We start from the raw sequence: 55866 nt of genomic DNA on the forward strand, positions 1-55866 counted from the left end.
ATCGGCGTGATACCTTTTGGGTTGGCACGGCGAATAGTGAACTGAAAATCGGTTCCGGGAAGCCGTCCGGGGAATCCACGGTGTTTCAGCATATCGCCACCTTTTTATCGATCATATAAGGGGAAACATGCCCGTTCCCCCACGCAGACAGAATCATTATGCGCACCTCCAAAGCCGCATTTGGTTTCAGAAACGTCCGGTTTTTTCGAAAACGTTTCATGGTCAGAAGCCCTCCCAGATACATTGGGATTGCTCCAGCCGATAGGCTTCGAAGAACTGAGTTGCATCGGGCGCCGACCGCCCGAATTCGATAGGTCGGTCAGACAGAGAAATAACAACCCGCGCCGGTTCGAGATCGTATTTGGCGACATAGGCGACCGCGAGCGTCTGACACAAATGCGCCATATCGACCGAGGCCACATCATATCCGATCCGCCCCACCGTCGAACCGATCTTGGGCGCGATAAATCGAAACCTGACCCACAGCTCACCCGGACTGTTGTCCAGCAGCACATCGGTCAGATGTACGGGCTGTCCAGACGGAACCGGCAGCAGGTTTTCGGATTTGGCGGAGGCAGGGTTGACGCATGAAAGACATATCAGAGCAAGAGCGCGACCCCAGACCTGCAAGGTGCAGGCTCCTCTCTCCGGGGTCGCGCGCGCTTGGCTTAAGGCCCGCGCTTTTCTATGTCTGATAGGGCTATTCATTTATCAGCTTTATTCTCTATGTCAAACGCTCTGGTTGTCCCGTCTGCCACGGTTTGCACGCACAGCGTTCTGCTACCGACGCACCCGTCGCGGTTTCCTCTACAGCGGAATATTGTCGTGCTTTTTCCACGGGTTTTTCAGTTTCTTGTTGCGAAGGCTCGCAAATGCGCGGGAAACACGGCGGCGGGTGGATTGGGGCATAATCACCTCGTCAATAAAACCACGCTCAGCCGCAACGAATGGGTTGGCGAAGCGGTTTTCGTAGTCTTGCGCGTGCTGCGCGATTTTCTCATCGTTGCCCAGATCGGCACGGTGGATGATCTCGGTCGCGCCCTTGGCGCCCATCACAGCGATCTCGGCTGTGGGCCAGGCATAGTTGAAATCACCACGCAGATGCTTTGAAGCCATAACGTCATATGCGCCACCATAAGCCTTGCGGGTGATAACAGTGACCTTCGGAACCGTCGCCTCGCCATAGGCAAACAGCAGCTTGGCACCATGCTTGATGACACCGCCGTATTCTTGCGATGTCCCCGGCAAAAAGCCCGGCACATCCACGAAAGTCAGGATCGGAATTTCGAAACAGTCGCAGAACCGCACGAAGCGCGCGGCCTTGCGGCTGCTGTCGATGTCCAGGCAGCCGGCCAACACCATCGGCTGGTTCGCCACGACCCCAACGGTCTGTCCCTCCAGCCGGATAAAACCGGTGATGATGTTCTTGGCGTAGTCTTCCTGAATTTCGTAGAAATCACCCTCATCCGCCACCTTGGTGATCAGCTCTTTCATGTCATAGGGAGTGTTCGGATTGTCCGGGATCAGAGTATCCAGCGAGGTTTCGACCCGTTCCGGGCTGTCAAAGAAGGGACGCACCGGGGGCTTTTCACGGTTGTTCAGCGGTAGGAAATCGACAAGACGGCGTACTTCGGCCAGTGCTTCGACATCATTTTCGAACGCGCCATCGGCGACCGAGGATTTCTTGGTGTGGGTCGATGCGCCGCCCAGTTCTTCGGCGGTGACAACTTCGTTGGTAACGGTTTTTACGACGTCAGGGCCGGTCACGAACATGTACGACGTGTCTTTGACCATAAAGATAAAATCGGTCATTGCCGGGCTGTAAACCGCGCCACCAGCGCAGGGCCCCATGATGACGCTGATCTGCGGCACCACGCCCGACGCCATGATGTTCCGCTGGAACACCTCGGCATAACCCGCCAGCGACGCCACGCCTTCTTGGATTCGCGCCCCCCCCGAGTCGTTGATCCCGATAACCGGCGCGCCATTCTGGATCGCCATATCCATGATCTTGCAGATTTTCTGCGCGTGGGTTTCCGACAGCGATCCGCCGAACACTGTGAAATCCTGACTGAACACATACACCATCCGGCCATTGATCGTACCCCAGCCGGTCACCACGCCATCGCCCGCTGGTTTTTGATTTTCCATCCCAAAATCTGTGCAGCGGTGGCTGACGAACATATCGAACTCTTCGAAACTGCCTTCATCCAACAGCAGGTCGATACGTTCGCGCGCGGTCAGCTTGCCGCGGCCGTGCTGTGCGTCGATGCGCTTTTGCCCACCGCCCAGCCGGGCTTCGTTGCGACGGTCTTCAAGCTCTGTCAGGATGTCTTTCATGGCGCTAATCCCCTGTGAATTTTGCGCGACACTATACCCAGACGCGCCTAAGCCAAAGCGTCTTTCGGCAAATTTGCAAATGTTTGAAAACTTACAGATGGAAAACTGTAAATTAGCTAATCTATCCCTTTCAGTCGCGTTCTTGCATGGCATTCCTTGTTGAGCTTAATGTACACGTGAACCATGCAGTTCAGTTCAAGTCAGGCGCACCGCTCGCCCCCCACAATTTACACTCTCGTATTGCTGTCGGGGCTGTCGGCGCTCAGCCTGAATTTGTTCCTGCCCAGCCTGCCGAACATGGCGCTGCATTTTCAGACCGACTACAAGGTCATGCAATTGTCGATTGCGCTGTATTTGCTGGTTAATGCAGTGCTTCAAATCCTGATCGGGCCGATTGCGGACAAAGCCGGACGACGACCTGTTCTGCTGTGGGGCTTGGTGCTGTTCCTGGCCGCGACGCTGGGGTGCATCTACGCCCCGAACGCACAGTTTTTTTTGGCCTTCCGGATGTGTCAGGCCATCGTGGTCGTGGGCATGGTACTCAGCCGGGCGGCAGTGCGGGACCTGTTTGAACAGGACAAGGCGGCTTCAATGATCGGGTATGTGACGATGGGCATGGCCGTCGTCCCCATGATCGGCCCGGCCATTGGCGGCTTCTTAGAAGAGAGTTTTGGGTGGAAGGCTAATTTCTGGCTGCCCTTCGCGCTTGGTGTAATGACGCTGGCGCTGACCTATTTCGATTTTGGCGAGACGTCGATCAAAAGCGGTAAAACGCTGATACAGCAATTCCGCGAATATCCTGAATTGCTGCGCTCCCCACGCTTTTGGGGCTATTCGATGTCCTGCGCGCTGTCATCAGGTGCGTTCTTCGCCTATCTGGGTGGAGCGCCGTTCATCGGGACTGAGGTGTTCGGCCTGAGCGCCGCACAGATTGGCGTCCTTTTTGGCGCTCCTGCGGTCGGGTATTTTGTAGGCAACTTTCTCAGCGGTCGGTACTCGGTTCGGTTTGGTGTGAACCGGATGGTTTATTGTGGGTGCTGGCTGACCACAATCGGCATAGCGTTGTCCGCCGCTCTGTTTCTTTTGGGCCTTGGAACGGCGCTCAGCTTTTTCGGGTTCATGACCTTTGTCGGTGTCGGGAATGGAATGACAATTCCCAATGCCACCTCCGGCGCCCTGTCTGTACGCCCGCATCTTGCCGCGACAGCTTCGGGTCTAAGCGGAGCGATCATGCTGGGCGGCGGTGCCGGGCTAAGCGGTCTGGCTGCGGCCCTGTTGACCAAAGACACCGGGGCGATGCCATTGCTGTGGCTGATGCTGGCTACTTCGGCGCTTGCCGTCTGCGCCATCAGTTTGGTTATCTGGCGCGAGAAGAAGCTGGGCCTGTAACACAGCTTGCACCAGACAGTTTGCAAAGTTAGCTTGCACTCAGGGAAAAGTTGCAAAGGCACGCCATGGCCACCCAAAAACTTTACGCTGGTGCAAAACTGCGCGAGATGCGGACGCGTCTGACCCTGACGCAAAAGGACTTCGCTGCCAAACTGGGCGTTTCGCTGCCTTATCTGAACCAGATGGAGAACAACAACCGGCCGATCTCAACGACGGTTGTTCTGGCGCTGGCGCAGGAATTCGGCATGGATGTGACCGAGCTGAGCACAGGCGACAGCGAGCGTTTGGTCTCGGACATGCGTGAGGCGCTGGCTGATCCGGTATTCGATGATGCAATGCCCCCGCTGGCCGATCTGCGACTGACTGCGTCGAATGCGCCGGCCCTTGCGCGCGCATTCATCGCGCTGCACCGCACCTACAGGCAAACGCATGAGCGGCTGGCCTCTTTGGATGAAGCCCTGGGGCGGGAAGACGCGCGAATTCAGGCCAGCCCCTGGGAAGAGGTGCGCGACTTCTTCCATTACTGCGACAACTACATCGATGCGGTCGACCGCGCGGCCGAGCGCTTTGCCACACGTGCAAACGACGCTGGGGGCATTCGCTCCACAGCAATCGACAGTCTTGGTGAACGCGGCATCCGGGTGCAATTTGTGGATATTGACGAAACCCGAAAATACGACGCCGACAGCAAAACCCTTCAGCTTTCCTCTCGCACCGCGCCGCAGACGCAGGTGTTCCAACTGTTGTTGCAGATGGCTTTGATCAGTCAGGATAAATTGCTGGAAGCAACGTTGGATTTTGCCAAGTTTCAAAGCGACGAAGCCCGCGCTATCGCCAAGATCGGTCTGGCCAATTATTTCGCCGGGGCTTCACTGATGCCCTATGGTGCGTTTCTGTCAGCCGCGCAAGAATACCGTCACGATCTGGAACTGCTCAGCAATCGCTTTGGCGCATCCATCGAACAGGTTGCACATCGACTGTCTACGCTGCAACGTCCGGGCGCCAAAGGCATTCCGTTCTTTTTCGTGCGGGTCGATCAGGCGGGCACGATCACCAAGCGTCACTCGGCCACCAGACTACAATTTGCGCGGTTCGGGGGTGCCTGCCCGCTGTGGAACGTTCACCGCGCCTTTGAAACCCCCGGCCATTTCCTTCGACAACTGGCAGAAACGCCCGACGGCGTGCGCTATATCTCACTGGCCAGAGATGTATCGAAGTCCGGCGGCTCATTTGGCGCACCTGTGCGCCGCTATGCCATCGCGCTTGGCTGCGAGGTGCGTCACGCCGAAGCGCTGGTCTACGCCGATAACCTCGATATAAACAACGCCAGCGCCTATGAGCCGATCGGCATCTCGTGCCGAATCTGCGAGCGAAAGAACTGCCATCAACGCTCGGTTCCACCACTGGAGCGCCGTCTTTCGATTGACGCCCATACGCGCGGCACGTTGCCTTATGAAGTCACCTGAACTTTGGCATATGTGACAGGACCGACGCAGAGTTGCGGATTGCAGCGGCGGGGGCGCGGCCCCGCCCAAGTCTTACGCTTTTGACAAAATCGCCCAGATCTCATCCTTCAGCGCAGCACGTTTCTTGCGCAACTCACCTTCGGCCAAATCTTCCATTGGCTCTATGTTTGCTTCGGCGCGATGCACGGTGCGGTTGATCTCGTGATATTCGTCCGCAAGCCTTGCGAAATGCGCGTCGGATTGCTTGAGCTGGCTCATCAATTCGACTTTGTCCGGAAATTCTTCGGCCAGTTCATGCGGGGTGTGGGACATTCCTGTTCGCTCCTAAAAGATGTCGTTGCTACCCCGGTTTATACGCCTGTCGCACGCCCCACTTTGACGCGGATCAAATCACCGCTGCGCTGTCGCCCATTTCGGATGAATCCATGGGCGATTATTGGCCCGTGGCAGAGCCTCTTTCCCAAGCAGATGATCTGAAACTTTCTCACCCACCATGATGGACGGCGCGTTCAAATTGCCGTTGGTGATCTGCGGAAAGATCGAGCTGTCGGCAACGCGCAGCCCATCCACGCCGATCACGCGGCTTTGGGGATCGACCACCGCATCTTTGTCGTCAACCTGCCCCATACGGCAGGTACCGCACGGGTGATAGGCGCTTTCGGCGTGTTCGGCGATAAAGCCGTTCAGCTCCTCATCTGTCTGCATATCCGCACCGGGCTGGATTTCCTTGCCCGCATAAGGTTTGAACGCCTCTTGTCCGAAGATTTCGCGGGTCAGGCGGATGCATTTACGAAAATCCTCCCAATCCTTTTCATGACTCATGTAATTGAACCGGATCACCGGCGCGTCCTCAGCCCGGTCCGAGCGAAGCCTGACTGTTCCCCGCGACGGAGACCGCATCGGCCCGACATGCGCCTGAAATCCGTGCCCTTCGGCTGCGGCTTGACCGTCGTACCGCACGGCCATAGGCAAAAAGTGATACTGAATATCCGGATATTCGACGCCCGGTTTAGAACGGATAAACGCCGCGCTTTCGAATTGGTTCGATGCCCCAAGGCCGGTTTTCGTGAACAGCCACTGCGCCCCGATCAGGCCCTTACTGATCAGATTCCAGTGCTTGTACAACGTGATAGGCTGCAATGAGGCCTGCTGGATATACAACTCCAGATGGTCTTGAAGGTTCCCGCCAACGCCGGGGCGATCGGCGACGACGTCAATTCCCATCTCGGCCAGATGCGCCGCCGGACCGATCCCGGACAGCATCAAAAGCTTGGGTGAGTTGATAGACGACGCCGCCAAAACCACCTCGCGCCGGGCACGGATAACTTCCTTCTTGCCGCCACGGATCAGCTCGACACCTGTGGCACGCCCGTTTTCAATCACAACCCGAGACGCCAGACCTCGAACAATATCGCAGTTTTCGCGTTTCAAAGCAGGCTTCAGATAGGCATTTGCCGCAGACCAGCGCCGTCCTTTCCAGACGGTTTGATCCATCGGACCAAAACCTTCCTGTTTCTCACCGTTGTAATCCCCAGTGACCTCATAGCCCGCCTGCTGCCCCGCATCGACGAAAGCCTGGAACAGAGGGTTTTGACGCGGCCCCCGCGAAACATGCAGCGGACCATCTTTGCCGCGCCATTCCGCATCACCTCCGTGACCACCATCGTGCCATGTCTCCATGCGCTTGTAGTAAGGCAGCACGTCGGCATAGGACCAGCCATCGGCCCCCATTTCGGCCCACGTGTCAAAGTCGCGCGCATGACCGCGCACATAGACCATCCCATTGATCGAGGACGACCCACCAATCACCTTGCCACGCGGACAGGCCAGACGGCGGTTGTTCAGATGCGGCTCGGGTTCGGATTGATACCCCCAGTCATAGCGCGCCATGTTCATTGGATAGCTGAGCGCGGCAGGCATCTGGATAAACGGTCCGGCATCCGTGCCGCCATGTTCGATGACCAGAACCGAAGCGCCTGCCTCGCTCAGACGATAGGCCATCGCGCAACCGGCGGATCCGGCGCCTACAATGACGAAATCTGCTTCCATTTTTCAACTCCTAGACCCGCCGCTCCAAATCAGGTGAATTACGGCGGAGTGTGTTTTCCTCGGACGGAAAGGTTATTCGCCGCGCGGGAAGCGCTGGCTTTCCTCGACGATGTTCAAATCCATGTGGTTGCGCATGTAGCGCTCTGACGCTTTCTGAAGGGGCTGATAGTCCCAGGGGTAATAACCGCCCTGCCGCAGCGCCTCGTACACAACCCATCGGCGGGCTTGGCTGGCCCGCACGTCCGCGTCGAACCGATCCAGATCCCAACGTGCCTCAGATTTCGCGCGCAGGGTCTGCAACGTCCCGGCATGCGCAGGGTTCGTGGCCAGATTGACCCGTTCCTGCGGATCAGCTTCAAGATCGAAAAGCTGATCGGGGTCCAGCGAACAGCGGTTGTACTTCCACTTGCCATACCGCAACGAGACCAGCGGTGCATTTGACGCCTCGGCCGCGTATTCCATCGCAACCGGCGCAGTGCGTTCGACCCCTTGCGCCAAGGGCACAAGATTTTCGCCATCGGTCCATGGCGCAATTTCTTTCATGTCAACGCCTGCCAGCGCGGCAAGCGTTGGGGTCACATCAAGCGTTGAAACCGGTGCCTCGATCCGTCCCGCAGGCAAGTCAGGCGCACAGATCATCAGCGGCACGCGCGACGACCCCTCGAAGAAGGTCATCTTGAACCACAATCCGCGTTCGCCCAGCATATCGCCGTGGTCCGAGACGAACAGGATGATCGCCTCTTGCCGTGTGCTTTCAAGCGCCTCAAGGATTTCGCCGATTTTGTCATCCAGGTACGAGATATTGGCAAAATAGGCGCGGCGTGACTTGCCGATGTCATCCTCGGCAATGTCGAAGCTGCGCCAGTCATTGGCATCGAAAATCCGCTTGGAATGTGGGTCTTGGTTTTCGTAGCCCAAGTCCGACACTTCGGGCAGCAGGTGGTCGCAATCTTCGTACAGGTCCCAGTATTTCCGGCGCGCTACGTAGGGATCATGCGGGTGAGTAAAGCTGACGGTCACGCACCACGGGCGGTCATCCTTGCCACGGGCCAGATCATAAAGCTTGGCCTTGGCGTGATAGGCGACCTCGTCATCATATTCCATCTGGTTGGAAATCTCGGCCACGCCGGCGCCAGTGACCGAGCCCATATTGTGATACCACCAATCGATCCGCTCGCCCGGTTTGCGATAATCCGGGGTCCAGCCGAAATCAGCCGGGTAAATATCGGTGGTCAGCCGATCTTCGAACCCGTGCAACTGATCAGGTCCGACAAAATGCATCTTGCCGGACAGGCAGGTATAATATCCCGCCCGACGCAGGTGGTGGGCATATGTGGGGATATCGCTGCGGAACTCGGCCGCATTGTCATACACCCCTGTGCGCGAGGGCAATTGCCCCGACATGAAGCTGGCCCGCCCTGGTGCGCAGAGTGGGGACGCCGTGTACGCATTAGCAAACCGTGTCGACCGCTCCGCCAGTTTCTTCAGGTTCGGGGCATGAAGCCAGTCTGCGGGACCATCGGGAAAGAGGGTTCCGTTCAGCTGATCCACCATCAGGATCAGAATGTTCGGCTGTGTCATTTTTCAGCCTCAAGCAAAGTATTGAGAACACGCAAGGCGTGGTTCACGGCCAGTTGCGGTTCCTTCGGTGCTGTAAGTGCCGCGCGAATATACAAACCGTCAATCAGGGCAATCATGTTTGCGGCCGCCTCGACCGGGTCCTGCATCAACGGACGCAGCGCGTCGACCAGATTGGACCGCATACGGGCCTGATAAATCTGCCACAGGCGCAGCGCGTCGTCGTTCGTTTGTGCCAGAACATAAAATGTCATCCACGCGGTGATGACATCAGGTGTAAAGCACGACGGTGCAAAGCAAGCACGAATAATCGCTTGCGCCCTTTGATGAGGTGCGGCCGCTTTAAGCTCGGCCCGTGCCTCATTCCCGAAGTCGGACAGGATTCGCCGCATCGCGGCCAGAAAAATTTGATCTTTACCGCCGAAATAATGATGCGCCAGCGCGCTGGACATTCCGGCCCGTTTGGCAATCTGGCTGACGGTCACATCCAGGGATTTCTTTGACCCAAGCTCGGCAATCGTCGCGCGAACGATCGCATCACGACGGATTGGTTCCATTCCGAGTTTTGGCATAGCCATCCCCTTCTCAACAATTACCGAAAAGACGCTACGGTGTTTTTATTGACTCGTCAATCAACAACAAAGTTACCGATGAGACGACTACAGCTTGGGCGCAATACTGGGCGTGGTCAGGTTGCTGCGATTCAGAACAGCTTCGCGCCAAGCGATAAAGCTGACAGCCGTCAGAATGAGTGATCCACCTGCAACTACCCATATGTCGACGCTTTCGTGAAAAACCAACGCGCCCATGAGCGTAGCCCAGATCAGCTGTAAAAACGTTACCGGCTGGGTTACGGCCACCGGGGCTGCTTGCAGCGCCAGCGTCATCAAATAGTGGCCCCCGGTGGCAAAGCAGGCGACCAGAAACAACACCCCGATATCGCGCAAAGTTGGAGGCTCCCACACTGCGACGGCAAACGGTATCAAGGCGAGCGTCACCCAAATCGACAGATGCGCCACAATGACCGAAGGCGGGATATCACGCACCAGCAATTTGGCCAGCAGGTATGACCCGCCAAGCAACAACGCAGTGCCCAGCATCGCAAGGTGCCCGGTCGAAACCTCTCGGAATCCGGGGCGCAGGATGATGACAACGCCGATCAAGGCCACCAGAATCGCGGCGATCCGGCGGAAAGCCAGCTTTTCACCCAAAAACAGCGCCGCCCCCAGCGTCACGTAAACCGGGGTCATGTAGTTCATCGCCGTAACCTCGGCTAACGGGATCTGAGTCATCGCGTAGAACCACAGCATGACGGCAATCCCGTGAACGAGTCCGCGCAACCCGAACAAGGATAGGTGCCGCGATGACAGGCGGGTTGTCAGGATAGAACGCAGCGCAGGCAGCAGAAACACCAACCCCAGGACGTAGCGTATGAAAGCCGCCTGAATGGGGCTCATGGTCGTTCCCAAGGATTTGACGAGTGCCGTCATCACCACAAAGGAAATCCCGGCAGCAAACATCCAGAACATACCCGCGAGGGGCCGCGGTGATACGGCAAGCGTTGTCATGCGCAATTCTGAACACCGAAATCGGATCAGAGACAACCCTTCACATGGCAATAAGCTTGAACGCGATACCCAGCATGACGATTCCGATTATCGAATCCAGAACCTGCCACGCGCGTGGCCGGGCAAAGACGGGGGACAGCACCCCTGCCCCGTAGCCAAGAGAAAAGAAAAACACAAAGCTGGACAACATCGCCCCTACAGCAAAAGCCATGCGGTCATCATACTGGGCCGAGATTGAGCCGATCAGCACAACCGTATCCAAATAGACATGAGGATTTAGCCACGTGAAAGCCAGCACGGTCAGCAGGACCGAACGCAGACTGGCGCGCTGGCCTTCAGACACGTCCATCACGGCCCCGCCTCGCCAGGCCGATTGCAGGCTGCGCAGCCCGTACCAGGTCAGGAAAATCGCTCCACCATACCGCATGACCGTTTCAAACCACGGCAACGCTTCGGCCAAGGCGCCGAACCCTGCGACACCGGCTGCGATCAGGAGTGCATCCGACGCCGCGCAGGTCAGGCACAGGGGCAGCACGTGCTCGCGCCGCAGCCCCTGTCGCAGCACAAAAGCGTTTTGCGCGCCAATAGCTAGGATCAGGCTGAAGCCTAAGGTGAAACCGGCGATCAAGGATGCAGACATGAAACCTCCTGTAGTCTGAGGCGTTGACTACGGATATCGACGCGTTATATCAAATTAAAGATACTGACCACAGTTAAGTTTGACTAATGTTGCTCGATCCCAATCACCTGTCCGCTCTGTCGTCGATCCTTCGCCACGGCAGCTTTGAGGCCGCTGCAGCTGAGCTTTCGGTAACGCCCTCAGCTATTTCGCAGCGGATCAAGGCGCTGGAGGACCGAGTGGGCGCAGCGCTGATCAACCGGGGAACGCCCTGCACCGGGACCCCCGCGGGGTTGCGTATCGCCCAACATGCCGAGGATATTGGCTTGCTAGAGGCCAAACTGGCCCGCGAACTGACCCTGAATCAGGCCACCGGCCCTGTCAGGGTTCGTGTGGCAGTCCCCGCAGATGTTCTGGCAACATGGTTCATTGATGCGATGGCTAAGGTGGATGGGTTGTTGTTCGATCTGGTGGTCGACGATCAGGATCATTCAGCGGAATGGCTACGCCGGGGCGAAGTCAGTGCCGCCATAACGGTGGGCGGGCAGTTGGTTTCGGGCTGCGATGCCACATCTCTGGGGGCATTGCGCTATGTCGCGACAGCCAGCCCCGAATTCATAGAAAAATGGTTCGCTAAAGGCGTAGACGAACACACATTGGCTAGCGCGCCTTGCCTGACCTTCAATCGCAAGGACAGGCTTCAGAAAGCCTGGATTGCCGAACAAACGGGCCAAGCGGTTTCTCCGCCTTCACACTTCCTGCCTTCGCCGCAGGGTTTTGTGGATGCGGCAATCGCGGGGATGGGCTGGGGCATGAACCCTGTCGGCCTGGCGCAACGCGCGCTGGACGATGGCAGGCTGCGGCCTCTGGTACAGAACGCGCCGTTGGATGTGCCGTTGACGTGGCAGGTCGGCCGCGTCTTATCTGCGGCCTTGGCGCCGCTAACCAGTGCGGTCAGACAGGCCGCCCGCGCAGCGCTGCTTCCTCCGTGCAGCGAACAATCCAGTTTTTGACCAGTCAGCGCTATGGGAGTTTGAAAAAGCTCCTCGACATCAGAAGGTGGTGATGGCGCAGATCAAAGCTGCGCCATAACCTCGTCCGAGGCATCGAAATTGGTGGTAACGCGCTGTACGTCATCGTCGTCTTCCAGCGCATCGACCAGCTTCATCAGCTTTTGCATGTCTTCAAGACCCAACTCTGTCGTGGTGGTGGGTTTCCAGACCAGTTTGGTGGACTCGGATTCGCCCAGCGCGGCTTCCAGCGCGTTGGATACGTCGTTCAGATCGGTATCTGCACACCAAATGATGTGGCCATCGTCCGAACTTTCGACATCTTCGGCACCGGCTTCAATAGCCGCTTCAAAGATCGCATCCGCATCACCTGCGGCAGCGGGATAGACAACTTCGCCCTTGCGTTCGAACATGAACCCGACCGAGCCCGTCTCACCCAGATTGCCGCCGTTCTTGGAAAAGGTCGACCGCACGGTCGAAGCGGTCCGGTTGCGGTTGTCCGTCATCGCCTCGACAATCACGGCCACGCCGTTCGGGCCATAGCCCTCATACCGGATTTCTTCGTAATCGTCGCCCTCGCCCGCAACCGATTTCTTGATGGCGCGGTCGATCACGTCCTTGGGGACCGAGTTCGACTTGGCCTCTTTCACGGCCAGACGCAGGCGCGGGTTCTTGTCAGGATCGGGGTCGCCCATTTTGGCGGCGACGGTGATCTCTTTCGACAGTTTGGAAAACAGCTTGGACCGCGCGGCGTCCTGACGTCCCTTGCGGTGCTGGATATTGGCCCATTTGGAATGGCCTGCCATGTTGCGTCCTCGTGATAGTGATTGCGTATTCGGCGCTCATATAGACGTTTGCCGGGCATGGGATCAAGAGAGCGGCTTGCCCAAGCCCGGCTTGAGGGTATGGTGGCGGCATGACGACAGATCAGATTATTCTTTTTGCCCTTTTCACCACCGTGTTCGGAATGCTGCTATGGGGGCGGTTTCGCTATGATCTTGTGGCGTTTTCCGCCCTGCTGCTTGGGGTTATTCTTGGGGTTGTTCCAGTGGACAGGGCTTTTGCCGGGTTCGGGCATCCCGCAACAATTATTGTGGCGCTTGTTCTGGTTGTATCGGCTGGCCTTGTCCGCTCGGGCGCTGTGTTCCTGATTACGCGCACCTTGGTTGACGCCTCGCGGGGGTTAGGGGCGCATATCGCCTTGATGGGTGGGATCAGCGCGATTCTGTCGGCCTTCATGAACAATGTGGCCGCGCTGGCCTTGCTCATGCCGGTCGATATTCAAACCGCACGCAAGGCAGGCCGGTCGGTGGGGCTGACGCTGATGCCGCTGAGCTTTGCAACCATTCTGGGCGGCATGGCAACACTGATCGGGACGCCACCCAACATCATCATCGCCTCAATCCGGCAAGAGACATTGGGCGAACCGTTCGAGATGTTCGATTTCGCCCCGGTGGGCGGGGTGGCGGCCATCGCAGGCTTGGCCTTTGTCTCGTTGATCGGATGGCGGCTTATCCCGGACCGTGGCCCGCAAACCGAAAGCACCGAGGCGCTGGCCGAATACATCGCTGAACTGACCATTCCGCCCGAGTCGGCTCATATTGGCAAACGGGTCAGCGAACTTTACGCAGCAGCCGAAAAATCCGACGTTGCGATCATCGGCCTAATCCGCGACGGCAAGCGGCGCTATGGCCGCTCGGCGCATGCCACGCTGCAAGAGGGCGACGCACTGGTGCTTGAAGCACGGCCCGAAGCGCTGGATGAGTTTCGCGCTGCGCTGAGTCTCGATTTTTCGGACACACGGCGGCAGGAATTACTGACCGCCGAGGGCGATGGGCTAGAAGTGATCGAAGTTGTCGCCACCGAAAGCGCCCGCATCACTGGCCGCACCGCACAGGGTCTTGGCCTGGCTTGGCGGCAAAGTACTGTTCTGATGGGCATTTCCCGCCAGGGCCGCCGCATCACCGAACAGGTTCGCAAAACCGAGGTCGAGGCCGGCGACATCCTGCTTCTGCTCTGCCCGCGTGACCGCAGCGCAGATGTGACGGAATGGCTTGGGTGCCTGCCGTTGGCCGCGCGCGGGTTGAACGTCACGGCCAATGACAAGGCATGGCTGGCCATCGGCCTGTTCGCCGCAGCCGTATTGGCGGCCAGTCTTGGGCTGATCTATTTGCCGATTGCATTGGGGCTTGTTGTCGTGGCCTATGTGCTGACCAAGGTCATGCCGATTGCGGACCTCTACAACCATATCGAATGGCCAGTGGTTGTGTTGTTGGGCTCGATGATCCCTTTGGGCAGCGCGTTGGAAACGTCCGGCGGTACCGAACTGATCGCTAATGCGCTGGTGCAATTGACCGACGGCTTGCCCGCCTGGGCCATTCTGACCGTGCTGATGGTCGTCACGATGACCTTGTCAGATGTTCTGAACAACACCGCGACGGCCATTGTTGCCGCGCCGGTTGGCATCCAGATGGCGCGCACGCTTGACGTGTCGCCCGATCCGTTCCTGATGACCGTTGCCGTAGCGGCCTCGGCCGCATTCCTCACGCCGATAGGTCACAAGAACAATACGTTGGTGCTGGGACCCGGCGGCTATCGGTTCGGGGATTACTGGCGCATGGGTCTGCCGCTCGAAATCCTCATCGTCGCAGTTTCCATCCCCGCCATCCTTGTCTTCTGGCCGCTTTGACGGGTAAGTGCAGCGCATGAAACGATTTCTGATCCTGCAACTGCGCCCCGAGACCGAGGCGTCGGATGCCGAATACGCCTCGATCCTGGACAAGACCGGCCTTGCGCCGGACCAGACCCACCGTATCCGGCTGGACTGCGAAACTCTGCCCGAAGGGTTGGACGTGACGGATTACGCAGGCGTTATCGTCGGCGGCGGTCCCGGCTGTGTCAGCGATGATCCCGCAACGAAATCCGCAAGCGACGCGCGGGTTGAGGCATCAATCATGGATCTGATGCCCCAAATCACCGCAAACGATCACCCGTTCATGGGGTGCTGCTATGGTTTGGGCATTCTGGCCGCGCATCTGGGCGGGCACGTCAGTAAGGACCAGTTCGGCGAACCCGTCGGCCCTTCAACCTGCCACCTGACAGATGAGGGCGCGCGCGACCCTCTGACCGCCGGGCTGGGCGAGAGTTTCGATGCGTTTGTAGGCCACAAAGAGGCGGTGCAGACGCTTCCCGATGGCTGCGTGCATCTGCTGTCCTCGGACCCCTGCCCGTTTCAGATGATCCGCTGGGGTCAGAATGTCTATGCCACGCAGTTCCACCCCGAAGCCGACGCGCGTGATTTCGAACAACGCATCAAAATCTATAAGAATTATGGGTATTTCCCCCCCGAAGACGCGCAGCGCCTGATTGATATTTGCCACGCTGCCAAGGTTACAAAACCCGGTGAAATCCTGCGCCGTTTCGCCCAGCGCTATATGTGACCTAACGGCGCTGTTGCCTGCGCCGCAATCACTCGCTTAGGCTGATCCGAACGGCTTTGGGAGGAGTTGTTCTTGGATCTGCTCATAAATGTCGGCCTGCCACTTTCGCTGGCCATTATCATGTTGTCTTTGGGCGTCGGGTTGCATGTTGCTGATTTCAAACGTGTCCTGAGCCGGGGATATCCCTTTGCCATCGGCGCGCTTTGTCAGGTTATCTTGTTGCCGATGGCGGCGTTTATCACAGTTACTGCCTTCGCCTTGCCGCCCGAAATTGCGGTGGGATTCATGCTGCTGAGCTTTTGCCCGGGCGGAGTGACCAGCAACATCCTGTCAAAACTGGCCAAGGGCGATGTTGCACTGTCGGTCAGTCTGACCGCTGTCATCAGCTTGCTGTCCATGATCACTGTTCCCTTTCTCGCAGCATGGTCAATCGCTCATTTCATGAGAGAGGCCGCACCCGAAGTTTCGATCACTGGCCTGGCCATCGCGTTGTTCCTGATCACAACTCTGCCCGTCGCAATCGGTGTCAGCCTGCGCCACTTCGCAACCGGGTTTGCGGAACGGGTCGATGCCCTGCTGTCCAAACTGGCAACCGCCTTGTTTGTCCTGATTGTCCTCGCCGCGCTGGCTGGGAACTGGCAACTGTTCATCGACAACCTCGGGGCTATGGGCGCTGGACTGGTCTCACTTAACATCGCATTGCTGGCAATCGGGCTGGGGATCGCGCGTGCCGCGAAACTGTCGTGGAACGAGAGTAAAACAATCTCAATCGAAACCGGCATTCAGAACTCGACACTCGGGATAACACTGGCCGCGCTGATCACAGGGACGGAAAGCGGGTTCAGCCCATTGGCCCTTCCCTCTGCCGTTTACGGGATCATGATGTATGTCGTGGCCCTGCCGTACATCGCCTGGCTGCGTGGCCGCTGAAAGGACAAGTCATGACCACTAACACTGCCGATGCCATTGTGGTGGGTGCCGGTTTGGCGGGCCTCGTAGCTGCGGCCGAGTTGGGGGATCGCGGCAAGAAAGTCATCGTGCTGGATCAAGAACCCGAGCATTTTCTGGGCGGGCAAGCATTCTGGAGCCTCGGCGGTCTGTTCATGGTCGATACCCCGGAACAACGCCGAATGGGCATCAGGGACAGCCACGAATTAGCCTTACGCGACTGGATGGGCAGCGCGCAGTTCGACCGCGACGAAGACGCCTGGCCGCGCAGATGGGCTGAAGCCTATGTTGAGTTCGCAGCCGGAGAGATGCGCCCGTGGCTGCATGAAATGGGGTTGCGCTGGTTTCCCATCGTTGGCTGGGCCGAACGTGGCGGATCTTACGCGGATGGTCATGGCAACTCGGTGCCGCGGTTCCACATCACTTGGGGCACTGGACCGGGCGTGCTTGAGCACTTTATCCGCCGCGTGCGCGCGCATGTCAGCAACGGCTTGATCGAGTTGAAGTTTCGGCATCAGGTCAGCTACATCATAATGCAGAACGGCAGCGCCAAGGGGGTCTCGGGCGAGGTTCTGGCCGATGACACCGCCCCTCACGGTGCCAAGACCAACCGTGATGAGGTCGGTGAGTTCGAAGTTTATGCTCCGTCTGTGATCGTCACCTCTGGCGGGATCGGTGGCAACTTTGAGATGGTGCGCAAGAACTGGCCCCGCAACCGACTGGGTGAGCCACCAAAAGACATGGTCGCAGGCGTCCCCTTTCACGTCGATGGGCGTATGATCGGCATCAGCGAAAAAGCCGGCGGTCACGTCATCAACGGCGACAGGATGTGGCATTACACCGAAGGCGTACGCAATTGGAACCCGATCTGGCCATCACATGGCATCCGCATCCTGCCCGGCCCAAGCTCTATGTGGTTCGACGCGCGCGGAAACCGGCTTAAACCGCCCTGTTTGCCCGGATTCGATACCCTTGGCACGCTGAAAGAAATCCTGAAAACCGGATATGAATACAGCTGGTTCGTCCTGACACAGAAAGTCATCAAAAAGGAATTCGCGCTTTCTGGTTCGGAACAGAACCCCGACATGACAGACGGAGGGTGGAAAGAGGTGCTGTTTCAGCGCGTCCTGACCGGGTCAAAGGCAACGGCACCGGTCGAGGCGTTCAAAGAGCATGGCGAAGATTTCATCGTCGCCAACACCCTGACCGAACTGGTCAGCGGCATGAACCAGTTGGGCGGAGGCTTGATTGACGAGGCACATCTGAGGGCTCAGATCGAAGCGCGGGATTCGCAGGTCGACAATCCGTTCACCAAGGACGCTCAAATCGCAGCGATATTGGCCGCGCGCAACTACCGGGGCGACAAGCTGATCCGCACTGCCAAACCGCATAAATTCCTCGACCCGGCCAATGGCCCGCTGATTGCTGTGAAACTGCATGTGCTTACCCGTAAGACACTTGGTGGGCTGCAGACAAACCTGGACAGCCAGATGATTGGCGCAGACGGTCAGGTGGTCCCAGGTCTGTTCGCAGCCGGAGAGGTCGCCGGGTTTGGCGGTGGCGGTTATCACGGTTACAACGCGCTGGAAGGTTCGTTTCTGGGCGGCTGCATCTTTTCTGGTCGCAATGCCGGACGATCAAGGGCCGTCGCGTAACCTCCAAGCGTTATTGGGTGCGGGTGAAGGTAACAATCGGTTCGCCCGCAGCGTCCAGAAAGGCCATCGCATCCCCTTCCATTGCGTAGGTGGTAACCTCTTGCAGCAATGCAAAGAACTGGCGCTCGACCTTTTCAAGGGCCGGAGGACAGGCCATAAGCGTCGCCGCCATATTGTCCGGGAACGAGATATTCGAGCCCGAGATTTCAGCCTGTCCGTTGAACCGGTTGCACCCGCCGCTGCCGGAAAAAGCCCCGCCCTCGGCAAAGGCAATCTCGGGGCGGCGCTCTGTCTCGATCTTCGTGCCACTCAGGGCGACGGCGGTCCATTGCGTGTTCTCAAGCATGGCTGCCCCTTGCACCTGCACCAAAACCAGATCGGTAGAGTTTCCGGCACCGTCCGTCAGCACCGGATATGCCGTATCCGTGGTAAACAGCAGCTTGCCGCCCTGGTTGATTGAGGCGCGCACAACATAACGGCGACCGTCCTTGATCAGGTTATCGTCGAAAGCCAACTCGAACTGCGCAGGAACGCCACTCATCGCGTAGCGTTTGGTGGCAAGCGACACTGCGGGCGCATCCGCCCGCGACACGTCCTGAAGTTCGACATACAGCGTGGCATCGGGTGGCACAGCGATCCGTTCGCGATAAGTCGCTGTCCCTTCGATTGTGCCCGCAGTTGCGGCAGCGCTTAGCGCAACCAAAAATGGGGCGACTGCCAATGCTGCCTTACCGGTTCCGAGCATGGGGATGCTCCTTCCTTCATAATCACTTGATGAAACATTGTATTTGCATGTGATTTTACAAGGACTGTACCGAAAAACCAGCGGTTCCGCGCTGACGTCACAGCGGCCAGAGCAGCGGAATCAATAGCGATGCCAAAAACCCAACTGTCAGGTTCAGTGGAATTCCAACTTTCATGAAATCTAAAAACCGATAGCCACCCGGGCCATAAACCATCATGTTCGTCTGATACCCAATCGGTGTCGCAAACGAGGCCGAAGCCGCCACCATCACTGCAACCACCAACGGGCGCGGGTCGATCCCTACCGCCTGCGCCAAGCCGATGGCAATTGGCGTGACCACCACGGCCACAGCGTTGTTTGAAACAAGCTCTGTCAGCACCGAGGTTAGCAGGTAAACGGCCCAGACAATCAGGAAAGGCGGCAGCTGACTAAGGCTTGGCGCAATCGTTTCGACAATCAGCGACACCGCGCCTGATTTATCCAGCGCCGCGCCAATCGCCAGCATTGAAAAGATCAGCGCCAGCAGGCGGCCTTCGATAAACGAAAACGCCTCATCCGCGTCAATACAGCGGGTCAGCAGCACAACCGCCACTGCCAGAACCGACAGCAGCAGGATCGGCGCCACGCCCAATGCGGCGAGCGCCACGATGCCAATAAGTGAACCAATCGCAATCGGCGCATGCGAGCGCCGGAACGCGCGCGCCGACGGTTGGGTCACATCAACCATTTCCATATCGGCGGCCAGTTTCTGAATATCCGCCGGAGCGCCTTCCAGCAGCAGGGTATCACCAACCCGCACAACCAGTTGATCGAGCTGTCGCCCAATATTCTGGTTTCGACGGTGCACAGCCAGCACATAAACACCATAGCGACGCCGCAAGCGCATCGCACCCAACGTCCGCCCGACCATGCGACAGCCCGGCGTAATCAGGACCTCAACGGTCTTGGTCTCGACCGCGGAAACCTGATCGACACGTTTTAGTTCTTTATTGCGCTGAAGGCCCAGGAGTTCGGTCATTTCGGTACGCAGAACCACCCTGTCGCCCAACTTCAACTCCACACCCTTCAGGTTGCGGCGCAGCGACTCGTCGCCCCGGATCACGTCGATCAGCCGGACACCCGGGCGTTTGAACAGTTGAACGCCTGTCACCTCGCGCCCGATCAGGTTGCTTTCGGGGGGAATGACGGCTTCGGTAAAGAATTTCATTCTGGACCGATCCGACAGAAGCGAGGCCATGCTATCACGTTCCGGCAGCAGGCGCGGCGCGATGAACCGCAAATAGATCATACCGTAGATCACCAGCGCGATGCCCAGCGGAGTGACCTCGAATATCGTGAAGGGCTGCATCCCTTGCGACCGGGCCACGCCATCCACCAAAAGATTGGTCGAGGTTCCGATCAGGGTCAGAGTACCCCCTAGAATCGCTGCATAACTCAGCGGGATCAGCAGTTTCGAGGCCGCCACGTTCAGCGTACGCGCGATCTGCACAAATACCGGGATCATTACAACCACGACCGGAGTGTTCGACACCACGGCAGAGGCCAACACGACGAACGCCATCAACAATCCGATGGCAATCCGCGGGTTCACCTGCGCCTGTTTCTGCGCGACCGATGTAAACGCGTCCAGCGCACCGGTGCGGACGAGCGCACCCATGATGATGAACATCGCCGCAATGGTCCACGGGGCTGGGTTAGACAGCACCGCCAGAGCACTCTGATAGGGCAAAATCCCCATAACCAGCATGAACGCAACACCACCGATGGCGACAACCTCGGTTGGGTACACCTCGCGCAGGAACAGCGCGAACATGCCAGCGACCACCAAAAGCGCCAGAACTGCGCTGCCCGTTTCTGTCAGTAGAAGGAATTCCATTCTTGGTATTCTGTCCGAACCCTAGTCAGGCTTACGCGCCCATCGGGCAGTTTCACGCATTGCACGCGACAGAGCAAGCCTGACGTGACCCTATTGCAGTCTTGTCTCTTGCAAACGCCCGCCCACACGCACCATCTGTACGGATTTTGCCTGCCCATCACGATCATCGGTCTCGACGAACACGCCGCTCAGCGTCGCCTCGCCATCAGCAGGAGAGAACCGTGCCTTGGGCATGCCGGTGATGAAACGGCGCATTGGTTCGACCTTGTCCATCCCGATGATCGAGTCATAATCGCCGCACATCCCGGCATCTGTCAGATAGGCCGTACCACCGTTCAATATCTGCGCATCCGCCGTCGGTATGTGGGTATGGGTGCCCACGACAAGGCTGGCGCGTTTATCGCAATAGTGCCCCATGGCCATCTTCTCGGACGTCGCTTCGCAATGCATGTCAACGATGATCGCCTGCGCCTGACCGCCGCGTGGGTGGGATTTCAGGATCGGTTCTATCGCCGAGAACGGATCATCGAAGGGCCGCTTCATAAAGACCTGCCCCAGCACCTGCACTACCAGAACCTTGCGCCCACCCGGCGCAGTATACAGGCGATGCCCCCGCCCCGGTGCGCTCTTGGCAAAATTCACCGGGCGCACAATCCGGGGCTCATTCTCGATGAATTGCAGCATGTCCTTCTGGTCGAATGCGTGATCACCCAGCGTCAGGCAATCTGCGCCTGCGTCCAGCAACAGCTTGGCGTGATCGCCGGTCAGACCCATGCCGTTTGATGCATTCTCACCATTGACGACAACGAAATCCAGCCGCCATTCATCGCGCAGACGCGGCAGATGCTGTTGAACGGCCGCGCGTCCCGCACGACCCATGACGTCACCCAGAAATAGTATTCTCATTCCGCCTGTCCTACGTGTGGCATTAACCGAGTACAAGCGCTTAAGCTGCCTGTACAAACCGCCAAAGTGAATTGAAGGAAGATTCTTGATGAGCCGCACCCTGATAGCCTTGATTGGACTGACTACACTCGCAGCCTGCGATGACACTCCGCCCCCCAATACAACCGCCGAATTGGCAAACCCTGCCGCTACGTTCTGCGTCGAAAGCGGCGCGCAATACGAAATCCGCGACGGCGAGAACGGGCAGTCAGGCGTATGCATCCTGTCCGATGGGCGCGAAGTTGATGCATGGGAGTATTTCCGCGAAAACAACCCGGGCTGAATAGATCAGGCAGGAAAGGTCAGAACCCTACTTTCAGTAACGACCATGTCCAGCGGTTGATCCGTAGGCTCAAGGGGTAGCCCGTCCGACTCTTGTGCGTCAAAGGCAAACCCGATTGCCAGCGTGGGCCGCTTGGCGCGCAAACCTTCCAGCGTTCGGTCATAGAAACCGCCGCCATAGCCCAGCCGCCCGCCCTGCGTATCAAACGCGACCAACGGGACGATCAGAATTTCGGGATCGAAATAGTCATCAACTTCGGGGATCTTTGCCCCGAACGGGCCGTCTTTCAGGATGCCTTCGGGCGTCCAGCGGGAAAACTTCAAAGGCTGACCCGCTGCCTGAATCACCGGCACGCCAACGGGTCCATAAGCCGAAGCTTCGGCCATCGCGGCCAGCGGATCGATCTCGGTGCGGATCGGCATGTAGCCGGACAGCGGCACGCCCCGATGCCCTGCCAGCACCTCGGACAAACGGCCTGCCGCGCCGGGCGGGTGCGCGTCAAACGCGGCTTTCCGGCGCGCAAAGGCCGCCTTGCGCGCGGCCGCCTTGATTACAGTCATATCGGTCACAAGAGTACCACGCTGGCAAGCCCAAGGAACAAGAAGAACCCCATGACATCCGTTGTGGTCGTCACAAAGGTACCAGACGCAAGCGCAGGGTCAGCACCCAGGCGGTCCAGCACCACAGGTATTACCGTACCAACGAAACCCGCGATGATCATATTTACGACCAAGGCGGCCCCTATCACGACACCCAGCAGCGGAGAGTGGAACCAAAGCATGCCAACCACGCCCATCACGATTGCAAAACAAATCCCGTTCAGCATCCCAACCAGCAACTCCCTGCGGATCACGCGCAATACGTTTGCGCCCGTCAGGTCACGCGTTGCCAATGCGCGCACCGCAACCGTCAGCGACTGTGTTCCCGCATTGCCGCCCATCGACGCCACGATCGGCATTAAAACGGCCAGCGCCACCAACTGATCAATCGACGCCTCAAATTGGGAAATCACTAGCGAGGCGCAAATCGCCGTGCATAAGTTCACGGCCAGCCAAGGCAGACGCCGACGACTGGTTGCTGCTACGCTGTCCGAGATCGAGCTATCGTCGCTCACACCCGCAAGGCGTAGGATGTCCTCTTCGTGCTCTTCATCTAGAACGACCATCGCATCGTCGATTGTGATCACGCCGACTAATCGCCCATCAGCGTCCACCACGGGGGCTGAAATCAGGTGATACTGATTGAAGGCATAGGCCACGTCTTCCTCGTCCTGGTCGACGGGAATTGTGTGAAACTCATCTTCGGCGATGTCCCGCAATGCAACCTCGCGCCGTGTGGCCATCAACTTGCCCAGCGTGACCTGCGCGATGGGTTTCAGTCTCGGGTCCACCAGGACGACGTGATAAAACTGCTCAGGCAGATCATCATTTGCGCGCATGAAGTCGATGGCCTGTCCGACCGACCAATGCTCGGGGGCCATGACCACCTCGCGCTGCATAAGTCGACCGGCCGAATTCTCGGGGTATGAAAGCGCCTGCTCGGCCGCGACCCTCTCGGAATCCTCCAGCGCGCGCAGGATCGCTTCTTGTTGCGGTTCCTCGAGATCCTCCAGCAGGTCGACAACGTCGTCGCTTTCCATCTCGCGCACGGCGTCGGCCAGAACGTCCGGGCGCAGAACACCGATGACTTCTTCGCGAATGGCTTCATCCAGCTCTGACAGGATGTCACCGTCGAATTCCTTGTCGTACAGACGAATCAGGCGGGCGCGGTCGTAGGCGTTGATCTGTTCCAGCAGGTCAGCAATGTCGGCCGGGTGCAGCGGCTCCATCAGTTCGACCAGCTTGTCGCGGTCGTCTACATCGACCGCGTATAGAATGGCCGCCACGGTCCGCCGATCCAATGCGTAGGCGGCCTCGTCACTGGCGGACTCGGTTGCGGGTTTTTCAAAGCCTGTCGTCATGTCCGCCCCCGTTTCTTCGGTCATTGCCCCCTAATTAGAGGAAGCAGCTACCGGAAAACAATGACAATGCACCGATTTACCGGCAGGTTTCGCAAGCCTATGCTGTTTCGCAGTCCCATACAGGCGGAGATGACGAAAAATGGCGCAAAAAACGCTGCTGAAAGGGCGCGTTCTAAGCTTTACGGGGTCCCCTTTCGAAGGTGAACCAACCGAAGCCGTAAAAATCCACGAGGCGGTTCTGATCGAGGACGGCCGCATATCCGCAGTTGCTGATATCGCCAGTCTACGCGCTGCCCATCCAGACGCAACCGTTGTGGACCAGAGCTCGCACGTGATCATGGCCGGTTTCGTGGATGCCCATGTACATTACCCGCAAACCGCCATGATCGCCAGCTGGGGCAAGCGCCTGATCGACTGGCTGAACACCTATACCTTCCCCGAAGAGATGAAGTTTGGCGATCCTGACTATGCCTCTGAAATCGCCACCCGTTACCTAGACCTGACAGCGGCCCACGGCACCACGACAATGTGCAGCTTCTGCACCATTCACCCCGAAAGCGTCGACGCTTTTTTTACGGCTGCTCAGCACCGCAATCAGCGTGTCGTCGCGGGCAAAACCTGCATGGACCGCAACGCGCCCGAAGGTCTGCGGGACACCGCGCAAACGGGTTATGACCAATCCGCAGCCTTGCTTGAGAAATGGCACGGCATCGACCGCCTGTCTTACGCCATTACGCCACGCTTTTCGCCCACCTCGACGCCAGAACAGCTTGAGGCGATGGGCGCGCTTTGGGCCGAGCATCCTCATTGCCTTATGCAAACCCATCTGAGCGAGCAAACCGATGAAATCTCATGGGTTCGCGAGCTGTTTCCAGAGGCACGGGATTACCTCGACACCTACGAGAAATTTGGCCTTCTGGGTCCAAATGGCGTTTACGGCCACGTCATCCACCTTGAGGCGCGTGAGCGTCATCGCTTGCGCGAGGTTGACGCCGCGCTGATCCACTGCCCGACCTCGAACACCTTCATCGGCTCGGGCCTTTTCGACATGGACGGGCTGATGCGCGACGGACACCGGGTTGGGCTGGCAACGGATACCGGTGGCGGGTCGAGCTTTTCGATGCTGCGCACAATGGCGGCGGCCTATGAGATCGGACAATTGCGCGGGGCACCGCTGCACGCTGCGCAATTGTTGTGGCTGGGAACTGTCGGATCAGCACGGTCCCTGCGCTTGGATGATTGCATTGGCAACGTCGCACCGGGGATGGAGGCTGATCTGATCGCCCTTGACCTTGCCTCAACCCCCGCCATCGCCCAGCGCGAAGCCTGTGCGGAGGACCTGTGGGAGGCGATTTTTCCGACCATCATGATGGGTGGTGACCGCGCTATCGCTGCCGTTTGGATCGGCGGAGAACGCGTCACACTGTAAAGCGTGGCGTCGTCCAGGCCGCTAGGCTATAGCTTTAGCCCCATTTTTCGGGCCCTTCGTTTCTTCTGTGATTTGAACCTGTCGCCCTTCAGAAGGCCTCTGTCGCCAGACATCGACCACCACTCGGATTCATCTGGCCAACTGCGCCAGATAGACCCATCCGGGGCGACCACATGTTCGATGCAAACAACACCGTCTGATTTTGAACGTATGGACTCACCTTCAGGCCAGTGCCATATGATTTCACGGCAAACGCGCGCGTTGCGGTCAACTCGCCATGTCCCAAGGGCCACGATGTGTTTGTGCTTTCTGCACCATGCGCTCGCTTGACCGTTTGTTCCGTAGTACAAACCGCCCCCGCAGACGTTCCAGATTTGCGTTTTGCCCCGATACAGTTCGACAACCCTATTGGGGTCTGCCGCTTTCGCGCCCCTTGGTTTCGGATCGGCCCACGCTATTCCGTGGGCCAAAACAGTTACAACAGCGGCATTCACTAAAAGAACTCGTAAAAACATCTAACCACACCATCACTACAGAGCAGAAAGATACCATGAAGCGCGCCGTTTCCCAAAAACCACGGCAAGTATGGCCAGAACTCGCAGGTCACATGGCATCTTGCTTTGCAGGCAGGACATGGGCCAGCCGCTTGGCCGGGACGACAAATCGCCCCTAGTGTTGAAGCGCGCGGGCCAGAGTGTTTTGGCGTTCAACCGTTTTTGGCAGGTCTATCGTTGCTATCTGCCCGTCACGCACGATCTGGCGACCTTCGACAAACAGGTGCTTCACCTTCATTGGCCCGGCAAGCAATAGCGCCGCCGGGTCCCAACTGCCCGCGCTTTCAACGCAACGTGTATCCCAGATGGCTATGTCGGCGCGTTTCCCCGGCTCCAGTCGCCCGCAATCAGGGCGGTTTAGCACATCGGCCCCGCCGCGTGTCGCAATTTCCAACGCTTCCCGCGACGACATCGCGTCGGCACCATTCACAACACGCTGAAGCAGCATCGCCTGCCTTGCTTCGAGGATGAGACTGCCGTTGTCATTGCTTGCCGAACCATCCGCACCCAGTCCAACCGGCACACCATGGTCGCGCATGGTTCGAACCGGTGCAACACCCGACCCCAGACGGCAATTCGAACACGGGCAATGGGCGACGCCAGTCTGCGTTCTGGCGAACAAGTCGATTTCGGCCCCGTCCAGTTTGACGCAATGGGCGTGCCATACGTCTGAACCGGTCCACCCCAACTCTTCGGCATATTGTCCCGGCCGACATCCGAACTGCGCCTGCGAATAGGCGACATCCTCGTCATTCTCGGCAAGGTGAGTGTGCAGCATAACACCCTTGTCCCGCGCCAGAACGGCCGCATCGCGCATCAACTCGCGACTGACCGAGAACGGGGAACACGGCGCTAAACCAACCCGGCACATTGCGCCGTCAGACGGGTCATGAAACGCATCAACCACGCGGATCATGTCATCCAAGATTGCTTCTTCAGCCTCAGCCAACGCATCCGGGGGCAAGCCGCCATCGCTCTCACCTATGCTCATCGCGCCGCGTGTCGGATGAAACCGCAAGCCAATCTCGGCTGCGGCGGCAATCGTATCATCCAACCGGGCACCATTGGGATACAGGTACAGATGATCGGAACTGAGCGTGCAACCGGACAACGCCAGCTCGGCCAGGCCAATCTGGGCCGAAACGAACATTTCTTCAGGCCCGAAACGTGACCAAATGGGGTAAAGCGTTTTCAACCAGCCGAACAACAGTGCGTCTTGCCCACCGGGAACAGCACGCGTAAGGGTTTGGTACAGGTGGTGATGGGTATTCACCAGACCCGGCGTCACCACGCAGCCGGCAGCGTCATGGACTTCGCCCGTTGTGCGCAGACCTTGGCCCACCTTGTCGATCCGCCCGTCGCGGATCAGGATGTCTGCGTTGGACAACTCGCGGCGCGTGTCGTCCATCGTCAGGATGGTGTCTGCATTTTTGATCAGGATTTCGGTCATTTCCGGCCCCTTGCAACAGCCCGTTTCGTGCAAGATGGCAAGGGCTGGCGGAAAACGGACGTAAGAACCAGCCAGTTGGATCATATTCGACCAGCCCAAACCGGGCAACCAGTTTCAGGCGTCGCGCAATAGTGCCAGCGCAGCCGCGTGGAGGCTTGCGTTCGCTGCGGCAAGCACGCGCCCGCCTTCATGGGCCGGACCGCCCTGCCAATCAGTGACGATACCGCCTGCAGAATGGATCACGGCAATCGGCGCATGAATGTCATAGGCGTTCAGGCCAGCTTCGATCACAAGATCCACCTGCCCTGCTGCCAACAGAGCATAGGCGTAACAATCCATTCCATATCTCGTCAGCCGCACCCTTTGTGCAACGGCTTCGAAGCCTGAGCGCTCGTCAGCCGTGCCAACTTCAGGGAAGGTGGTGAAAAGAATGGCCTCGTCCAGGTTTAGCGTCGGACGGGTTTTCAATGACATCGACCCTGCCGGGCCGGTTGCTACGGCGATGTCGGCAGATCCAACAAAACGCTCACCGATGTAGGGCTGATCAATGACACCCATCACAGGGCCTTCACGGGTGCTGAGCGCAATAAGAACGCCCCAGGTGGGGGTGCCGCTGATAAACCCGCGCGTGCCGTCGATCGGGTCCAAAACCCAAGTCCGGCCAGAGGTGCCCTCGACCCGACCAAACTCTTCCCCGAAGATACCGTCATCAGGGCGGTGCAAGGCCAAGACATCGCGCATCGCTTTCTCGGCATTGCGATCAGCGACCGTGACCGGATCAAAGCCTTTTGACAGCTTGTTGACTGTTTCGATGTTCGATTGCCTGAAAAACGGCAGAATGGCCGCCCGCGCAGCGTCGGCCATTTCTTCCGCAACTTCCAAATCGGTCAGAGTGGTCTCATGCATGCGCTACCCGTGCGGCCCGCGCGCAGCAGAGTCAACCCTGTTCGCTTATGCAACGTCGCTAAGAACCCGTGCCAGTTCGAACAGGCGGCGGCGTTGATTTTCGGGAATCGCATAGTAAGAGCGCACGAGATCCAATGCCTCTTTGTCGCCCATTAGATCCGCTGGAACCGATTTCTTTCCGGACGCGTCTTTCTCAGGCTCTTCAAGGCCCTCGAAGAAAAAGCTGACGGGCACATCCAAGGCTTCGGCAATGTCCCACAGGCGTGACGCGCTGATCCGGTTGGCCCCGGTTTCATATTTTTGAATTTGTTGAAACTTGATACCAACCTGTTGCGCCAACTGCTGTTGGGTCATGCCAATCAGCCAGCGGCGATGCCGGACGCGCTTGCCCACATGGACATCGACGTGATGGGTCATTGGTATTCTCCTCTAACTAAACACACAACCAATTCGGGCGTGCGACATGCATCCACTACCGCAACACTAGCAAGCCGCACTCTACCAATCCCTAATCAGGACGATGCCCCCCAAATTAGAACTTCACACAATATTGCGCTTTTTAGGTTTTTTTTCAAGAAGGTTGAATCTGTTTTGGGGAACAAAGGACTGCGGTTGTGTCAGATTGACATGTTGCACGTGGTTTCCGTCAGGGCAGCTTCCACGTCTGGCCGGGCCGACTTTTCAAGCCCCAAGAGGAAGTGATTGACATTCCCCAAACCGCACGAACCATTGCGAACAGTGACAGGAGCACGCGTATGCTGGCGTATCGAATTGCTACCAAAGGCGAGGCACCCAGGCTTTGCGAAATCGACCTGCCCCACCCGCAGGTTGGTCAGGTGCGGGTTGCAATCAAAGCCTGTGGTTTGAACTTCGCTGATCTGCTGATGCAGAAAGGGACGTATCAGGATACTCCCCCCGCTCCGTTCACGCAGGGGATGGAGGTGGCTGGCGTGGTCGATGCCATCGGACCCGGCGTTGCGCATCTGAAAGCCGGAGATCGGACTGCGGTATATGCCGGCCAGGGCGGTCTGGCGGAGTATGGCGTTTTTGACGCCGAACGCGCGATTCCATTGCCTGATGCCGTGAGCTTTGAAGAGGCTGCTGCCATCCAGATCGCTTATGGCACCAGTCACCTTGCTCTGGATCACCGCGCCCGTCTGCAAGCCGGGGAAACCTTGCTGGTCACAGGTGCGGCGGGTGGTGTCGGGCTAACGGCTGTCGAGATCGGCAAGCTGATGGGCGCGACCGTGATAGCGCAGGCCCGAGGCGCGGATAAACTGGCCGTCGCTAAAGCCGCTGGTGCCGATCACTTGATTGACGCATCTGAGGACCTGCGCACGCGCGTCAAAGAGTTGGGCGGAGCAGATGTGGTCTATGATGCCATCGGCGGCGACGTTTTCAAGGCGGCCTTCCGCGCCACCAACCCCGAAGGTCGCTTGCTGCCAATCGGCTTTGCGGGTGGAGACGTGCCGCAAATCCCCGCCAATCATCTGTTGGTCAAAAACCTGACCGTCATTGGGTTTTACATCGGCGGTTATTTGACCTTCCGCCCTCAGATCGTGCGGCACAGTTTTGAAACGCTGTTTCGCTGGTGCGCCGAGGGGCGGATCAAGCCCCATATTAGCCATGTACTACCGCTGTCAGAGACCGAGAAAGGCCTGCAATTGCTGCGGGATCGCAAAGCGACCGGCAAGGTTGTGATTACGCCCTAACCTGCGACGGCCTTCAGCGGAGAACTACCCAGCATGCGGAAGTTCTGGCGGACTAAGGTCGCCAGCGCCTCAAGCAAAGGACCGCGGCCAGAGTCCCCTCCGTACAGGTTGATCACATGCGCGGGCAGCTTGGGCAACGCGCCGCCATCGTCAATCTGGACCAGATGCGCAGCTTCGGTTCCGTCCAACACGGCGTGAACGGCAAGGTCAGCGGCCACGGTGGCCTCGATGGTCCGGTCATTTTCGGTTTCCACCGCTAACTCCCACGGGATGCCAGCCTCATCCAGCGCCGCGATAACCTGCGGCCGGAACATGCAGCGGCGACCCATGGCAATTGGGATCGGCCGTTTTCGCCACGCCGACCCACCCGGCGCCCCTATCCAGCGCAAAGGTAGCTGGGCAACAGTTTCCGCCGCCTCATTGCTGTTGGCCTCGGTCGTCAGGATCAGATCGCATTCGCCGCGTTTGTACATTTCTTTCAATTGAAGCGAGTAGGAAGATACCAGCTGCACCCGCACCCGAGGGAAATCCACGTTGAAGCGTTGCAAGACACGAGGGATCGCGGGATAAACGATATCGTGCGGCACACCTAGAACGACTTCCCCTTCATACGCCTGGTCAGTCAGCTTCGCGATCACCTCATCATTCAGCGCAATCATGCGACGGGCATAAGCCAAGAGTTGTTCTCCGGACGCGGTCAGCGCGATGGTTCGACCGCTGCGGTCCAACAACTCAAGCCCCAAAAGCTCCTCCAACCGTTTCAACTGCATCGAAACGGCGGATTGGGTCAGGTGCAGGAATCCAGCCGCGCGCGTCACGCCGCCCTGATCCGCAACCGCCACAAATGACCGCAAGGTGGTAATGTCCAAATTTCGCATCTTCACGAATCCTTATGGATCACTTCATAAACATTCATTTTTAAAATGTGTCATGTCGCGCCATATAAATCAAGGAATTTGATGAGAAGCAAGGAACTCATCGAATGCAGATGAAAGGACAAAGATTATGCCCCATATTGCAATTCACAGACCGCGTCCGCCGCATCGTGGTTTTGGCCCGTCTCTGTTGTGGGATGCGCTTGCGCTGCGCCATCAGCGCCGTACCCTCGCCAAGCTGGACGACAGAGCATTGGAAGACATTGGAATCACGCGCGAACAAGCGAGGGCCGAGGCCGCTCGCCCAGTATGGGATGCACCGGAATACTGGCAAAAATGACTCCAAAATTCATCTTTTTTCATCAAATGGCGGCCTGCACCCAAAGGTCGCCATTTTTTGTTGCCTGATTTTGGGCGGATTCCGCCGCTAAAGCCTTGAAACATTGCCCGCAGTTGCCGATATTTGCGGGGAACGGGGTTTGATTTTCAGACCACGAAAAGAAATATGTGAAGGGAGACCCTTATATGGCACAATTTGACACAATCCGGACGGCGGCCGGTGCGCGCGCTGCCCAGATTGACGAGGGCCTACGCGCCCATATGAATAAAGTCTACGGCACGATGTCCGTGGGCATGTTGATCACTGCGCTTGCGGCGTGGGCTATCGCCGGACTCGCCGTAACCTCTGACCCAACCAATGCCGTGGCGCAAATCGGTGCAGACCGTTACCTGACCAGCTTGGGCGGCGCTCTGTTCTTGTCGCCGCTGAAATGGGTCGTGATGTTCGCTCCGCTTGGTTTCCTGCTGTTTGGCTGGGGCGCTTTGATGCGGCGCGGCTCTGCGGCGGCGGTCCAACTGGGCTTTTTCATCTTCGCCGCTGTAATGGGCGTGTCGATGAGCTCGATCTTCATGATCTTTACCCCCTACTCGATCACGCAGACCTTCCTGGTGACGGCCATCGCCTTCGCGGGTCTCAGCCTGTTTGGCTACACCACCAAGCGCGACCTGAGCGGTATGGGTACATTCTTGATCATGGGTGTCATCGGCTTGCTGGTTGCTATGGTCATCAACCTGTTCCTGCAATCGGGCCCGATGATGCTGGCGATCTCGGCCATTGGTCTGCTGATCTTCGCCGGTCTGACCGCGTTCTACACACAGGACATCAAGAACACCTACGTTGCACACGTAACCCACGGTGATCAGGAATGGCTGGACAAAGCTGCCATTGATGGCGCGCTGAGCCTGTACATCTCGTTCCTGAACATGTTCCAGTTCCTGCTGATGTTCATGGGGCAGCAAGAATAGCGCTTACTGCGCATAGTGGATAGCGGGCGGGTCGACAACGACCCGCCTTTTTTGTGAAATAAGCATGTTGATTTGTACGCGACAAAGCATCCACTGCTCGAACAAAAAAGGCCCCGTCCGCTTGGACGAGGCCAATGTCACAAGAAAAAAAACGACTTTAGCTACAGTCCAACAATACGGCAAAACCCGAGCTGCTGCTGGACGAGCCTTTGCGGAAGACTTCCCCCGCTGGCAGGCAACCGGTGAACTGTTCGGCATTGCGGCCAAAGCCCGAACCAATCCTGTTATCGACGCGCGTGCTGTTGCTCTCGGTGCGCAAAACGCCATAGAGGGCGCCGTTCACGCTGACCGTGCTTAGGAAAAGGTTGGTGTCTTGGCCGGTCAGAACAACCGAGTTGGTGTCGCTGCGACCACCATTGTCGATCGCGACCCTGGCAACCTTCTCGGCCTCAACCTGATCCGTCGTCACTGCAATCGTGGGCAAAGCCGCCAGTTCTGCGGGTACGTTTGTTGCAGGGGGAAGGAAGGCAACCGCCCCGGGCACATCTGCCAAAGTGCGCGGCTCACCATCGATCCCGGTGAAACCGATACCTTCACGGTTATACGGGTCTTCACAAGCCGCAAGGGCCAGAATGGTCACTGTGGATAACAAGATTTTTTTCATGACGGCCAACATTTTGGAACGAGTTGTTGAACCGTAGGGGCAAGCCCTTCTAAAAAGCAACCCATGGCAACCCCGATTGGTTTACCCGCTGATGCTTCGTTGCAACGGAGTAATTCGCAAACCGACCAGACCGGTGCTGCGTCGCAAACAAAGAAAAAGGGTCCAGCCGAAGCAGGACCCTTTGGAACTGTCCAAGATAGGCGGCAGATTACTTAATCTTGCCTTCCTTGTACTCGACATGCTTCCGAACAACCGGATCGTATTTACGAATGGTCATTTTCTCGGTCATGGTGCGCGCGTTTTTCTTGGTCACGTAGAAGTGGCCCGTGCCCGCGGTCGAGTTCAGACGGATCTTGATTGTCGTCGGCTTCGCCATGGTTATCTCCTGCGTCCGAAAAGGCAGGGGCCTTTCGGTTGAATTCCTATGAGCGTGCGCTTTTACGCGCTACACCGCTCGTGTCAAGAGGTATTGCACCCTCTGCGCAGGGTAAGGTGGACTGATGTTACGCAGGCAGGGATGGCGCCCCCATATAGGCATGAATCTGATCGCGTTCAGCCTCTGACAGGCCCAAGGCCCCGGCCAGTTGCTTCAGGTAGGATGCCTCGGCCTCATTATCCAGACGAATCGCCGCCAACGAGGTGGCATAGATCTGAGTCTTCATGGGTGCTCCGGAATCAGCGGCAAGGCCCATCACATCAATCGGGGCGCTCAGTTGCTCTTGCACAAAAGCGCGCTCTTCGGCGCTGATGTCGTCACCCAGCTCTGCCAGGATTGTTTCCTTTTCATGCGCGTCCAATTCCCCATCTGCCTTGGCAGCCTGAATCATCGCGCGCAGCATCAGCTTGGCCTGCTCTTCCATGACAGCACCGCCCGGTGTGCCCTTGAAAACAGTTTCCATCATGTCCACCGTTTGCTGGCTTCCGGTCTTGGCGGCACTTTGCATGGCGTTCATGAGCCCACCCAACCCGGCCGCGCCCGCAGTGTTCGTCATGCCCAGTTTTCCCATCATGTCCTGCAGACCAGCGGCCCCACCGGGCATTCCGAATTGCTCGGCCATTTTGCCAAGCTGATCCATGCCAAAGCCCCCTCCCGACCCTTGCATCATGTCTTGCAAACCAGCCATGCCGCCCATTTGCTTGTATTTCTCCAACCCCTTCGCGGCAGCAAATCCAACAGCAACCGAGGCAAGCGCTTTCATAAAACTCATGACAATCCTCCCGACTTTTAAAGTATCTTAACTCATCCCAGCGGATGAAACTGAACCTAGATTTCCAATCTTCGCCCACGATAGGGGGTTTTAGACATCCAGATCAGACTATCCGAAACATGGCTGCGCGGCGGGGATTTCGAAAATCAGCCTGCAAACAAGCACTTTCCCGCACATATTGGCCCCGAAATTTGAACGGGCTGCGAAATCATGGTAGGTTCGTATGAGTTTTTGGCCAGAAAAACCTTGTTGGGGTTCGGTCCGGAGGCATCACAGACAGGCAAACACCTCTGTCAGCAGAGTGTTAATGCATGTTTTGGGGGCTATCATGACCGAATGGGAAATTCAGGGCGAAGAACTTGCCAATTGCAACTGCAACTTCGGTTGCCCGTGTCAATTCAGTGTTCTTCCATCCCACGGCAATTGCGAAGCGGTTGTCGTGTTCGATATCAAGACCGGTCATTATGGCGACACCGATCTTGCCGGGGTGAGGGCTGCCGGAGTCTACCACTGGCCGGGACCAATCCATGAAGGCAATGGCCAGATGCAGTTGATCGTGGACGAAGGCGCCAGCACCGACCAGCGCGCGGCGATCGAGGCCATCATGAAAGGTGAAGACACCGACGAGATGGCAACCATGTGGTACGTCTTCAGCGCCATGGCACCGACCAAGCATGAAACGCTGTATGTTCCGATCGAACTTGACTGGAATCGGGACGAGCGCACGGGATACGCCAAGGTCTCAGGCGTTTTCGATGTCGAGGTCAGCCCAATCCCACATATCGTTTCTGGCATGCCGCACCGCGCCTCAATCCACCTGCCCAACGGATTCGAATACCGCCATGCCGAAGCTGCCTCGGGCAGTGCCAAAACGACAGGTGGTGCGATCAGCCTGACCTTTGATGCGACGCATGCGCATTTGGCGCATCTCAACTTATCAGGTCACGGCGTTCTTGGCGCTTGATCCGGCGCTGACATGGAAACGACCCCACCCCGCACCGGTGTAGTGGACCGAGTGCTGCGACGCGACAGCGGCATTGTACTGATCTGCGTTGCAGTGATCATTCTGGGGGCTTGCTGGTACACGATTGCGGGCATCGGCATGAACATGACCGCCATCGACATGACCAGGATGGCCGGACCCGTCGGCAACCCGATGCGGATGGCGTCCGAGGTTCATTGGACACCGACCTATACCATCCTGATCTTCCTGATGTGGTGGGTCATGATGATTGCAATGATGACACCCAGCGCGGCACCAACTGTGCTGTTGTTCACAGCTCTTAAACGCGTCGGACCAGATGCGGCGCGCGCCACAAGGCTCAGCCTGTATTTTCTGGCAGGCTATCTGGTGGCCTGGGGTGTGTTCAGTGCCATCGCAACAGCAGGTCAGTGGGGGCTGGAACTGATCGGATTGTCAGATGGGCCGATGATGACCATCCGGTCGGAGGTCTTTGCGGGATGTGTGCTGATCGCTGCTGGGCTGTACCAGCTGTCCAGTCTGAAATCTGCTTGCCTACGTCATTGCCGCAGCCCTGCACGGTTTCTGGCCGAACACAACCGCCCCGGACCCTATGGCGCGTTTCGCACAGGTGCGCTGCATGGCGCGTATTGCCTGGGGTGTTGCTGGGCGCTGATGCTTCTTCTGTTCGTAGGCGGCGTGATGAACCTCTACTGGATTGTTGGAATCGCTATCTATGTCGCGCTTGAAAAGCTGCTGCCGCGCGCGCGGTGGCTGGTCCCGCTGACCGGGGCGGTGCTGATCCTAGCGGGCCTCTGGTTGATTGCAGGGTCGGCAACCGCCGTTGGTTGACAGACGCGGACAGGCCAAGGGACCCGGCCCAAGAAAGGGTCCCACTTCAAACTGAAACAGGAGGTCAACATGCCTATCTTCATTACCTACGCGTCCTATTCGCCAGAGGGTGTCAGGGGCATGCTGAAAAAACCCAAAGACCGCACTGCGCCCGTTCGCGCGTTGCTGAAAAAGATGGGGGGCAAGATGCTGGCGTTTTATATGACCACCGGCGACAATGATGTTGTCGTCATAAGCGAAGCCCCCGATGGCACGGACGCCGTCGCTGTGGGCATGGCAGTTGCCGCATCAGGCGCAGTGTCGAGGCTCGAGACTGTTCAGGCTTGGAAAGCGAAAGACTTTGCAGCCATCGCCAAAAAGGCAGCCAAACTTACCGGCGCTTACACGCCACCGGGTCGCTGATCAGGAAATACGCGCGGAGGGCCTGTAAGCCGGATCTTGTTCCGGGGTTGCCCCCTTCAATGACCATTCCTCTAGGCCGTGCATTGCTGCGCGGCTCAAGCTGCCAACCCGGTCCCTCTCGGCCAAGACGCGCTTAGCGGCGGTATCGGCTCGCGCCGACCAGCCCGCGCGGGGACCCTATTTGGCATTGCTCCCGGTGGGGCTTGCCGTGCCGCCGCTGTTGCCAGCGGCGCGGTGGGCTCTTACCCCACCGTTTCACCCTTACCCCGGGCCGAAACCCAAGGCGGTTTGATTTCTGTGGCGCTTTCCGTCGGGTTGCCCCGCCCGGGCGTTACCCGGCACCGTTGTCTTGTGGAGTCCGGACTTTCCTCTCGGGCTGACGCCCCAGCGGCCATCCGGCCCTCCGCGCGAGGGATCAATTATGCCTCATCTTTCAGCCGGTCAACGCCAAAACGTGCGCCAAGTTCACGCGCCATTGCCAGCTTATCCGGACCGAAGCCCCGGAATGCTGGGGCAAATCTCTGGCAAAACGCATCCAGCAATGACAGAGACGGCAGACCGTCGACAGTATAACCAAAGCGGGCAAGCTCGTTCCCAAACTCCTCTAGTCGCTCTGGTGTAGCGTACCCTTCAACGGCCTCTGATGCGTTGACCTCTGGCCAAACCGACAGGTTGGCGCGCGCCAATCTTTGCCAGTCGAACTTCCAACCGGGATCTTTCTTTCGACTCGGCGCAATGTCGGAATGGCCGATTACGGCATCGGGTTTGATGTGCCATCTCGTCATAATTTCAACGAGCAATTTCTCAAGCACCGTCATTTGCGGCTCGGAGAACGGATGATCTCCGCGGTTATCAAGCTCAATCCCAATGGAACGCGAATTGATATCGGTTCGCCCACGCCAACTTCCCGCACCCGCGTGCCAGGCACGTTCTTCCTCGTTGACCATCTGCCAAAGCGTCCCATCCGCACCGATCAGATAGTGGGCCGAGACCTCGTAGGTTGGATCACAAAGTCGATCCAGCGCGGCCTGAGCGTTGTTCATCGCGGTATAGTGGAGCACCACCATTGACGGCTCCAAACCGTTCCGGCGCGGGCCGAAATTGGGCGAAGGATGCCAGATCGGTTTCAGCGGTTCAGTTGCGGACGGCACTGCGGAACGGGCTTGGATCCCAGCTACACGCATATCCATCCCCATCCGGATCAAGACCCTTGCGATCGCGCTGTGGACCTCCGTTTGCCAGGAACTCAATCTGAGCCTGATCGGGCGACGGATACCGTGCGCAGTTGCGCTGCGCCTTGGCTTGCAGGTTGAACCCTGCACGGCTGTACAACTGGGTTCCCACCGGGTTCGACGTGTCCAGCGCGTATTGCACGATATTGGGTTGACCCTCCGCTCCGCGCTGCGGAACGGCAGTGGGTGTGACAACCTCGTAAGTCTGGCGATTCTGCTCGATCCGGGCCGCGTCCGACTCAATCGTGCGACGGCCCGAAACGGCTTCGAAATCCTGTTCGTCGGATATTCCCGTGTTGATGGGATCTTCGACAGGGGACGCAACGGGCGTGATCGTGGCTTGCCCGGACGTGCTGGCCAATGCCGCCGCTGTTGCCGACGCGATATCCGCATTGTCACCGCTTGGCAGCGTTCCATCTGCACCGGGTGCTCCAAGCGGCTGTTCAGACACGTCAACCGGACCAAGCAGAGGGTTTCCAGTGAACCCCTGCCCCGCCAATTGCGCCTCACGCTGGGCCTGGTAGGCGGGCGTGTTGAAGTCCGTGCCACTCACGGGGGCCACCGTATCACAGGCGGCCAACAATCCGATTGCGGGGATCAGAAGCGAAAAGCGCATCCAGCTGCTCCGTCTTGTGTTGTCTTGCCTGATGTCAGGATTACCACCATTTGGCCGGCTTGGCCACAAATCCGGCGGCGTTTTCGAGCGCATAGGCCGTGTTCAGCAGATCGCCCTCTTCCCACGGACGCCCGATCAGCTGCAGGCCAAGGGGTAAACCTTGCTTGTCAAGACCCGCAGGAACTGAAACACCTGGCAAACCGGCAAGGTTCACCGTTACGGTGAATACGTCGTTGAGGTACATCTGAACCGGGTCCGCCTCGGTCATTTCTCCCAAGCCAAACGATGCCGATGGCGTCGCCGGGGTCAGGATCGCATCAACGCCAGCTGCGAAGACATCCTCAAAGTCCTTTTTGATCAGTGTCCGCACCTTGCGCGCCCGGTTGTAATAGGCATCGTAGAAGCCTGCCGACAGAACGTAGGTTCCGATCATCACGCGGCGCTGCACTTCGTGGCCAAAACCCTCGGCGCGGGTCTTTTCATACATCTCGGTGATGCCGTCCCCCTGCGCCAACTGCGCCCGGCGGCCATAGCGGACACCGTCATAACGCGCGAGGTTCGAGGACGCCTCAGCCGGGGCAATCACGTAATAGGCAGGCAGCGCGTATTTGGTATGCGGCAATGAGATATCGACGATCTCGGCACCCGCATCTTTCAGCATCTCCGCGCCATCGGCCCAAAGCTTTTCGATCTCGGCGGGCATGCCGTCCATGCGGTATTCCTTGGGGATACCGATTTTCTTGCCGTTGATATCACCAGTCAGCATCGCCTCGAAATTCGGGACAGCCAGTTCTGCGCTGGTGGAGTCTTTGGGATCGTGACCGCACATCGCCTCAAGCATAATGGCCGCGTCACGCACGTTCTTGGTCATCGGCCCGGCCTGATCCAGCGAGGACGCAAAGGCCACGATACCCCAGCGCGAGCAGCGCCCGTATGTTGGCTTGATACCTGTGATGCCGGTGAAGGCAGCAGGCTGACGGATTGAGCCGCCGGTGTCGGTGCCGGTTGCGGCCAGACACAGGTCAGCGGCAACAGCCGAAGCCGAACCACCGGACGAGCCGCCCGGTGTCAGTTGCGCGTCGTCATTGCCACGGCGCCACGGGCTGACCGCGTTGCCATAGACGGATGTTTCGTTGGACGAGCCCATGGCGAATTCGTCCATGTTCAGCTTGCCCAACATGACAGCACCGGCATCGGCCAGTTGCTGCGACACGGTGGATTCGTATTCGGGCTTGAAGCCTTCCAGAATCTTCGAGGCCGCTTGCGACGGCACGCCCTTGGTGCAGAACAGATCTTTGATGCCGATTGGCAAACCGCACATCGACGGAGCATCACCTCCCTTGATCCGCTCATCCGCAGCCTTGGCACGTTCCAAAGCAATCTCGGGCGTCTTGTGAACGAAGGCATTCAGCGCATCGGCAGCGTCAATCGCCGTGAGGCAGGATTCTGTCAACTCGACCGAGGTCACATCACCCTTGCGCAGCGCGTCGCGGGCCTCGGCCAGGCCCAGTTTGTTCAGATCGCTCATGTCTTACTCCACCACTTTGGGGACTGCGAAAAAGCCTTCGCGGGCGTCGGGGGCGTTCGCCAGAACCTTGTCCTGCTGGTTGCCATCCGTCACCACATCCTGCCGACGTTTCAGACGCATCGGCTCGACTGAAACCATCGGCTCGACGCCTTCGACATCCACTTCGTTCAGTTGCTCGATGAACCCAAGGATGGTGTTGAACTCGGACGCCAGCGCAGGCAGCGCATCATCCTCGACCTTGATCCGGGCCAGTTTGGCCACCTTGGCGGCAGTGCTTTGGTCAATCGACATCGGAAAACCTCATATGCGTTAGGGGGCGTTTACCCGTCTGGTGGCCCGGTCGCAAGAGCGCGCAAGGGTGGATGTGGTCCCCGTTGGGCTGGGAACCGGCGGTCACCCATTCAAAATTGAATAAGCTTTAAACACAAAAATAAACCGAACAGTTCAGTTTACTACTTGAAATACTAAACTGTACTGTTCATTTCATACCCATGGCACAGCCAAAACCCGGAGAAAGACAATGAAATCCTTCCTGACCGCAGCCCTTTTGACCGCAACCGTCCTTGGCACACCGGCCATGGCCTTTGGCGTCAGCACGCATAACTTGATCCCTAACCTTTCTTTCCCGACGCCCGACACACAAACGGTCACTCAAGACTCCGCCAAAACTGGCAAATAAGGGGACAACACGGCCGGGCCAGATTTCCCCACTGGCCCGGTCAGGATGCAATTGACTGCTGCATCCGACAGAACACGCCGCTACGATGTGAAAAACTAAGCCGGACTGCTTCAAGCCCGGCAAGCCAACGGAGCGGAATATGAGCGCACGCAAGCAAGCGGTTTTCGACGCAATAGATGCGGTCAATAAGCAAGACCCTAATCTCGAAGACGGCCAGCCCGCCGAACTGCTTTATGGTCAGCGAATGAGCGCGGAACTGGACAGGGTTTTCCCCGACGCCTCAGAAATTTTGCAGATCGCCGCGCGCGGGCAGCACGTGGAGCGCTGGAAACTGGCGCGCAGCGAATATCCCGACGGTCGCGCGGGATACCTGGCCTGGCGCAAGGCGCAGGGTGTCCACCATGCCAAAGTCATTGCAGAGATGATGAGTCAGGCCGGCTACAGCCGGAAGAGGCCGACTCTGCCGCACGTATGCTGCGAAAGCAGGGCATCAAACGCGATGATGATGTTCAGGCGCTGGAAGACGTCATCTGTTTTGTTTTCCTCAAGTGGTATTTCGCACCCTTCGCAAAAAAGCACTCCGCCGAGAAAATCCAGCGAATTGTTGAGAAAACTGCACGCAAGATGTCGGCAGACGGTCGGGCGCGGGTTTTGGCTGAGTTCGATCTGCCAAACCAGCTTGCCGCGGCGTTTCAGGACTGAGGCGCGCGGGCCATGTGCCTGCGATAAACCTCGATCATCCAACCCAGCATAGTGGCATTCAGGATGTGCCACATGAAATGTGTCCCCAGTGGCACCTGTGCGCAGATCGGTTCGTCCAAAGCGCGAAAGGTGATCGATGCGATCAGGATCGAAGCACCGATGGCCAAACCTCTGGCGGTATCTGGCACGCGATTCCGCAGCAGAAAGGCGTAGATCAGGATCAGCAAGGGCACCGGCGCATAGGCCGCTGATCCGCCAAGCCCCGGAACGTATTGAAACAACGGGACGGTTGCTGCGGCATAGGGAATGAACAGGCTGGTCACGATCCCAGCTGTCACCGGTTTCATATGCCCAACGTCGCGGTTGATCGCGAATATATAGACCAGAATGTACAACAGAATCGGCACGACATCCGCCATCGCGGCCCAGACCTGAGCATGCGTGTGGAACAAATAGCTGCCGACTCCTATAGCAGCCAGTATCACGACCAACACCATCGCCAGCGGCATTCCCTGCCCCCGCACCCGCCGCCACATGACAAAAGCTGCGATCAGAAAAGCTGCGTTTGTCACGGCGTTGATCGGTTCAGCCCAATAGTCAGGCGATAGCCGTTCACAATACCCGTCAATTTCCTGAAACCAATCCATGAACTTTTACATAGCTGATGCTAAGTTGATGCCAACAGTTTGTTTTGGGAGGACGATTCATGAATATAACCTGGTTGGGGCATGGCAGTTTCCGCATTGAAACCGGGGGGCAGGTTTTGCTGATCGACCCCTGGTTGACAGGAAATCCGGTGCTGTCAGAAGATCATCACGACACCGCCGTGAATGGCGCAACCCACATCCTGCTGACCCACACCCATTTCGACCATGTGGTCGACGTTCTTCCGCTGGCCAAGCACCTGAAGGTGCCGGTTGTCGGCCAATACGATCTTATGGGCTATTGGAGCGAGGCCGAGGAACTGGAAACCATCGGTTTCAACAAGGGTGGCACGGTGAACCTGAACGGTGTGATGGTGTCGATGGTTCCGGCCTCTCACAGCTCAACCTTTTCCACACCCGACGGCCTGCGGACCGGAGGCAGCGAGGTCGGCTTCATGATCACCTCGGAAGGGCATACGCTGTATGTGTCTGGTGACACCGATATCATGGCCGATATGGATTGGATGGGTGATTATTACAAACCCGACATCGGCATCCTGTCAGCGGGCGGGCATTTCACCATGGACATGAAAGGCACGGCCTATGCAGCCAAACGGTACTTTGACTTCAAGACGGTGATCCCCTGCCACTACAAGACCTTCCCGATTCTGGAGCAGTCTGCACAGGCGTTGATTGATGGTCTGCCGGGGGTGGATGTGATTGAGCCGGAAGTGATGAAACCTATCACTCTCTAGGATCGCGCCGCTCTACGAAGAAGGCTTTCAGAAGTTCGGCGGACTCTTGGCTGGCGATGCCGTCGTAAACTTCGGGAATATGGTGCGCTTGTCTATGAGTAAAGACCCGCGCGCCATGCGCCACCCCGCCTGATTTCGGATCGGCTGCGCCGTAATATATGCGCCGGATACGCGCCGCGGCCAAAGCCGCTGCACACATCGCGCAGGGTTCCAGCGTGACATAGAGATCATGACCGGGCAGCCGTTCGGACCCGGCGTCGGCGCAGGCCGCGCGCAGGGCCAGTATCTCGGCATGGGCTGTGGGATCACTCAACTCACGCGTCCGGTTCCCGGCTGCCGCCACAACGCGGCCATCTGGTGCAACAATAACGGCCCCTACCGGAACCTCGCCGCGATCTGCGGCAGCGCGCGCCTCGGCCAGCGCCTTGTCCATATGCGATTTGAACACCATGCCCCTGACTGCATCAGAAACCTGCCTTTCGCAAGCGGGCGGGATGCGCTATGGGCTGCGGATGACCAAAACCCCTCCTCCCGGCGACCGGATCGCCAAAGTCCTTGCCCGCGCGGGCATTGCCTCGCGCCGTGAAGCCGAACGCATGATCGAAGCCGGTCGTGTGAGTGTGAATGGCAAGACCATCGCCAGCCCTGCCCTGAATGTCACCGGTAAAGACAAGATCACCGTGGACGGCAAACCAGTGTCCGAGCCCGAACCCTCACGCCTGTGGCTGTATCACAAGCCGCCCGGTCTGGTGACGACAACGCGCGACGAAAAAGGCCGCGCAACTATCTTTGATAACCTGCCCGAAGACATGCCCCGCGTCATGAGCGTTGGGCGGTTGGACCTGAACTCGGAAGGGTTGTTGTTGCTGACCAATGACGGCGGCATCAAGCGAAAGCTGGAATTGCCCTCGACTGGCTGGCTGCGCAAATACCGCGTGCGGGTAAACGGACGCCCCAAGGACGAAGATTTCGCGCCTTTGCGAAAGGGTTTGGTGATCGAGGGCGAGCGGTTTCTACCTATGGAGGTCTCGCTTGACCGACAGCAAGGGGCAAACGCGTGGCTGACTATCGGTCTGCGCGAGGGTAAAAACCGCGAGATTCGCCGCGCGATCGAAGATATCGGCTTTGCCGTGAACCGCTTGCTGCGCGTGTCCTATGGCCCGTTCCAACTGGGCAGCCTGAAACCCGGAGAGGTCGAAGAAATTCGCCGCCGCGTGATGCGGGATCAGTTGGGGCTGGATGCGGAACCCGGTGAGAAACCCAAACACCCGCCCCGACCGCAACGAAAACGGGCACCGGTGGGCAAGAAATCACGCAAGTGACGCCGGTTTCGCAACCTTCCCCCTAGCGCCAAGCCCGCGCATCCTCTAAATTTTCTGCAAGCTGCTGTTCAGGGGGGCGCCATGTCAGGGACCGGAGTGCAAAAACTGGCCTACGCGGCCCTTTTGGTGCTGCTGTTCGGTGTGTGCACCGGCGTGCTGGGGGGCCTGTAGCACATGGCAAAACGGTATGGCGGAAAATTCAGCCCCGAAGGCGGCGGGTCCGATGGTGATCAGTCGCAGCGCGGGCAGTTTCAAGGTGCGCGGGTTGAACCCGCAGGCGCCCGCGCAAACATTCTGTTTGTTCCAGCTATTCCCCTGGTCTTTCTGTCGCTGAACGACGGCGCAATCGGCATGACCATCGGGCTGATCGCAGCGGGTCTGCTGACCGCCGCGGCGTTCTTGTTGCGCGAAGGATTGCGCGCCGAAGCAGAATACAACGCGCGCCGCACCGCGCGTCGCCCGGCGTTTCCCCGCAAGATTTTCGCAAGCGTTTTTACCGGGCTCGGGGCCGCGCTTGCCGCGTACCGGACCGAGTATCTGGATGCCGAGACTACCGCGCAGGCCAGTCTGCTGGCCCCGATCCTGTTCGGATTGGTCGCTACGGCATTGCATTCTGTGTCTTTCGGCCTGGACCCGATGAAAGACAAGGGCATGGAAGGGATTGATACCTTTCAGCAGGACCGCGTTGTCCGCGTGCTTAAAGACGCTGAAACGCACCTTTCCGCGATGACGGACGCGGTCAAACGGGCGGGCGACCGGCGGGTTGAGGCGCGGGTGGAACGATTTCAGAACACCGCCCGCGATCTTTTCCGCACAGTCGAAGAAGACCCGCGCGATCTGGCCGGTGCGCGCAAATACCTGACTGTCTACCTGCAAGGCGCGCGGGACGCGACGGTGAAGTTTGCCGACGTCTATGCCCGGACCCGTGATCCCCAGGCCTTGGCTGATTACACGTCCCTTCTGGACGATCTTGAACAAAATTTCGCGGCCCGCACCCGAAAAATGCTATTGGATGACCGCAGCGATCTGACGGTTGAAATTGACGTGCTGCGCGAACGGCTGCAGCGCGAAGGTGTTCGGCTGGATTAGCCGTACCGTTTTTTGAGAGAGGATTTTCCCCATGTCCGATGAGATCAAGAATAAGGCTGTCGAAGCAGAAACGCTGGTGCAGGAGGTGACGGCCGTGGCCCTGCCGGAACCCAAGGCAGAGCTTATCTCGCTTGAAGAGGCTGACGAGCCCGTCAGCGCCGAAATCCGCAAGCGCATGGATGAGATCGACATGGGCAACACCAATTCGATCGTTTCTTTCGGATCGTCCGCTCAGGCTGAATTGCAGGAAATCAGCCAGGCGATGTTGGCGGATGTTCGCAACAAGGATGTTGGTCCCGCCGGGGACAGCCTGCGCAGCATCGTAACCACTATCCGGGGGTTTTCGGTCAGTGAACTGGACGTGCGCCGCGAACGTAGCTGGTGGGAGAAATTGCTAGGCAGAGCCGCCCCGTTCGCCAAGTTTACCGCCCAATACGAAGAGGTTCAGGGCCAGATCGACAGGATAACCGACAACCTGCTCAGCCATGAACACACGCTGCTGAAGGACATCAAGTCTCTGGACCTGTTGTATGAAAAAACGCTTGGGTTCTATGACGAACTTGCACTCTATATCGCAGCAGGCGAAGAAAAGCTGACCGAGCTGGACAGCCATGACATCCCGGAAAAAGAGGCCGAGGTTCAGGCCGCGCCCGAAGACGAACAGGTAATGAAAGCGCAGGAGTTACGCGATATGCGCGCCGCACGCGACGATCTGGAACGCCGTGTGCATGACCTGAAGTTGACGCGTCAGGTAACGATGCAATCCCTGCCCTCAATCCGCCTTGTGCAGGAAAATGACAAGTCTCTGGTGACCAAGATCAACTCCACCCTGGTTAATACGGTGCCGCTTTGGGAAACCCAGTTGGCGCAGGCTGTCACGATCCAACGCAGTGCCGAGGCCGCCACGGCCGTGCGTGACGCCAATGATCTGACAAACGAACTGCTGACCTCGAACGCGGCCAATCTGCGCCAATCCAACAAGATGATCCGCGAGGAAATGGAACGCGGTGTGTTCGACATCGAAGCGGTCAAGAAAGCCAATGCCGATCTTATCGGTACCATCAATGAAAGCCTCGCCATTGCGGATGAAGGCAAGGCCAAGCGCGCCGCAGCCGAGCAGGAATTGCAGAAGATGGAGGCCGAACTGCGCGACACTCTTGCAGCCGCAAAAGCACGACAAGACGGGATCGGCGAAAATGCCGGCACGGCAATTCCAAGCTAACGGCGGGCGACGGGTGCGGGTATCGGGATATCACAAGCCATTTCTGGGCTTGGCGTTGCTGTTGGCCCTGGCCAATTGTGATGAGACTCTGACGTCTTCCGTGGCTCCGCAACCACGCCCGGTTGCTCTTGCGCCTGAACCGATTGCCTATGTCCCCCCCTCTGCGGCCAGTCAGGATCTGGCCCGATTTTATCAACGGGTCGAGCGTGATCTGCTGACTCGCGGCCTTTTGCGCATAGATGGTGGTGGCCCGGACGCGCCTTATGATGCCGACGATCTGGCGCGCAACTTTGAGGTTATTGCTTTCTACAGCGAATATCCCGACCATGCGGTGACCGTGTCATCCCGGCAAACAGACGGGCAACTTAGCCGCTGGACCGGTCCGGTGCGCATTCAGGCCGAGTTCGCCCCGTCCGTTGCACCCGCCGCGCGCGAACAGGATGCCGCACAGATCGAAGCCTATGCCGCAAGGTTGGCCAGGCTAACGGATCATCCGATTTCGGTCGCGAACCGCAAGGCGAATTTCCACGTGTTTTTCGCAGGCAAAGATGACAGCGCGTTCGTGGTAACGCGCCTCAAACAGCTGATCCCGAATATCAGCCAAGCCTTGCTGGACCTTGTCGCCAATCCGCGCGCGAATATTGACTGTTTCGTCTTTGCCTCGGCCACCAGCACCGCACCGCATCGCTATGTTCGGGCGGTGACGCTGATCCGGACCGAGTTGCCCGACCTGCTGCGACAAAGCTGCATTCACGAAGAGATCGCGCAGGGTTTGGGGCTATCGAATGACAGCCCTGCCGCGCGCCCCTCGATTTTCAACGATGATGATGAGTTTGCGCTGCTGACCAGCCATGATGAGAAACTGCTGACAATGCTCTATGACCCGCGTCTTCAGCCGGGCGTGACGGTTGAGGCCGCCCGCCCCGTGGTTCGTATCATTGCGCGAGAATTGATGGGCCAACAGCTCTGAGCCCAAGCAAAGGAGATTCAGATGGGTATTTTCGATTTTCTGAGTGGAGAATTTATCGACGTCATTCACTGGGTCGATGACACCCGTGACACCATGGTCTGGCGGTTCCAGCGGGAAGGCCATGAAATCAAATACGGCGCCAAACTGACCGTGCGCGAAGGTCAGGCCGCGGTGTTCGTGCATGAGGGGCAACTGGCGGATGTATTCACGCCGGGCCTTTACATGCTTGAAACCAACAACATGCCGATCATGACAACGTTGCAGCATTGGGATCACGGCTTTCGGTCTCCGTTCAAGTCCGAGATCTATTTCGTCAACACGACCCGGTTCAATGACCTGAAATGGGGCACCAAGAATCCGATCATGTTGCGCGATCCCGAATTCGGCCCAACGCGTATTCGGGCCTTTGGCACCTACACGATCCGGGTCAAGGATCCAGCCCGGTTTATGGTCGAGATCGTCGGCACCGATGGTGAATTCACGATGGATGAGATCAGTTTTCAGATCCGCAATATCATCGTGCAGGAATTCAGCCGCGTGATCGCTGGGTCGGGTATTCCGGTTCTGGACATGGCCGCCAACACAGCCGATCTGGGCAAGCTGATCGCGGCTCAGGTTTCGCCGGTTCTGGACGGCTACGGCCTTGAAATGCCTGAGTTCTACATCGAAAATATCTCACTGCCGCCTGCGGTTGAGGCGGCGCTGGACAAGCGGACCTCGATGGGGTTGGCGGGTGACTTGGGCAAGTTCACTCAGTATTCCGCCGCTGAGGCAATGACAGCCGCCGCCAACAACCCGGGCCAGGGCGGAGGCATGGGCGCCGGTCTTGGCATGGGCATGGGGATGGCGATGGCCAACCAGATGTCAAACATGGCAGCGGGTCAACCAAGCGGACCATGGGGCGGTTCCGCGCCCGCTGCCCCGCAACCGGCAGCGCATGCGGCACCGCCGCCTCCTCCGCCAGTTGAGCATGTCTGGCACATCGCGGTGGATGGTCAGACCAGTGGCCCCTTCTCGAAGGCCAAGATGGGGCGGATGGCCACGGATGGGGAAATCACACGCGACACCCATGTCTGGACTGCTGGTCAGGACGGCTGGAAAAAGGCCGGAGATATTCAGGAGCTGGCGCAGTTGTTCACGATCCTGCCGCCACCTCCACCCGGAGCCTGATCTTTCAGACGTCAGCGCAAGAACAGGGCTGCCCGATGACCGAAGAGCACAGATTCCCTTGCGAGCAATGTGGCGCTGATTACCGGTTCAACCCCGGTGACGGCAGTCTGACTTGTGACCACTGCGGACATACCGAGGCAATCGGTGCCGGCCCCTGGGGTGGTGCCAGCCTGAAAGAGCTGGATTTCGATGCGGCCATTGCGGATCGGTTGCCGGACAGTGAGATCGAGGAAACCCGTGTTCTGTCCTGCCCCAATTGCGCGGCGCAGGTCGAGTTTGACCCTGCCACCCACGCGGCTGAATGCCCGTTCTGTGCAACACCTGTGGTCACAGACACCGGGGTCAATCGACACATAAAACCAAAGGGCGTATTGCCGTTCGCCTTGGATGAGCGTGCGGCACACAAGGCAATGGGGGATTGGCTGGGGCGTCTTTGGTTTGCACCCAACGGGTTGAAGGACTACGCCCGCAAAGGCCGAAAGATGCAAGGTATCTACGTCCCCTATTGGACGTTTGATGCAGACACGCGGTCCAGCTATCGTGGTGAGCGTGGCACCGTGTACTACGAGACACGCACCGTTATGCGTGACGGCAAACGCGTACAGCAACAGGTGCCCAAAGTCCGCTGGTCGCCGAAATCCGGGCGGGTAAAGCGTTTTTTTGACGATGTTCTGGTTCTGGCGTCCCAATCTTTGCCAAAAACCTATACCGATGCGCTGGAACCCTGGGATTTGCCCGCGCTGGAGCCTTATCAGCCAGAATACCTGGCCGGGTTCCGAGCCGAGGCCTACACTATTGAATTGCCGGACGGATATACCGAGGCGCGCGGATACATGGCGCGGGTGATCGAACGGGACGTTCGCTTTGACATAGGTGGAGACCGTCAGCGCATACACGCGATTGACACGGATGTGCGCAACGTGACCTTCAAGCACATCCTGTTGCCCGTCTGGATGGCCGCCTACAAGTTTCGCGGTCAGACATATCGGTTTGTCGTAAACGGGCGCACTGGCCGCGTTCAGGGGGAACGGCCCTGGTCGGCGATCAAGATCACTATCGCTGTTGTACTGGGGCTGCTTGTTGCCGCTGGCATTGGCTATCTTGTGGCAACGGGCCAATAAGGCTGGTGCGACCCGTCGCATCTGAAACAAGCGATCTTGGCGCTTGAACTTCTCGTGACCCGGGGCCATTCTGCGCCGCGTCAACGCTGAGGGAGAAGCCAGAGTGACGTTATCTGATCTGAACCGATTGCTGGCTGAGCGCCACTCTTGCAGGGCGTTTCTCTCTGACCCGGTTCCAAAAGATCAGATAGAACAAATTCTCAACAGCGCGACACGTGTCCCCAGTTGGTGCAACGCGCAACCTTGGCACGTCATCGTCACCAGCGGGGAAGAGACCGATCGGTTCCGGACAGCCATGCTTGCCGAGGCGGCGGATGGCACGCCCTCTCCTGACCTGCCCTTTCCAACTTCTTATAGTGGTATGTACCAGGACCGCCGCCGAGCCTGCGGTTGGGCTTTGTACGAGGCGGTGGGCGTTGAGCGTGGTGATCGTGCAGCCTCGGCCCAGCAGATGATGGAGAACTTTTCGCTGTTTGGGGCGCCTCATTGCGCGATCCTCACCAGCCCGGCAGAGCTTGGGGGCTATGGTGCGCTCGATTGTGGCGGTTTCATCACCGTTTTCTGCCTGGCCGCGCAAGCGCTTGGAGTGGCCACGATCCCGCAGGCAGCACTGGCAACCTACAGTCCCTTCTTGCGGCGGTATTTCGATATTCCGGAAGATCGAATGATTTTGTGCGCAATATCCTTTGGCTATGCGGATACAGACCACCCCGCCAACAGTTTTCGTACTGACCGCGCTGATCTGACCGAAGTCGTCGATTGGGTCGGATAGAATAAACGAAGCGGAGAACGCCCTTGCGCGCAGTCTTACAAAGAGTTTCCAAGGCCAGTGTATCGGTGGACGGCCAGGTAATCGGCCAGGTCGGGCCGGGTCTGATGATCCTTGTCTGTGCGATGCAGGATGATGATGCGGCCAAGGCAGAGCAGCTTGCCGCCAAGGTATCCAAGTTGCGGATCTTCAAGGATGACGCCGGAAAAATGAACCGGTCGGTGGTTGATGTCAAAGGTTCGGCTTTGGTGATCAGCCAGTTCACACTGGCCGCCGATACGTCACGCGGCAACAGGCCCGGCTTTTCCGGGGCTGCGCCGCCGGATATCGGCAAACACCTTTACGAAGTGTTTGCACAGCGGCTGCAGGCCCACGGTGTTCCTGTCGAAACAGGGGAATTCGGCGCGGATATGGCGGTTGAACTGGTCAATGATGGGCCGGTCACCATTTGGATAGAAAGTTAATGAACAAAAGAGAACAGGCAATTCGTATCTGGCAGGCTGGTGTTGACGCTGTTGGTGGCCACGCCGCAACCAGCAAGGTTTTGCAGGGCATCCCTGAACCTGATCAGATACTGGCAGTTGGCAAACCCGCAGCCGCCATGGCACGCGCGGCGCTGGAACATTTTGGAGAGCGCCCGACATTGGTTGTCACCAAGGACGACCATGGGCGTGACTTGCCAGACCATGTCACCGTTATCGAGGCCGCGCACCCCGTCCCAGACTCCCGCAGCCTTCAGGGCGGTCGGGCCTTGCGTGAGGCGGTCGAGGCCATGGGTCCGAACTCGTATCTGCTGTTGCTGGTGTCAGGCGGTGCTTCGTCCTTGGCCGAGGATCTGCTGCCGGGAAAAACTCTGACCGATCTAGAGCAGTTGAATAAAAAGCTGCTGGCCGAAGGGTTGGACATCACTGCGATGAATGCAGAACGCCGCAAGTTGTCACGGATCAAGGGCGGTGGGCTGCTGTCGCATTTCAAGGGGGAGCTGGCGACCGTTCTGGCGATTTCCGATGTGCCGGGTGATGATCTGAATGTTGTGGGTTCAGGAATTGGCGCGCTACCGGATGAGTTTGGCTTTCAGGCCACCACGCAGATTGTGGCGTCGAACGCGCATGCTCGCGCGGCTGCGGTTGAAATGGCGCAAAGCGAAGGCCTTGCGGTGCACGCCAATGAAGAATGCCTGCATGATGACGTCCTACGCGTCGCTGAAACGCTTGGAAAACGCCTTCGCGACATGCCAAACGGTGTCATGGTGTTTGGCGGAGAGCCGACTGTCGTCCTGCCAGAAAATCCGGGACAAGGTGGGCGCAACCAAGCCCTTGCGCTTGCCTTGGCGCGTGAGATTTCTGGCTGTGAAGGCATAACTGTGGTTGTCGGCGGTACAGATGGCACAGACGGCCCAACCCGGGCCGCGGGCGCGGTGGTTGATGGCACCACTTGGGGCGAAGGCGCGGAAGAGGCTTTGCAGCAGGCCGACAGCGGCACCTTTCTGGACAATGCCGGTGCATTGCTGGTGACCGGGCCAACGGGAACGAATGTGATGGACCTGCTTGTCGCAATCCGTGACTGATCTGACGATTTTGATACCGCTCAGATCGGAAACCCTCGGGAGAGTACAGCAATGGTGGCACCTGTAAACACGCTACGGAATATCGAAGACCTTCCCGATGTCGGCATTGAAATGCCCGATGGCTGCCGCTTGTCCGCACGAGTCTGGCGTCCGACGGATGCGGTGGAAAACCCGGTGCCGGCTATTTTGGAGTTTCTACCCTACCGTAAACGCGACGGAACCACGGCTCGGGACGCGCTGACGCATCCGTGGTTCGCTGAACGCGGTTATGCCTGCATCCGTGTGGATATGCGCGGCAATGGCGACAGCGAAGGGTTGATGGAGGATGAATACACCCAGCAAGAGCTGGACGATGCCGTTGCAACCATTCAATGGCTGGCCGCACAGCCTTGGTGCACCGGGCATGTCGGCATGATGGGCATAAGCTGGGGCGGTTTCAACGCCTTGCAGGTTGCGGCGATGCGGCCCCAACCGCTGAAGGCAATCATAACCTTGTGCTCGACCGCCGATCGTTATGCGGACGACATCCACTATAAGGGCGGTTGTCTGCTGAACGAAAACCTGGGCTGGGGCGCGACCATGTGGTCGTACTCATCCCGCCCGCCGGACCCGGACCTGCGCCCGAACTGGCGCGCGCTGTGGTTGGACCGCCTTGAACATGAGCCATTTCTGCCATCTGTCTGGCTGCGCCATCAAAGACGGGACGCGTATTGGAAACATGGTTCTGTTTGCGAGGACTTTGGCGCGATCCAGGCAGCGACCCTTGCTGTGGGCGGCTGGAGCGATGCGTACAAGAATACCGTGCCGCTGCTGGTCGAAAAACTGGATGCTCCGGTCAAGGGCATCGTCGGCCCCTGGGTGCATAAATACCCTCATTTCGCGGTTCCGGAACCTCGGATCGGGTTCCTGCAAGAGGCTCTGCGCTGGTGGGATCACTGGCTGAAAGGTCTCGACACTGGTGTTGAGAATGACCCCGACTATCGCGCCTATCTGATGGACGGGGTGAGACCGCAGCGTTGGTACAGCGAACGGGCGGGGCGCTGGATTACCGAACAGAACGGCGCCACCGCTCACCTGCCGGGCCTGACGTTGCAATTGTCGGATATTGGTCTGGGTCAGGACGGCCCGCTGGATACAAAAATAAGCTCGCCGCAAACCTGCGGGATAGAAAGCGGTGAATATTGCGCCATTTGGCTAGGCCCGGACATGCCGGGAGATCAACGTACCGACGACGCACTATCGGCGTGTTTCGATGGCGACCCACTGACCGAGGATCTGGATATCGTCGGCGCGCCGCGTGTTCGCCTGCGCCTCAGTTCGGATCGGCCGCAAGCGCAAATTGCCTTACGTCTGAACCACTTGCATCCGGATGGCGCTTCGACCCGCATCACATATGGTGTACTGAACCTGACCCATCGGGACAGCCATGCTGAACCTGAACCTCTGACGCCGGGCAAGGTCTATGATGTCTCGTTGGAGCTGGACCATATCGCCTATCGCGTGCCCAAAGGTCATAGGTTGCGGATTGCGATCTCAACCGCTTATTGGCCGCTCATCTGGCCTTCGCCTGAAAAGACCGAACTTCACCTGACCGGGGGGGACGTGACCGTTCCACAGCGTCCTGCGGGCGATGACTCATATGTCTTCGCACCTCCGTCATCTGCTGCGCCGCTGGAACAGACAATCTTGCGCGCCTCGCAAAATTCAAGGCGGGTTGAGGTGGATATGAACTCAGGCCGAACCCATCTGATCATTGAAGACGATTTTGGTCTGGTTCAAAACGAAGACCACGGTTTGATTCACGGCGGCACAGCGCATGAGCGTTGGGAAATACACCCCGACGATCCCCTTTCAGCGCGCGGCATTTGCAGCTGGACGCAAGAGATCCGCCGAAACGACATCCATCTGCGCACCGAGACGTCCTGCGAAATGTGGGCCGACAAGACAACCTTTTACCTTAAAGCAATGATGAAAGCCTATGACGGCGAAAACCTGGTCTCAACAAAGGAACAGGAGGAATCGATACCGCGTGATCTGATATGATTTTCGGGCCAATCCGGGCCAGAGATTTCTCCTTGCCCGCCCGACCGAAATACGCCTACTTTGACTCATGCGTCAAAAAAAAGCCCATCAAGGGCTCATAATCCATTCAACCGGGAGATCTTTGAATGAACGAACAAATCACTCACATGGCCGAACAGGTTACAGCCGGTAAGCTGACCCGCCGCGAATTCATGGGTAAAGCGACGGCTCTGGGTGTCTCGGCGGCGATGGCCAGCACGATGTTCGCAAACGCCGCGCGCGCGGCTGGCCCAAAGAAGGGCGGCGACTTAAAGTTTGGTCTGCAAGGCGGTGAGTCCACCAACTCACTGGATCCGGCAACCTATGCCAGCTCGGTTCCGTTTCAGAACGGCAAGCAGTTTGGCGACCAATTGGTCGAGGTTGCGCCCGATGGTTCAATCGAACCCCGTCTGGCGGAAAGCGTGGAAGGCAGCGCTGATGCCAAGGTCTGGACCTTCAAGCTGCGTCAGGGTGTTGAGTTCCACAACGGCAAAACCATGACCAGCGAAGACGTGCTGAAGACTATGGAGCGTCACTCGAACGAAGACTCCAAGTCTGGTGCTCTGGGCATCATGCAGGGCATCGAGTCGATGAAGGCCGACGGCGACAACTTCCAGGTTACGCTGACTGAGCCGAACGCCGATCTGCCCTATCTGATGGCAGACTATCACCTGATCATTCAGCCAAACGGCGGCATGGACGACCCGGGGGCTGGTATCGGTACAGGACCATATAAGGTCGAAGTGGACGAGCCCGGCGTGCGTCACCTGTATACAAAGTTCGAAAACCACTGGAACCCGGATTTCGGGAATTTCGACAGTGTTGAGGTTGTCGTGATCAACGACGCAACGGCCCGGACGGCAGCGTTGCAGTCAGGTCAGGTGCACGCAATCAACCGTGTGGAGCCAAAAGTCGCTGATCTGCTGGGTCGTGCGCCCAACTTGACGGTGCACTCGACGGCGGGTCGCGGTCACTATGTGTTCATCATGCATTGCGACACGGCGCCGTTTGATCAAAACGAACTGCGTATGGCGTTGAAATTCGCAATCAACCGTCAAGATTTGGTTGATAAGATTCTGCGTGGGTACGGAACTGTGGGCAACGACATGCCTGTAAACGCGGCCTATCCGCTGTTTGACGGATCTATCCCGCAACGCGAGTTCAACCTTGAGAAGGCAGCCGAGCACTACAAGAAATCCGGCCATGACGGATCGCCGATCATCCTTCGTGTTGCAGATGGTGCCTTCCCAGGTGCCGTGGATGCCGCAGCCCTGTTCCAGCAAACCGCTGCTCAGGCGGGTATCCCGCTTGAGATCAAGCGCGAGCCTAACGATGGCTACTGGTCCGAGGTCTGGAACGTTCAACCCTTCTGTGCATCTTACTGGGGCGGTCGTCCGGTGCAGGATCAGATGTACTCGACCGCGTATCTGTCGACGGCCGACTGGAATGACACCCGCTTCAAGGTTCCGGAATTCGATGAGATGCTGTTTGCAGCACGCGCCGAGTTGGACAACGACAAGCGCAAGGACATCTACAGCAAAATGGGCATGATGGTGCGTGATCAAGGCGGCCTGATTTGCCCGATGTTCAACGACTTCATCGAAGGGGTCAGCAATCAGTTGCAAGGCTGGGAAAGCGACCCAACCCAAGAGATGATGAATGGCAACATGTCCCGCAAAATGTGGTTTGCCTGATACGGAAGACGGATTATGCATCCCATCATCAAACTGGTTTCCCAGCGCCTTGCGCTGGGTTTCCTGTTACTCTTTGGTGCATCGGCTCTGATTTTCGGCCTCACCGAAGCCCTTCCCGGGGACGCCGCGCAAGCGGTCCTTGGTCAAGCCGCAACCCCCGAAGCCCTTGCAAACCTTCGCGAAGAAATGGGGCTGAACCGTCCTGCCCTGACCCGCTATTTTGAATGGCTGGGCGGTATTGTTCAGGGCGATCTGGGGACATCCCTGACCAATAAACTGGATATCGCCGAGTCGGTTGGCAACCGATTGGGCAATACACTGTTTCTGGCGTTCTGGGCTGCCATCGTATCGGTTCCGTTGGCGATCTTTCTGGGCTTGCTGGCCGTGCGCTACCGCAACCGCTGGCCCGACAAACTGATTTCGGCTGTAACGCTTACAACCATTTCGATCCCCGAGTTTCTGATCGGCTATGTGCTGGTCTATTTCGTTGCGGTCAAACTGGGCATGTTCTCACCGCTGGCAATGATCAACGACAG

Annotated in this window: 58 protein-coding genes, 1 other RNA gene and 1 pseudogene (2 of these 60 cut by a window edge); 30 read left to right on the top strand and 30 right to left on the bottom strand. The window is 58.2% G+C overall.

Features of this window, described 5'->3' with window-relative positions; all coding sequences use genetic code 11:
• From LCM21_RS11435 to LCM21_RS11445, 3 genes are all read right to left on the bottom strand, one after another.
• Nucleotides 1-92, bottom strand: partial view of a hypothetical protein gene (locus tag LCM21_RS11435; RefSeq protein ID WP_068335833.1) — the 5' portion only. The gene continues 262 nt to the left of window position 1, outside the view; only the first 92 of its 354 coding nucleotides appear in the window; the start codon lies at nucleotides 90-92; its stop codon lies off the left edge, out of view.
• 130 nt (nucleotides 93-222) lie between these two features.
• A complete protein-coding gene (locus LCM21_RS11440; protein WP_224890723.1) occupies nucleotides 223-630 on the bottom strand; it encodes a DUF6497 family protein in 408 nt (135 codons plus the stop codon).
• 177 nt (nucleotides 631-807) lie between these two features.
• Complete coding sequence (locus LCM21_RS11445; RefSeq protein ID WP_224890724.1) at nucleotides 808-2340, bottom strand: acyl-CoA carboxylase subunit beta; 1533 nt, start codon at nucleotides 2338-2340, stop codon at nucleotides 808-810.
• A gap of 183 nt (nucleotides 2341-2523) precedes the next feature.
• Between LCM21_RS11445 and LCM21_RS11450 the strand changes: the two genes are divergently transcribed.
• Together LCM21_RS11450 and LCM21_RS11455 are read left to right on the top strand one after the other, a co-directional pair.
• The gene (locus tag LCM21_RS11450; RefSeq protein WP_224890725.1) at nucleotides 2524-3729 is read left to right on the top strand and encodes a multidrug effflux MFS transporter; all 1206 of its coding nucleotides are present in this window, start codon (nucleotides 2524-2526) and stop codon (nucleotides 3727-3729) included.
• A 65-nt stretch (nucleotides 3730-3794) separates the two neighbouring features.
• The gene (locus LCM21_RS11455; RefSeq protein ID WP_224890726.1) at nucleotides 3795-5195 is read left to right on the top strand and encodes a helix-turn-helix domain-containing protein; all 1401 of its coding nucleotides are present in this window, start codon (nucleotides 3795-3797) and stop codon (nucleotides 5193-5195) included.
• A gap of 72 nt (nucleotides 5196-5267) precedes the next feature.
• Here the strand turns inward: LCM21_RS11455 and LCM21_RS11460 are convergent, their stop codons facing one another.
• From LCM21_RS11460 to LCM21_RS11485, 6 genes are all read right to left on the bottom strand, one after another.
• Nucleotides 5268-5507: an HP1242/YdcH family protein gene (locus tag LCM21_RS11460; protein WP_224890727.1), complete on the bottom strand. Its 240-nt coding sequence runs from the start codon at nucleotides 5505-5507 to the stop codon at nucleotides 5268-5270.
• A gap of 78 nt (nucleotides 5508-5585) precedes the next feature.
• On the bottom strand, nucleotides 5586-7244 hold the full coding sequence (gene betA, locus LCM21_RS11465; RefSeq protein ID WP_224890728.1) for a choline dehydrogenase: 1659 nt from the start codon (nucleotides 7242-7244) through the stop codon (nucleotides 5586-5588).
• Nucleotides 7245-7316: 72 nt separating this feature from the next.
• A complete protein-coding gene (gene betC / locus LCM21_RS11470) occupies nucleotides 7317-8825 on the bottom strand; it encodes a choline-sulfatase (protein WP_224890729.1) in 1509 nt (502 codons plus the stop codon).
• A complete protein-coding gene (betI, locus tag LCM21_RS11475) occupies nucleotides 8822-9394 on the bottom strand; it encodes a choline-binding transcriptional repressor BetI (RefSeq protein ID WP_068336376.1) in 573 nt (190 codons plus the stop codon). Before betI ends, betC begins: the two co-directional genes overlap by 4 nt.
• Nucleotides 9395-9481: 87 nt before the next feature.
• Entirely contained in the window at nucleotides 9482-10390 is a 909-nt protein-coding gene (locus LCM21_RS11480; protein WP_224890730.1) for a DMT family transporter, read from the bottom strand.
• A 40-nt stretch (nucleotides 10391-10430) separates the two neighbouring features.
• Complete coding sequence (locus tag LCM21_RS11485) at nucleotides 10431-11030, bottom strand: LysE/ArgO family amino acid transporter (RefSeq protein WP_224890731.1); 600 nt, start codon at nucleotides 11028-11030, stop codon at nucleotides 10431-10433.
• 86 nt (nucleotides 11031-11116) lie between these two features.
• Here LCM21_RS11485 and LCM21_RS11490 point away from each other — a divergent pair, with 86 nt between their 5' ends.
• On the top strand, nucleotides 11117-12022 hold the full coding sequence (locus LCM21_RS11490) for a LysR family transcriptional regulator ArgP (protein WP_224890732.1): 906 nt from the start codon (nucleotides 11117-11119) through the stop codon (nucleotides 12020-12022).
• A 62-nt stretch (nucleotides 12023-12084) separates the two neighbouring features.
• Here the strand turns inward: LCM21_RS11490 and LCM21_RS11495 are convergent, their stop codons facing one another.
• Nucleotides 12085-12825 carry a YebC/PmpR family DNA-binding transcriptional regulator gene (locus tag LCM21_RS11495; RefSeq protein WP_224890733.1) on the bottom strand — a complete coding sequence of 247 codons (741 nt, stop codon included), beginning with the start codon at nucleotides 12823-12825 and terminating at the stop codon, nucleotides 12085-12087.
• Between the two features lie 110 nt (nucleotides 12826-12935).
• Here LCM21_RS11495 and LCM21_RS11500 point away from each other — a divergent pair, with 110 nt between their 5' ends.
• From LCM21_RS11500 to LCM21_RS11515, 4 genes are all read left to right on the top strand, one after another.
• Entirely contained in the window at nucleotides 12936-14708 is a 1773-nt protein-coding gene (locus LCM21_RS11500) for an SLC13 family permease (protein ID WP_224890734.1), read from the top strand.
• Nucleotides 14709-14724: 16 nt separating this feature from the next.
• Nucleotides 14725-15459 (top strand): glutamine amidotransferase, encoded by a 735-nt coding sequence (locus LCM21_RS11505; RefSeq protein ID WP_224890735.1) that lies wholly within the window; start codon nucleotides 14725-14727, stop codon nucleotides 15457-15459.
• Between the two features lie 72 nt (nucleotides 15460-15531).
• On the top strand, nucleotides 15532-16389 hold the full coding sequence (locus tag LCM21_RS11510) for a bile acid:sodium symporter family protein (RefSeq protein ID WP_224890736.1): 858 nt from the start codon (nucleotides 15532-15534) through the stop codon (nucleotides 16387-16389).
• 11 nt (nucleotides 16390-16400) lie between these two features.
• Complete coding sequence (locus LCM21_RS11515) at nucleotides 16401-18062, top strand: FAD-binding dehydrogenase (RefSeq protein WP_224890737.1); 1662 nt, start codon at nucleotides 16401-16403, stop codon at nucleotides 18060-18062.
• 10 nt (nucleotides 18063-18072) lie between these two features.
• Here LCM21_RS11515 and LCM21_RS11520 read toward each other — a convergent pair whose 3' ends face one another.
• The 3 genes from LCM21_RS11520 to LCM21_RS11530 all read right to left on the bottom strand — a co-directional run bounded on the left by LCM21_RS11520 (nucleotide 18073) and on the right by LCM21_RS11530 (nucleotide 21589).
• A complete protein-coding gene (locus LCM21_RS11520) occupies nucleotides 18073-18807 on the bottom strand; it encodes a YbaY family lipoprotein (RefSeq protein ID WP_224890738.1) in 735 nt (244 codons plus the stop codon).
• A gap of 97 nt (nucleotides 18808-18904) precedes the next feature.
• Complete coding sequence (locus LCM21_RS11525) at nucleotides 18905-20683, bottom strand: SLC13 family permease (protein ID WP_224890739.1); 1779 nt, start codon at nucleotides 20681-20683, stop codon at nucleotides 18905-18907.
• A gap of 90 nt (nucleotides 20684-20773) precedes the next feature.
• Nucleotides 20774-21589, bottom strand: a complete 816-nt coding sequence (locus tag LCM21_RS11530; RefSeq protein WP_224890740.1) for a TIGR00282 family metallophosphoesterase — start codon at nucleotides 21587-21589, stop codon at nucleotides 20774-20776.
• An 88-nt stretch (nucleotides 21590-21677) separates the two neighbouring features.
• Here LCM21_RS11530 and LCM21_RS11535 point away from each other — a divergent pair, with 88 nt between their 5' ends.
• Nucleotides 21678-21911: a putative hemolysin gene (locus tag LCM21_RS11535; RefSeq protein WP_224890741.1), complete on the top strand. Its 234-nt coding sequence runs from the start codon at nucleotides 21678-21680 to the stop codon at nucleotides 21909-21911.
• A 5-nt stretch (nucleotides 21912-21916) separates the two neighbouring features.
• On the opposite strand, the gene LCM21_RS11540 is transcribed toward LCM21_RS11535, so the two are convergent.
• On the bottom strand, nucleotides 21917-22480 hold the full coding sequence (locus LCM21_RS11540) for a 5-formyltetrahydrofolate cyclo-ligase (protein ID WP_224890742.1): 564 nt from the start codon (nucleotides 22478-22480) through the stop codon (nucleotides 21917-21919).
• Nucleotides 22477-23871 (bottom strand): magnesium transporter, encoded by a 1395-nt coding sequence (gene mgtE, locus LCM21_RS11545; RefSeq protein WP_224890900.1) that lies wholly within the window; start codon nucleotides 23869-23871, stop codon nucleotides 22477-22479. The genes LCM21_RS11540 and mgtE overlap by 4 nt, the downstream gene beginning before the upstream one ends.
• A gap of 139 nt (nucleotides 23872-24010) precedes the next feature.
• On the opposite strand from mgtE, the gene guaD reads away from it, so the two are divergent.
• Nucleotides 24011-25300, top strand: coding sequence for a guanine deaminase (gene guaD / locus LCM21_RS11550; RefSeq protein ID WP_224890743.1), 1290 nt, complete (start codon nucleotides 24011-24013; stop codon nucleotides 25298-25300).
• 26 nt (nucleotides 25301-25326) lie between these two features.
• On the opposite strand, the gene LCM21_RS20865 is transcribed toward guaD, so the two are convergent.
• The 4 genes from LCM21_RS20865 to LCM21_RS11570 form a co-directional block, all read right to left on the bottom strand.
• Nucleotides 25327-25815 (bottom strand): DUF995 domain-containing protein, encoded by a 489-nt coding sequence (locus tag LCM21_RS20865; RefSeq protein ID WP_224890744.1) that lies wholly within the window; start codon nucleotides 25813-25815, stop codon nucleotides 25327-25329.
• Nucleotides 25816-25969: 154 nt separating this feature from the next.
• Nucleotides 25970-27304 carry an 8-oxoguanine deaminase gene (locus LCM21_RS11560; RefSeq protein ID WP_224890745.1) on the bottom strand — a complete coding sequence of 445 codons (1335 nt, stop codon included), beginning with the start codon at nucleotides 27302-27304 and terminating at the stop codon, nucleotides 25970-25972.
• A 114-nt stretch (nucleotides 27305-27418) separates the two neighbouring features.
• On the bottom strand, nucleotides 27419-28210 hold the full coding sequence (gene hisN / locus LCM21_RS11565) for a histidinol-phosphatase (protein WP_224890746.1): 792 nt from the start codon (nucleotides 28208-28210) through the stop codon (nucleotides 27419-27421).
• Between the two features lie 45 nt (nucleotides 28211-28255).
• Entirely contained in the window at nucleotides 28256-28627 is a 372-nt protein-coding gene (locus LCM21_RS11570) for a helix-turn-helix domain-containing protein (RefSeq protein WP_068335899.1), read from the bottom strand.
• Between the two features lie 338 nt (nucleotides 28628-28965).
• On the opposite strand from LCM21_RS11570, the gene LCM21_RS11575 reads away from it, so the two are divergent.
• On the top strand, nucleotides 28966-29922 hold the full coding sequence (locus LCM21_RS11575; RefSeq protein ID WP_224890747.1) for an NADPH:quinone oxidoreductase family protein: 957 nt from the start codon (nucleotides 28966-28968) through the stop codon (nucleotides 29920-29922).
• Here the strand turns inward: LCM21_RS11575 and LCM21_RS11580 are convergent.
• On the bottom strand, nucleotides 29919-30800 hold the full coding sequence (locus LCM21_RS11580) for a LysR family transcriptional regulator (protein ID WP_224890748.1): 882 nt from the start codon (nucleotides 30798-30800) through the stop codon (nucleotides 29919-29921). The genes LCM21_RS11575 and LCM21_RS11580 overlap by 4 nt on opposite strands.
• A gap of 127 nt (nucleotides 30801-30927) precedes the next feature.
• Here LCM21_RS11580 and LCM21_RS11585 point away from each other — a divergent pair, with 127 nt between their 5' ends.
• Nucleotides 30928-31137: a DUF1127 domain-containing protein gene (locus LCM21_RS11585; RefSeq protein WP_224890749.1), complete on the top strand. Its 210-nt coding sequence runs from the start codon at nucleotides 30928-30930 to the stop codon at nucleotides 31135-31137.
• Between the two features lie 185 nt (nucleotides 31138-31322).
• A complete protein-coding gene (locus tag LCM21_RS11590; RefSeq protein ID WP_224890750.1) occupies nucleotides 31323-32102 on the top strand; it encodes a Bax inhibitor-1/YccA family protein in 780 nt (259 codons plus the stop codon).
• Between the two features lie 157 nt (nucleotides 32103-32259).
• Here LCM21_RS11590 and LCM21_RS11595 read toward each other — a convergent pair whose 3' ends face one another.
• From LCM21_RS11595 to LCM21_RS11605, 3 genes are all read right to left on the bottom strand, one after another.
• Nucleotides 32260-32766 (bottom strand): hypothetical protein, encoded by a 507-nt coding sequence (locus LCM21_RS11595; RefSeq protein WP_224890751.1) that lies wholly within the window; start codon nucleotides 32764-32766, stop codon nucleotides 32260-32262.
• A 208-nt stretch (nucleotides 32767-32974) separates the two neighbouring features.
• Nucleotides 32975-33142 (bottom strand): 50S ribosomal protein L33, encoded by a 168-nt coding sequence (gene rpmG, locus LCM21_RS11600; RefSeq protein ID WP_037309480.1) that lies wholly within the window; start codon nucleotides 33140-33142, stop codon nucleotides 32975-32977.
• Nucleotides 33143-33269: 127 nt separating this feature from the next.
• A complete protein-coding gene (locus LCM21_RS11605; protein ID WP_224890752.1) occupies nucleotides 33270-33974 on the bottom strand; it encodes a DUF533 domain-containing protein in 705 nt (234 codons plus the stop codon).
• Nucleotides 33975-34302: 328 nt separating this feature from the next.
• Here LCM21_RS11605 and LCM21_RS11610 point away from each other — a divergent pair, with 328 nt between their 5' ends.
• The 3 genes from LCM21_RS11610 to LCM21_RS11620 all read left to right on the top strand — a co-directional run bounded on the left by LCM21_RS11610 (nucleotide 34303) and on the right by LCM21_RS11620 (nucleotide 36189).
• A complete protein-coding gene (locus LCM21_RS11610) occupies nucleotides 34303-34938 on the top strand; it encodes a DUF1326 domain-containing protein (RefSeq protein WP_068336385.1) in 636 nt (211 codons plus the stop codon).
• A 12-nt stretch (nucleotides 34939-34950) separates the two neighbouring features.
• Nucleotides 34951-35787: a DUF2182 domain-containing protein gene (locus LCM21_RS11615; protein ID WP_224890753.1), complete on the top strand. Its 837-nt coding sequence runs from the start codon at nucleotides 34951-34953 to the stop codon at nucleotides 35785-35787.
• A gap of 69 nt (nucleotides 35788-35856) precedes the next feature.
• Nucleotides 35857-36189 (top strand): GYD domain-containing protein, encoded by a 333-nt coding sequence (locus tag LCM21_RS11620; protein WP_068335921.1) that lies wholly within the window; start codon nucleotides 35857-35859, stop codon nucleotides 36187-36189.
• Nucleotides 36190-36198: 9 nt separating this feature from the next.
• On the opposite strand, the gene rnpB is transcribed toward LCM21_RS11620, so the two are convergent.
• The 5 genes from rnpB to gatC all read right to left on the bottom strand — a co-directional run bounded on the left by rnpB (nucleotide 36199) and on the right by gatC (nucleotide 39856).
• Nucleotides 36199-36596: RNase P RNA component class A (gene rnpB, locus LCM21_RS11625), an RNA gene on the bottom strand.
• Between the two features lie 12 nt (nucleotides 36597-36608).
• A complete protein-coding gene (locus tag LCM21_RS11630) occupies nucleotides 36609-37373 on the bottom strand; it encodes an N-acetylmuramoyl-L-alanine amidase (protein WP_224890754.1) in 765 nt (254 codons plus the stop codon).
• On the bottom strand, nucleotides 37324-38037 hold the full coding sequence (locus LCM21_RS11635; RefSeq protein ID WP_224890755.1) for a hypothetical protein: 714 nt from the start codon (nucleotides 38035-38037) through the stop codon (nucleotides 37324-37326). Before LCM21_RS11635 ends, LCM21_RS11630 begins: the two co-directional genes overlap by 50 nt.
• Nucleotides 38038-38077: 40 nt before the next feature.
• Nucleotides 38078-39565, bottom strand: a complete 1488-nt coding sequence (gene gatA / locus LCM21_RS11640; RefSeq protein WP_224890756.1) for an Asp-tRNA(Asn)/Glu-tRNA(Gln) amidotransferase subunit GatA — start codon at nucleotides 39563-39565, stop codon at nucleotides 38078-38080.
• Nucleotides 39566-39568: 3 nt separating this feature from the next.
• Complete coding sequence (gene gatC / locus LCM21_RS11645; protein WP_068335936.1) at nucleotides 39569-39856, bottom strand: Asp-tRNA(Asn)/Glu-tRNA(Gln) amidotransferase subunit GatC; 288 nt, start codon at nucleotides 39854-39856, stop codon at nucleotides 39569-39571.
• 229 nt (nucleotides 39857-40085) lie between these two features.
• On the opposite strand from gatC, the gene LCM21_RS11650 reads away from it, so the two are divergent.
• Complete coding sequence (locus LCM21_RS11650; protein WP_224890757.1) at nucleotides 40086-40244, top strand: hypothetical protein; 159 nt, start codon at nucleotides 40086-40088, stop codon at nucleotides 40242-40244.
• A 139-nt stretch (nucleotides 40245-40383) separates the two neighbouring features.
• Nucleotides 40384-40946, top strand: a pseudogene (locus LCM21_RS11655) (DUF4202 domain-containing protein).
• On the opposite strand, the gene LCM21_RS11660 reads toward LCM21_RS11655, so the two are convergent.
• Nucleotides 40937-41593 (bottom strand): ceramidase domain-containing protein, encoded by a 657-nt coding sequence (locus LCM21_RS11660; protein WP_224890758.1) that lies wholly within the window; start codon nucleotides 41591-41593, stop codon nucleotides 40937-40939. The pseudogene LCM21_RS11655 and the gene LCM21_RS11660 overlap by 10 nt on opposite strands.
• A 59-nt stretch (nucleotides 41594-41652) precedes the next feature.
• Between LCM21_RS11660 and LCM21_RS11665 the strand changes: the two genes are divergently transcribed.
• Nucleotides 41653-42345 carry a metal-dependent hydrolase gene (locus LCM21_RS11665; RefSeq protein ID WP_224890759.1) on the top strand — a complete coding sequence of 231 codons (693 nt, stop codon included), beginning with the start codon at nucleotides 41653-41655 and terminating at the stop codon, nucleotides 42343-42345.
• On the opposite strand, the gene LCM21_RS11670 is transcribed toward LCM21_RS11665, so the two are convergent.
• Nucleotides 42335-42796 (bottom strand): nucleoside deaminase, encoded by a 462-nt coding sequence (locus LCM21_RS11670; protein ID WP_224890760.1) that lies wholly within the window; start codon nucleotides 42794-42796, stop codon nucleotides 42335-42337. The two genes, LCM21_RS11665 and LCM21_RS11670, sit on opposite strands and share 11 nt — an antisense overlap.
• Between LCM21_RS11670 and LCM21_RS11675 the strand changes: the two genes are divergently transcribed.
• The 12 genes from LCM21_RS11675 to LCM21_RS11730 all read left to right on the top strand — a co-directional run.
• Nucleotides 42795-43667, top strand: coding sequence for a pseudouridine synthase (locus tag LCM21_RS11675; RefSeq protein WP_224890761.1), 873 nt, complete (start codon nucleotides 42795-42797; stop codon nucleotides 43665-43667). The two genes, LCM21_RS11670 and LCM21_RS11675, sit on opposite strands and share 2 nt — an antisense overlap.
• Nucleotides 43668-43841: 174 nt before the next feature.
• Complete coding sequence (locus LCM21_RS11680; RefSeq protein ID WP_224890762.1) at nucleotides 43842-44756, top strand: 5-bromo-4-chloroindolyl phosphate hydrolysis family protein; 915 nt, start codon at nucleotides 43842-43844, stop codon at nucleotides 44754-44756.
• 31 nt (nucleotides 44757-44787) lie between these two features.
• Nucleotides 44788-45978, top strand: a complete 1191-nt coding sequence (locus tag LCM21_RS11685) for a toxic anion resistance protein (protein WP_068335955.1) — start codon at nucleotides 44788-44790, stop codon at nucleotides 45976-45978.
• Entirely contained in the window at nucleotides 45953-46948 is a 996-nt protein-coding gene (locus tag LCM21_RS11690; protein ID WP_224890763.1) for a DUF2927 domain-containing protein, read from the top strand. The genes LCM21_RS11685 and LCM21_RS11690 overlap by 26 nt, the downstream gene beginning before the upstream one ends.
• 21 nt (nucleotides 46949-46969) lie before the next feature.
• On the top strand, nucleotides 46970-48118 hold the full coding sequence (locus LCM21_RS11695; protein WP_224890764.1) for an SPFH domain-containing protein: 1149 nt from the start codon (nucleotides 46970-46972) through the stop codon (nucleotides 48116-48118).
• Between the two features lie 35 nt (nucleotides 48119-48153).
• A complete protein-coding gene (locus tag LCM21_RS11700) occupies nucleotides 48154-49239 on the top strand; it encodes a TFIIB-type zinc finger domain-containing protein (protein ID WP_224890765.1) in 1086 nt (361 codons plus the stop codon).
• A 103-nt stretch (nucleotides 49240-49342) separates the two neighbouring features.
• Nucleotides 49343-50011 carry a nitroreductase gene (locus LCM21_RS11705; protein ID WP_224890766.1) on the top strand — a complete coding sequence of 223 codons (669 nt, stop codon included), beginning with the start codon at nucleotides 49343-49345 and terminating at the stop codon, nucleotides 50009-50011.
• Nucleotides 50012-50034: 23 nt separating this feature from the next.
• On the top strand, nucleotides 50035-50472 hold the full coding sequence (gene dtd / locus LCM21_RS11710; RefSeq protein ID WP_224890767.1) for a D-aminoacyl-tRNA deacylase: 438 nt from the start codon (nucleotides 50035-50037) through the stop codon (nucleotides 50470-50472).
• Nucleotides 50472-51575 carry a glycerate kinase type-2 family protein gene (locus LCM21_RS11715; protein ID WP_224890768.1) on the top strand — a complete coding sequence of 368 codons (1104 nt, stop codon included), beginning with the start codon at nucleotides 50472-50474 and terminating at the stop codon, nucleotides 51573-51575. Before dtd ends, LCM21_RS11715 begins: the two co-directional genes overlap by 1 nt.
• Nucleotides 51576-51626: 51 nt before the next feature.
• Nucleotides 51627-53618, top strand: coding sequence for a CocE/NonD family hydrolase (locus LCM21_RS11720; RefSeq protein WP_224890769.1), 1992 nt, complete (start codon nucleotides 51627-51629; stop codon nucleotides 53616-53618).
• Between the two features lie 125 nt (nucleotides 53619-53743).
• The gene (locus LCM21_RS11725; protein ID WP_068335976.1) at nucleotides 53744-55330 is read left to right on the top strand and encodes an ABC transporter substrate-binding protein; all 1587 of its coding nucleotides are present in this window, start codon (nucleotides 53744-53746) and stop codon (nucleotides 55328-55330) included.
• A 15-nt stretch (nucleotides 55331-55345) separates the two neighbouring features.
• Nucleotides 55346-55866 carry the 5' portion of an ABC transporter permease gene (locus LCM21_RS11730; RefSeq protein ID WP_068335986.1) on the top strand. 436 nt of this gene lie beyond the right edge of the window, so the window shows 521 of its 957 coding nt (coding positions 1-521); its start codon is at nucleotides 55346-55348; its stop codon lies off the right edge, out of view.

The sequence above is a fragment of the Ruegeria profundi genome (assembly GCF_020171505.1).
GTDB classification, from domain to species: Bacteria; Pseudomonadota; Alphaproteobacteria; order Rhodobacterales; family Rhodobacteraceae; genus Ruegeria; species Ruegeria profundi.

Coding starts and splice junctions, on each gene's coding strand:
- LCM21_RS11445 (WP_224890724.1), bottom strand. CDS start 2,340: ATGAAAGACATCCTGACAGAGCTTGAAGACCGTCGCAACGAAGCCCGG.
- LCM21_RS11450 (WP_224890725.1), top strand. CDS start 2,524: ATGCAGTTCAGTTCAAGTCAGGCGCACCGCTCGCCCCCCACAATTTAC.
- LCM21_RS11455 (WP_224890726.1), top strand. CDS start 3,795: ATGGCCACCCAAAAACTTTACGCTGGTGCAAAACTGCGCGAGATGCGG.
- LCM21_RS11460 (WP_224890727.1), bottom strand. CDS start 5,507: ATGTCCCACACCCCGCATGAACTGGCCGAAGAATTTCCGGACAAAGTC.
- betA (WP_224890728.1), bottom strand. CDS start 7,244: ATGGAAGCAGATTTCGTCATTGTAGGCGCCGGATCCGCCGGTTGCGCG.
- betC (WP_224890729.1), bottom strand. CDS start 8,825: ATGACACAGCCGAACATTCTGATCCTGATGGTGGATCAGCTGAACGGA.
- betI (WP_068336376.1), bottom strand. CDS start 9,394: ATGCCAAAACTCGGAATGGAACCAATCCGTCGTGATGCGATCGTTCGC.
- LCM21_RS11480 (WP_224890730.1), bottom strand. CDS start 10,390: ATGACAACGCTTGCCGTATCACCGCGGCCCCTCGCGGGTATGTTCTGG.
- LCM21_RS11485 (WP_224890731.1), bottom strand. CDS start 11,030: ATGTCTGCATCCTTGATCGCCGGTTTCACCTTAGGCTTCAGCCTGATC.
- LCM21_RS11490 (WP_224890732.1), top strand. CDS start 11,117: ATGTTGCTCGATCCCAATCACCTGTCCGCTCTGTCGTCGATCCTTCGC.
- LCM21_RS11495 (WP_224890733.1), bottom strand. CDS start 12,825: ATGGCAGGCCATTCCAAATGGGCCAATATCCAGCACCGCAAGGGACGT.
- LCM21_RS11500 (WP_224890734.1), top strand. CDS start 12,936: ATGACGACAGATCAGATTATTCTTTTTGCCCTTTTCACCACCGTGTTC.
- LCM21_RS11505 (WP_224890735.1), top strand. CDS start 14,725: ATGAAACGATTTCTGATCCTGCAACTGCGCCCCGAGACCGAGGCGTCG.
- LCM21_RS11515 (WP_224890737.1), top strand. CDS start 16,401: ATGACCACTAACACTGCCGATGCCATTGTGGTGGGTGCCGGTTTGGCG.
- LCM21_RS11520 (WP_224890738.1), bottom strand. CDS start 18,807: ATGCTCGGAACCGGTAAGGCAGCATTGGCAGTCGCCCCATTTTTGGTT.
- LCM21_RS11525 (WP_224890739.1), bottom strand. CDS start 20,683: ATGGAATTCCTTCTACTGACAGAAACGGGCAGCGCAGTTCTGGCGCTT.
- LCM21_RS11530 (WP_224890740.1), bottom strand. CDS start 21,589: ATGAGAATACTATTTCTGGGTGACGTCATGGGTCGTGCGGGACGCGCG.
- LCM21_RS11535 (WP_224890741.1), top strand. CDS start 21,678: ATGAGCCGCACCCTGATAGCCTTGATTGGACTGACTACACTCGCAGCC.
- mgtE (WP_224890900.1), bottom strand. CDS start 23,871: ATGACGACAGGCTTTGAAAAACCCGCAACCGAGTCCGCCAGTGACGAG.
- guaD (WP_224890743.1), top strand. CDS start 24,011: ATGGCGCAAAAAACGCTGCTGAAAGGGCGCGTTCTAAGCTTTACGGGG.
- LCM21_RS20865 (WP_224890744.1), bottom strand. CDS start 25,815: ATGTTTTTACGAGTTCTTTTAGTGAATGCCGCTGTTGTAACTGTTTTG.
- LCM21_RS11560 (WP_224890745.1), bottom strand. CDS start 27,304: ATGACCGAAATCCTGATCAAAAATGCAGACACCATCCTGACGATGGAC.
- hisN (WP_224890746.1), bottom strand. CDS start 28,210: ATGCATGAGACCACTCTGACCGATTTGGAAGTTGCGGAAGAAATGGCC.
- LCM21_RS11570 (WP_068335899.1), bottom strand. CDS start 28,627: ATGACCCATCACGTCGATGTCCATGTGGGCAAGCGCGTCCGGCATCGC.
- LCM21_RS11575 (WP_224890747.1), top strand. CDS start 28,966: ATGCTGGCGTATCGAATTGCTACCAAAGGCGAGGCACCCAGGCTTTGC.
- LCM21_RS11580 (WP_224890748.1), bottom strand. CDS start 30,800: ATGCGAAATTTGGACATTACCACCTTGCGGTCATTTGTGGCGGTTGCG.
- LCM21_RS11585 (WP_224890749.1), top strand. CDS start 30,928: ATGCCCCATATTGCAATTCACAGACCGCGTCCGCCGCATCGTGGTTTT.
- LCM21_RS11590 (WP_224890750.1), top strand. CDS start 31,323: ATGGCACAATTTGACACAATCCGGACGGCGGCCGGTGCGCGCGCTGCC.
- LCM21_RS11595 (WP_224890751.1), bottom strand. CDS start 32,766: ATGAAAAAAATCTTGTTATCCACAGTGACCATTCTGGCCCTTGCGGCT.
- rpmG (WP_037309480.1), bottom strand. CDS start 33,142: ATGGCGAAGCCGACGACAATCAAGATCCGTCTGAACTCGACCGCGGGC.
- LCM21_RS11605 (WP_224890752.1), bottom strand. CDS start 33,974: ATGAGTTTTATGAAAGCGCTTGCCTCGGTTGCTGTTGGATTTGCTGCC.
- LCM21_RS11610 (WP_068336385.1), top strand. CDS start 34,303: ATGACCGAATGGGAAATTCAGGGCGAAGAACTTGCCAATTGCAACTGC.
- LCM21_RS11615 (WP_224890753.1), top strand. CDS start 34,951: ATGGAAACGACCCCACCCCGCACCGGTGTAGTGGACCGAGTGCTGCGA.
- LCM21_RS11620 (WP_068335921.1), top strand. CDS start 35,857: ATGCCTATCTTCATTACCTACGCGTCCTATTCGCCAGAGGGTGTCAGG.
- LCM21_RS11630 (WP_224890754.1), bottom strand. CDS start 37,373: ATGCGTGTAGCTGGGATCCAAGCCCGTTCCGCAGTGCCGTCCGCAACT.
- LCM21_RS11635 (WP_224890755.1), bottom strand. CDS start 38,037: ATGCGCTTTTCGCTTCTGATCCCCGCAATCGGATTGTTGGCCGCCTGT.
- gatA (WP_224890756.1), bottom strand. CDS start 39,565: ATGAGCGATCTGAACAAACTGGGCCTGGCCGAGGCCCGCGACGCGCTG.
- gatC (WP_068335936.1), bottom strand. CDS start 39,856: ATGTCGATTGACCAAAGCACTGCCGCCAAGGTGGCCAAACTGGCCCGG.
- LCM21_RS11650 (WP_224890757.1), top strand. CDS start 40,086: ATGAAATCCTTCCTGACCGCAGCCCTTTTGACCGCAACCGTCCTTGGC.
- LCM21_RS11660 (WP_224890758.1), bottom strand. CDS start 41,593: ATGGATTGGTTTCAGGAAATTGACGGGTATTGTGAACGGCTATCGCCT.
- LCM21_RS11665 (WP_224890759.1), top strand. CDS start 41,653: ATGAATATAACCTGGTTGGGGCATGGCAGTTTCCGCATTGAAACCGGG.
- LCM21_RS11675 (WP_224890761.1), top strand. CDS start 42,795: ATGCCCCTGACTGCATCAGAAACCTGCCTTTCGCAAGCGGGCGGGATG.
- LCM21_RS11670 (WP_224890760.1), bottom strand. CDS start 42,796: ATGGTGTTCAAATCGCATATGGACAAGGCGCTGGCCGAGGCGCGCGCT.
- LCM21_RS11680 (WP_224890762.1), top strand. CDS start 43,842: ATGGCAAAACGGTATGGCGGAAAATTCAGCCCCGAAGGCGGCGGGTCC.
- LCM21_RS11685 (WP_068335955.1), top strand. CDS start 44,788: ATGTCCGATGAGATCAAGAATAAGGCTGTCGAAGCAGAAACGCTGGTG.
- LCM21_RS11690 (WP_224890763.1), top strand. CDS start 45,953: ATGCCGGCACGGCAATTCCAAGCTAACGGCGGGCGACGGGTGCGGGTA.
- LCM21_RS11695 (WP_224890764.1), top strand. CDS start 46,970: ATGGGTATTTTCGATTTTCTGAGTGGAGAATTTATCGACGTCATTCAC.
- LCM21_RS11700 (WP_224890765.1), top strand. CDS start 48,154: ATGACCGAAGAGCACAGATTCCCTTGCGAGCAATGTGGCGCTGATTAC.
- LCM21_RS11715 (WP_224890768.1), top strand. CDS start 50,472: ATGAACAAAAGAGAACAGGCAATTCGTATCTGGCAGGCTGGTGTTGAC.
- LCM21_RS11720 (WP_224890769.1), top strand. CDS start 51,627: ATGGTGGCACCTGTAAACACGCTACGGAATATCGAAGACCTTCCCGAT.
- LCM21_RS11725 (WP_068335976.1), top strand. CDS start 53,744: ATGAACGAACAAATCACTCACATGGCCGAACAGGTTACAGCCGGTAAG.